The sequence below is a fragment of the [Zimmermannella] bifida NBRC 103089 genome, from assembly GCF_001570925.1.
GTDB classification, from domain to species: domain Bacteria; phylum Actinomycetota; class Actinomycetes; order Actinomycetales; family Microbacteriaceae; genus Gulosibacter; species Gulosibacter bifidus.
Map to the genome: position 1 here is coordinate 57672 of NZ_BCSP01000003.1, position 57671 is coordinate 115342.

Genomic DNA, 57671 nt, shown 5'->3' on the forward strand with positions numbered 1-57671 from the left:
TCGCAACCTTGAAAAGGGCATCAGCTTTCACCGCACGGCGCTGAGTGACTTGCAATCGGACATCTTCGGCAACCTCATCGGTGGTGGCGTCGAAGCGAAAGAGTTCGTCGGCTTGCCTCAGCCCGAAACTTTCCAGCAGCTGCCCTGGGACAACGAGGTTGGTCGCATCTTCTGCGCTGCGTACGAGCCTGAGCACCTGCCAACCGTTGGTGGCCGCCCGAACGCGATCGACTCGCGCGCGAACATGCAGCGCACGCACCAACTCATGAAGGACATCTTCAAACTGACCATGAAGTCGGGCACCGAACCCGAGATGGTCTGGGCTGGCGAGTCGATCAAGCCCACGCTCATCCCGGGGCACAGCCCTGCATACCAAGTTGAAAACCTTGAAGTCATGCGACCGATCTACAAGCGACTCGAAGAGTACTGCTCGGCACTCGACTTCGACATGATCGAAGGTGACTACGAAGACCAGGGCCAGATTGAACTCAACTGGCAGTTCGACGACATCGAACGCACTGCCGACCGACTGGTTACCTACCGACAGGTGTGCTCACAGGTTGCTCGCGAGTTTGGCGTCGAAGCCTCGTTCATGCCCAAGCCGTACCTCGGTTCGATGGGTAACGGCTGCCATCACAACCTCTCGCTCTGGGACAACGAAGGCAATAACTCGTTCATCACACCGGGCGAAACGACCCTGCACATGTCGCAGCTCGGACGTTGGGCGATCGGCGGCATCCTCAAGCATGCGCGCGGCATGATGCTCGTGATGGCGAGCACCGTCAACTCGTACAAGCGATTCTGGGACCCGGGTCAGTTCGCACCCGCCCGCGCAAACTGGGGCCTGGACGACCGCGGTTCGATGGTCCGTATCTCGGCCATTGGTCGTGCCGAAGTTCGTGTGCCTGACTCGTCGGTCAACCCTTACCTCTCGCATGCCCTGCTCACCGCAGCAATGGCCGACGGTATCGGCAACCAAATTGAACCGCCGGCACCCGGTAGCGAAGGCGAAACCCTGCCCATGTCGCTCGGTGAGGCAATCGAGTCGTTCCGTGAGGATGAATTCATTCAGGCATACCTGCCAGACGACCTGCGTCAGGTTTACCTCGACATGAAGTCGGATGAGTGGGCGCGCTACTGCGGCGCGGTCACTGAGTGGGAGTTCAACCAGTACTGGCAGGCGATTCCGTAATGGAAAGCCTCCGACTTGCATGTATTGATTCGGCGGCGGAACCGCTGTTCGGGCTGAGCCCGGACGGCGGGGCCACGCGGCCCGGGTATGAGCCCGAAGCCGCCGCTCTGGTCGCGGCCAAGCTCGGGCGCGACATCGAGTGGGTCATCCTGCCGTGGGAAGACATGATTCCAGCAGTCCAGCGCGGGGATGCGGATGCGGTTTGGTGCGGACAGGGCATCATCCCATCGCGGCAGGAGCAGGTAGCGTTCACTCGCCCATATGCCGTGTTCAACGAATCCGTACTCGTGCGCGCCGGTGACCCGGCGCGTTCCCCGGAGGACCTCGCCGGATACCGGGTAGCGGCGATCGAAGCCAGCGCAAATATGCGGCTCGCTGAAACGTTCCCCGGAGTCCAAGTCGTACCGTTCGGCGCATCCGATGATGTGTTCGGCGACATGATTGCGGCCGTTCGCGACGGCAGCGTCGACGCAATGGTTGATGACGACGTCGTGACGGTGCCGCTTGGCGACGAACCTGAGTTCGACATTGCGTTCACCGCCCCAACCGAGAACCCGTGGGGAATTGGGGTCGCGAAAACGAACCCCGAGTTACTCGCACAACTGGATGCAGCGCTCGCGGACGTCATCGACAGCGGTGAACTGCAAGAAGTTTGGGGGCGCTGGATGCCTGACCTGCCGTATCCAGCGGAAGCTTTGAGAAAGGGGCGACCATCATGACACAGCACGAGGGAGCGCGGCGGCCAATTATTGCGGTCCCCGCGATGCAGTCGGCAAAGGTTAACGGCCTGAGGTTTTCTGGAGCCGTCGTCGCGAGCGCCGTCATCGACGCCGTGGTTCGTGCCGGTGGAGAACCAGTGATCATTGCGCCGAATGCTGGTGCCACAATCTGGCATCACGTTGATGGATTGGTTTTGCCCGGCGGATCGGATATCGACCCGGCACGTTATGGGCAGGCCGCCGACGAGACCTACGCCGGGACCGACTTCGCCGGCCAAGACGATGCGGACGCACGCGCCATCCGACAAGCGGAAGAACTCGGGCTGCCGGCCTTGCTAATCTGCCGCGGCATGCAGCTGTGGAACGTCGAGCGCGGCGGTGACATGGTGCAGCACTGGCAAACGCCGGACCTTGGTCATGTGGGTACTGTTCACGACGTCACCCTTGCCGCCGATTCGCTCGCGGCACGAGTGCTCGGCGACCTGGGCACTCGTGAAACGGATGCGCAGGGTAACGACCTCGTGCGCATCCAGGTCTCGAGCTACCACCACCAGGCCGTAGGCCGCATCGGCGGCGGTCTGACGGTAACCGGCGTCGCGCCTGACGGCGCGGTCGAGGCGCTCGAGGACGCGAGCAAACGCATCCTTGCCGTTCAGTGGCACCCCGAAGACCGGGCGCACGAACTGGAAGTCGATCAGCGGTGCTTTGACTGGATTGTTGCCGAGGCACGTGAGCGGATGCGCGCTCGCGAAAGTGGCAGCGCGGTAGTCCCGAACAAGACGCCGCCGCCGCCGCTGCTTACCAAGGAAGAAGTCATGCAGTCGGCCGTGGCAGATGGTGACGTGCATATCGCCGTTGTTGCGCAACTCAACCTGAGCGACCAGAACTGGGAGACGTATGAGCTCATCAAGCGTTTCACTACCGTGACGGTCGAGACATTGCGCAGTCTGGGAGCGACTGTCTCATTGGTTGACGTGACTGACGATGCAACACCGAACTACGAGGCGATCGCTCAAGCCGATGGTGTTTGTATGCTCGGCGGCGGCGACGTCGATGGCGCACTGTACGGTTACGATGGCCCGGTCGCCAACGAGTACGGGAAAGATCCGCGTAGCGACGAGCGACAGCTCCGCATGTTGCGAACTGCGATCTCGCAGGATCAAGTCATGCTGGCGATTTGTCGCAGTTCACAGTTGCTCAATGTCGCGTGCGGTGGGACGCTCATTCCGGACCTCGAGCCGGCTGATCTCCATCGCGTGACGGATGGGACCGGAATGTTCCATGATGAGGAAATTTCCCTGGTTGCGGGCACACGCGTACACGAGGTGTTTGCACGTGAGCGTCTGACCGTCCGAAGTGGGCATCACCAGGCCGTCGCCGTGCCCGGTGTGGGCCTGCAAATTGCCGCACGCGCGGACGACGGTGTTATTGAAGCGGTTGAACGTATCGACAACACCTGGATCGTGGGTGTGCAATGGCATCCGGAGGATGACGACGGTGCGGCTGCCGACCGGTTGGCGATGTTCAATGCATTCGTCTCGCAAGCCCGGGCTAAGCGCGCCCTGCGAGCGGCATGATGTCTCAGGTGGCTGGGGGATCGCGCTGCTCCGCAAATCTGAGGCACCACTCACCGGTCGCTAGGTTGAACACCGTCAGTGTTTACGGGGCCGGACCGCTTGGCGGGCACTCGGACGTGTTGTCTAGGGTGCCCGCCAGAGTGTAAACGTCGGCTGCATCGTTGGTAGCGGCTTGGCAATGAGGCCGGAACTCGAATCAATCTTTGTCCCCGGCAAGAATCTCGCGGAGTTTGCGCACAATATGCGGCCCTCGGGGTGTGCAAGCACGAAGGTGCCGGGAAGCCCTCGTGTCGCCTGGGTAAACCACTGCTGCAACGCATCAACCGTTACGTCTGCTCCGGCCAGCGCAACCAAGCCGGTTGCATCGTAGTAAGGTGACGTAAGCGTGACGATGAATTCATCAACGCCGGTGTAATCAAAGTACGGGCCGAAGGTGTTTGGCTGTTTGGTCGAAACCGGCATCGCGTACCAGGGCTGCTGTTTGAAGTCGTAGTATTCCGGACCGCTACCTTCAAACGAGAAGTTGTAGGTCGCAAAGTCCTCACCATCGCGGATCTGCCACATGATCGATTGCGTGGGGAGTTCTGCTCGGTCGATGTCCAAAATGACGCCTGAACCGTGGACGAGTGGTAGTTCGGTCATTAGCGCCCGGGCGCGGGTAAAAATAAGGTCTTGCGTCTCGTCCGAGATCGCTTGAATTTGTCCTGCCTCGTCAATCTTGAGCAGCGTGCTGAGCGCTGCAGCACTCGTGGCGAGCTCGGCGTGAATTTGGTCCAACTCGGCCGCGATGGCCGGTCCGAGGTCTTGGGCGGTACTTACAGATGGCATGTCCTAACCTTCCTGATCGTCGTTGATCGAGAGTGTCAGCTTGGTGTCAATGAGGTAATACGTATCGGCACGCAGGCGAGCCGAGGTAATGGCGACGGCGCGTTCGGCGTCCGGTTGTTCAAGAGCATCAACCAATTGGGTCATTTGGGATGCGGCTTCGGTGTGGCTTCGTTCGCGGTGGAACGGAGCCCACAGCAGCCCAGCGAATTCGAGCTGAAGCTCAATCTCCAGGGCAAGGATTCGCTTGGATTGGGCGACCACGGCGAGCTCAAGCCAGAACCGGCTATCTGCTCGGGCCCGATCAGCCGCATCCGCTGCGGTGCGAAATACCTTGACGAGTTGACGCAGCCGTGAGATATCGGTGGAGACGGCGCGGTCGGCAGCGAGTCGCGCGCTGGCGGTGGCCAACGCGATGTGGGTGTCGCCGAGGTCGCGCAGGTCGACAACGCTGTAGGAACTCAAATGTTGGATGAGTACGCTGCGGGCAGTTTCCGGGACCGCGACAACGAATGTGCCACCATTTCGGCCACGACGAGTCTCGACGAGACCCTCCTCCCGCAGCGTTGCCAGCGCATCCCGCAGTGTGGCGGGCGAAACCGAGAACGATTCGGCCATCTCATACTCGCTCGGCAGGCGCGTTCCTTCTTGCAGCAGGCCAACCCGAATCGATGACCGGAGTCGGGACGCGATCGCTTCTGCTCGGTCGAACGGTGGGAGTGAAGCGAACACCGACGCGCCGAGTGCACCTGATGCTGGAGCGAGCGTAATCGGCTCGGTCGCAGGATGGCTCGGTTGCAGGGCCCGGTTTGCCACGTCCATTCGGCTCCCTTGTCTGTGTCTGTGTCTGTGTCTGTGTCTGTGTCTGTGTCTGTGTCGCGCTGGCGTGTGTTGGCCATCGTAAGCGAAACCGGCAGGGCGGGATGTATTCACCCCGCCCCGCCGGTTACTGACGTGCGTCGCGTGCTGCTATCGCTGCAGCTGCTGCGACTTGCGTGCGTTGACGACCTTCAGCAGTTCGTCTTCGGCCGTAGGCCCAGGCTTGATTCCGCCGGGGATCCGCAGGAAGAAGACCATACCTACCAGCCACCACAGGCCGAAGATGATCCATGGCTCTACGGTGAGCGCAGCGGGCATACCTGGCATGTACAGGGTTACGAGGAACGCGGTGATGATGGCCGAAAGGACACCGATCACGACACCGAAGTTGCCGCTACCACCGATGCGCAGCGGGCGGTCCATGTTCGGCTCGCGCTTACGCAGGATCACGAACGAGATCGAAACCAGCAGGTAGGCGAGCACGATCATTGGCGAACCCGAGTCCACGATCCAGGTCAGTGCCGACTTGCCGAAGAACGGCGCGATCGTGGCGATACCACCGAGCACGAGCAGTGCGTTCACTGGCGTGCCGAAGCGTGGGTGGAGCTTGCCCAGCCATGCCGGCAGCATGCCTGCGTGTGCGAGCGAGTACAGCAGGCGGGATGCGCCCATCTGCAGCGAGTTCCACGAGGTGACGATACCGGCGATACCGGCGGCGACCATGATGTTGCCGAAGACGTTGCTGTTGAACAGTGCAGCCATAGCGTCAGCAGCAGGCAGGGTCGACTCGGCAATAGCGCTTTCTGGCAGTGCCACCGACACGGTGAGCACGATCATGATGTACCAGAACGCGGCCACGATCACCGAGATGAACGAGAGCCGGCCGGTGGTGCGCGGCGGCAGGTCGACTTCCTCGGCGGCCTGCGGGATGACGTCGAAGCCGACGAACATGAACGGTACGACTACGAGAACAGCGAAGAATCCGGTCGAGCCATCCTTGAACAGCGGCTCCATCATTGCGGGGTCGCCGTTGGTGGCGGCACCAAACAGCTGCAGCGCACCGATCGCGAAGAGGAAGATCACAACGAACATCTGGAAGCTACCGGCGATCTTGACGCCGACGATGTTGATGATCGTAATGATGATGGCCACGAGCGAACCGACGAGTGCCCAGTCAAGGAACACCTCGGAGCCCGAAATCTCCCACAGCTTGATGTGGTCAAGGGAGAAGACGTGGTTGATTGCGGTCGGCAGCGCCACCGCCTCGAACGCGACAACCGTGGCGTAACCACCGGTGATCGCCCATGAACCGATGAACGACCAGCGTGGGCCGAGGCCACGCATAATGTAGTTGTGCTCGCCACCGGCCTTGGGCATGGCCGCGACCAGCTCGGAGTACACGAGGGCAACGATGGCCATCATGAAGCCACCGATCAAGAATGCGCCGGCGGCACCGAACGAACCGGCGCTGTCAATCCAGCCACCAACGAGGGTGACCCAGCCGAAGCCGACCATGGCGCCGACACCGAGGGTAAGGGTTGCCCACATACCCAGGCTGCGCTTGAACTCACCCTGCTCCTGAGCAGGCGGCGAATGTGGGGAAGCGGAATTTGTCGTACTCATCATCGTTGAACCATTTCTGGCCGCGTCATTGCGGCCGTAAATTGAAGCAGGACGAACGGTAACCTAACCAATATTTGCGGATGCATCAACTGATCCACGTTCATTTATTTGGCAATTTGTGTAGATAATCCAATTTCGACCTCACGTTTTGTCAGTTCTTGCAAGCAAGGCTCGCCGGGGTGAATCGTTGTGATTTCTGGCGTAGTTCGGAGCTTGCGACGGTAAGTGCATCCGTACGCATCCGCTACGACACGCGCATCCCGGTAGGGCGTAGGCTCGTAGCATGCGTTCGATTTACAAGACTCCCGATGAACTCCGCATGATGGTGCCCGCGGGCATCCTTACCGCACAGGCCCTCGACGCGGTCGAAGCGGCCATCCGGCCGGGAATCTCCACGCTCGAACTCGATGCCATCGCCGAACGCGTCATCCGCGAAGCCGGGGGAGAGCCAAACTTCCAGCTCGTCGACGGCTACCACCACACCGTCTGCGCGTCGGTCAACGACGTCGTGGTCCACGGCATCCCCAATGAAACCCCACTGCAGCCCGGCGACATCGTGTCGATTGACTGCGGTGCGCAGCTGAACGGTTGGAACGGTGACTCGGCACGCACCTTTATCGTCCCCGGCGACGATTCGGATGCATCCGGTACCGCCCACAGTGATGTCTGGGTTCGCGAGGCCCACCGCGTTTCGAACGCCACCCGCGAAGTCATGTGGCACGGCATCGCCGCCGTCGCTACTGCGCGCCACATGAACGACATCGGCGGTGCGATCGAAGACGCCATTGACGAGCAGCCGGGGCCGCTCGGCAACCTCGAGAACTTCACCGGCCACGGCATCGGCCGCAATATGCACGAAGAACCTACCGTGTTTAACTACCGCGTTCGTCGCCGCGGCCCCGTTGTTAAGGCCGGCCTGGCGATCTGCATCGAACCGATGCTCACAGGTGGCAGCCCCGACGTCGGCATCGACGACGATGAATGGTCGGTGCGCGCGGTTGATGGCACTCCCACGGCGCACTGGGAGCACACCGTTATCCGTCACAAAGACGGAATCTGGGTAACCACGGCCCACGATGGTGGTGCCGCCGGGCTCGCGCCGTTCGGTATCGTGCCGGTGCAGCCGTAAGCCAGCACGGCGATCGTGAGTGATCTCCAGGCCATGTTCCCCAGAGCATGTGGGAGAGGTGCGAATTACAAGGATCCGGTCATGTTTGCTCAGTAGGTTTGGTGACTGAAGTGCTGCCGCAGGACGTCACCTAATGCCGCGCAGCTCACGCCGACAAAAGCGAGGAACCCGTGAACGCACCAGTACGCATTACCATCACCGGCGCGGCCGGAAACATTGGCTACGCACTCGCGTTCCGCATCGCATCCGGTGGCATGCTCGGTGCTGACACCCCCGTTGAATTGCGGATGCTCGAAATCCCGCAGGCCGTTCGCGCAGCCGAAGGCACGGCGATGGAACTGCTCGACGGTGCGTTCCCGCTGTTGCGCGATGTTGTCGTGACCGATGACGCTACCGCGGCATTCGACGGTGCCAACATGGCGCTACTCGTCGGCGCGATGCCACGCAAGGCGGGTATGGACCGCAGTGACCTGCTCGCCGCCAACGGTGCCATCTTCAACGAGCAAGGCAAGGCAATCGCCGAAAACGCTGCGGACGACATCCGCGCGCTCGTCGTTGGCAACCCGGCGAACACCAACGCGGCAATTCTGCGTGCCGCGGCACCGGATGTTCCGGGCGAGCGATTCCACGCCCTCATGCGCCTTGACCACAACCGTGCGGTCGCGCAGCTGGCGCAGCGTGCTGGTGTCAGTGCCGGCGAGGTTTCGCGCATCCACGTTTGGGGTAACCACTCGAACACACAAGTGCCCGATGTTGCTCACGGTCAGATCGGCACCAAGTCGGTTCGCGACGCGATTGCCGACGAAGCTTGGCTCGACGGCGAGTTCGTACGCACCGTTGCCACCCGCGGCGCTGCGATCATCGACGCGCGCGGTGCATCCTCGGCGGCCAGTGCGGCCAGCGCGGCCATTGACCACATGCGCGACTGGGCGCTCGGCACTCGCGAAGGTGACTGGGTGACGATCGCGCGTCCTTCGCAGGGGGAGTACGGCATTCCAGAAGGATGCATCGCAGGCGTACCTGCGATCGCGCGCGATGGCGAGTGGTCGGTCGTGACCGGTCTTGAACTTGCACCGGCGCTGCGACAGCGAATCGACGCATCCGTCGCCGAGCTTCAGGATGAATCAGCACAGGCTGCACAGCTCGGCATTTTGGGCGCGTAACGCGTCGACGTTGCAGACACGCCGATAACTTGCATATTTCGCCCTAAACCACTTGCGTTTCGTTTGTCAAGCTGCCTATAGTTGAGGGTCGATCTGTGTGAAGGGCGCTCATGTGTCCTCGGCAATCGCACCATTCCGCATGACCGGCATGTGGGAACAATCAAGCTAGTGACAGTGAGGCTATGGCGAAAAAAGACGGCGTCATCGAAATCGAAGGTTCGGTAGTTGAAGCATTGCCTAACGCAATGTTCCGCGTTGAGCTTTCGAACGGGCACAAGGTCCTCGCGCACATTTCCGGAAAGATGCGACAGCACTACATTCGCATCCTTCCTGAAGACCGAGTCATCGTAGAGCTCAGCCCCTACGACCTCACGCGCGGACGAATCGTCTACCGCTACAAGTAGCCCACCGCTCTCGCAGCGTTTCCACGGCCGGATAAGGAACGGCCGGCACACTTCCGTGTCGGCACGAGGCCAGCGTAAGAAAGAAGACAACTATGAAGGTCAAGCCTTCGGTTAAGAAGATGTGCGACAAGTGCCGCGTTATTCGCCGCCACGGTCGCGTAATGATCATCTGCGACAACCCGCGCCACAAGCAGCGCCAGGGCTAGTAGTCGCCGGATACGGCAACTACAACAACTCAAAACTGAAATCGCAGCGGTAAGAACCACCACGGGTGGGGACACCTTCGGACTCGAGGCTGGAGCCCAGCCGCTGCACCACACCTCAACCATCTAGGAGCACACTCCAATGGCACGTCTCGCAGGCGTTGACCTCCCACGCGAAAAGCGCGTGGAGGTTGCACTCACCTACATCTACGGCATCGGCCGCACCCGCGCACTCAAGTCGCTCGAATCGACTGGCGTGGATGGAAACACCCGCGTGAAGGACCTCACCGACGAGCAGCTCGTTGCCCTTCGCGACCACATTGAAGGCACCTACCAGGTAGAAGGTGACCTCCGCCGTGAGGTTGCCGCCGACATTCGCCGCAAGGTTGAAATCGGTAGCTACCAGGGTCTCCGTCACCGTCGTGGTCTGCCTGTTCACGGTCAGCGCACCAAGACCAACGCTCGTACCCGCAAGGGCCCGAAGCGCACCGTCGCCGGTAAGAAGAAGTAACCGCGCCCTCATCCGGCTGCGAGTGAACCAAGTTTCGTAGGAGAGAAGAATTGGCAACCCCAAAGACCGCAGCGCGCAAGCCGCGCCGCAAGAGCAACAAGAACGTGGCAGTGGGCCAGGCCCACATTAAGTCGACGTTCAACAACACGATCGTTTCGATCACCGACACCACGGGCGCAGTTATTAGCTGGGCATCGTCGGGTGGTGTTGGCTACAAGGGCTCGCGTAAGTCGACCCCGTTTGCCGCTCAGCTTGCTGCTGAGGCTGCTGCACGTCAGGCACAGGAACACGGCATGAAGAAGGTCGACGTTTTCGTTAAGGGACCGGGCTCGGGTCGCGAAACCGCAATCCGTTCGCTTCAGGCTGCAGGCCTCGAAGTTGGTTCGATCACCGATGTGACGCCACAGGCTCACAACGGTGCACGTCCACCGAAGCGTCGTCGCGTCTAATGCCTCCCAGGTCGCCCCGGTCATATTGAACGTGGGCGACCTTCCCGACCGAGTCGGGATCGCCTGTCTTTCGCACAACCACATACCTCGCGTGAGTATCAAACTCACGATCACGCCAGGCGTCATATAGCGGACGCTTAGCCGAAAGGAACCACACAGTGCTTATTGCACAGCGCCCCACCCTTACCGAGGAAAACGTCTCAGAGTACCGTTCACGCTTCGTGATCGAGCCACTGGAGCCAGGATTTGGCTACACACTGGGTAACTCGCTTCGTCGTACGCTGCTGAGCTCGATCCCCGGCGCTGCCGTGACGAGCATCCGTCTTGACGGTGTGCAGCACGAATTCACCACCATCGCTGGTGTGAAGGAAGACGTCACCGAAATCATCCTGAACATCAAGCAGCTGGTTGTGTCCAGCGAGCACGATGAGCCGATCACTGCGTACCTGCGCAAGACCGGTGCTGGTGAAGTCACCGCTGCCGACATTTCGGCTCCTGCTGGTGTCGAGATCCACAACCCAGACATGGTTATCGCGACGCTCAACGACGACGCAAAGTTCGAGCTCGAACTGACCATCGAACGTGGCCGTGGCTACGTTTCGGCACAGCAGAACCGCAACACCTACTCGGAAACGGGTCAGATTCCGGTTGACTCGATCTACTCGCCAGTACTGAAGGTCACCTACCGCGTTGAGGCAACTCGTGCCGGTGAGCGTACTGACTTCGACCGCCTGGTCGTAGACGTCGAAACCAAGCCTTCGATGGCACCACGTGATGCAGTTGCATCGGCCGGTGGCACGCTGGTTGAACTGTTCGGTCTCGCACGCGAGCTGAACGTTGAAGCCGAGGGTATTGAGATCGGCCCGGCTCCGGTCGAGCAGGTCATCAACGAGGAACTCTCGATGAGCATCAACGACCTCGACCTGTCGGTTCGCTCGTACAACTGCCTGATGCGCGAAGGCATCACCACTGTTTCGCAGCTGGTAGCCCTGAGCGAATCGCAGCTCATGAACATCCGCAACTTCGGACAGAAGTCGGTTGACGAGGTTCGTGACAAGCTGACCAGCATGGGACTGTCGCTCAAGGACAGCGTGCCTGGTTTCGAGGGCACCCACTTCTACGGCGCCGGCGAAGACAGCGGCGAGTACATCTAAACCGCGTCACGCGGAAACACGTATTTGAGAAAGAGATCTACGAATGCCTAAGCCAACTAAGGGCCCCCGTATTGGAGCCGGTCCCGTACACGAGCGGATGATCATGGGTCAGATGGCCGCGCAGCTGTTCACGCACAAGCGCATCCAGACCACCGAAACCCGTGCCAAGCGTCTCCGTCCGATCGCTGAGCGCCTGATCACCCAGGCCAAGCGTGGCGACCTGCACAACCGCCGCAAGGTGCTTGAGACCATCACCGACCGCGGTGTTGTTCACGAGCTCTTCACCGAGATCGCTCCGCTCATGGCAGAGCGCGAAGGTGGCTACACCCGCGTCATCAAGACCGGTTACCGCAAGGGTGACAACGCACCAATGGCCGTTATCGAACTCGTCCTCGAGCCGGTAACCCCAAAGGTTAAGAAGGCTGCACCGGCCGCTGAAGCAGCACCGGCAACGGAAGCTCCTGCCGAAGAGGTTGTAGCTGAAGAAGCAGTCGTCGCTGAAGAGGTTGCAGCAACCGAGGCACCTGCCGAAGAAGCTGCTGCTGAAGCTGCTGAAGAAGAAACCAAGTAGTTTCAACTTCACACCGGGCTCGGTAATTCGAGCTTGACCGCAAAACTGCCCCGCCATGTGCGGGGCAGTTTTGCGTTTCCGGTGTTATGGACCATGACCGGTGTGCTCCGGCTCATCATTTTGGGTGAATTCGGCAGGTTCTGGTGCAAACGACTGGATGTTGATGAGCCGGAGCACGCGGTGCGGGCGCGTGTTAGGTGAGTGCTAGGGAAGCGTCTGGTGCTCCGGCTTGTTGTCGTAGACCGGGCGAGCCGGGCCGATGCACGGGATGCACCGCCGCGAACTGGCAAGATGGGGGACATGACTTCGCCCAGCACGACGCGCATCCGCCTGGACATCGCCTACGACGGTTCCGCATTCAGTGGCTGGGCAACGCAACCAGAATTGCGAACGGTGCAGGGCACGCTCGAAGATGCCCTCCGCATCCTGTACCGAGACCTGCCAGAACATGGCCCACTGCTCACCGTTGCCGGCCGCACCGATGCCGGCGTGCACGCCACCGGACAGGTCGCGCACCTCGATCTGCCCACTGAAATGTGGCAGGCAACCGCGCGCGGGAATCGAGACGACGATGCCGCAGCGGCATTCGTTCGCCGCATGTCGGGGATTCTGGGGTTCGACTCCGACGTCGTGGTCACCGCGGCTGCACCAGTTGATGCCGCGTTTGACGCACGATTCTCTGCGCTGTGGCGTCGCTACGAGTACCGCCTTGCGGACATCACGGCCAAGTCAAACCCGCTGGAGCGGCACCGAACCGTGTTCGTACGCCGCGAACTCGACCTCGAAGCAATGAACCAGGCTGCCGAAACGCTTATTGGGCTGCATGATTTTGCGGGCTTCTGCAAGCCCCGCGCCGGGGCGACGACCGTCCGCACGCTGCAGGAATTCCGGTGGCAGCAACTTGAGCCTGGCGTGTTCATGGCGACGGTCAAGGCGGATGCGTTCTGTCACTCGATGGTGCGCTCGCTCGTCGGCATGTGTGCCTCGGTAGGGCAGGGACGACTCGCGCTCGAAGACGTACCGGCACTTCTGGAACTCGAACAGCGTTCCAACTCGTTCTCGGTACTCGGCGCCAAGGGGCTCACGCTAACCGAAGTCGGATACCCCGCCGAAGCAGAACTCGCGCAGCGCCAGACGCAAACCCGCGCGAAGCGGCCACACCTGCGATTGGTCGAGCCGATGCGGCCCGACAACGTGACGCCGCTGCCACCGGACGGTCCGGTGCCGGCCTAGCCTGCCGCATCCACAGAAAACCGGATGCGGACCCTGCGGTGATTGCGCATAGTGTCGCAAGATCAAGGCTGGCGTAGCGAAGTTTGGCAGCCTATTGCGCGCGCATGATCGGGTGGCGTACCCTATAAAGGTTGTCTGACGTTAGTTAGACATCGAAGTGGACCCTCAGCTGTGGGATTCGCGGATGCCGAACGCACGATTAAGTGCGCATCCGTAAGAATCGCACGATCGAGCGGGACTCACGACCATTCCCTTCGACTGAAAGATGCAGTTATGCGTACCTTCACTCCCAAGGCGGGTGAGATTGCTCGCGAGTGGTTCGTCATTGACGCAACCGACGTAGTACTGGGCCGTCTTGCCTCGCACGCTGCCACGCTCCTGCGTGGAAAGCACAAGGCCACGTTTGCTCCGCACGTTGACACCGGCGACTTCGTCGTCATCGTTAACGCTGACAAGGTTGCCCTCACCGGCGCCAAGCTGGAGCAGAAGAAGGCTTACCGTCACTCGGGTTACCCGGGTGGACTCCGCGCCGAGAGCTACACCGAGCTCCTTGAGAAGCGCCCGGAACGCGCCGTTGAAAAGGCTATCCGCGGTATGCTCCCGAAGAACTCGCTCGGCCGTGACCAGATCAAGAAGCTCAAGGTGTACGCGGGTCCCGAGCACCCGCACGCTGCTCAGCAGCCAAAGCCATACACCTTTGACCAGGTTGCCCAGTAGCGGCACAACGAAGAAGGACGAACATCGTGGCGACCATTGCAGACTCCATTGAGGAGCAGCCCACCAATTTCACCACTGAGACTCCGGCTTCGGAAGCTCAGGCAACCACCTCGCGCCCAGCGCTGACCGTTTCGGGTCAGGCCGTTGGCCGTCGCAAGCAGGCAATTGCGCGCGTTCGCGTAGTTCCTGGTAGCGGCAAGATCACGGTTAACGGCCGTGACCTTGACGAGTACTTCCCGAACAAGCTGCACCAGCAGCTCATCACCGACCCGTTCACGCTGCTCGAACTTACGGGTTCGTACGACGTAATCGCTAAGATTGTCGGCGGTGGCCCTTCGGGTCAGGCCGGCGCGCTGCGCCTCGGCATCGCTCGTGCACTGAACGAGATCGACCGTGAGCACAACCGCCCAGAACTGAAGAAGGCTGGCTTCCTCACCCGCGACCCACGCGTCAAGGAACGTAAGAAGGCAGGTCTTAAGAAGGCTCGTAAGGCGCCTCAGTTCTCGAAGCGCTAAACAACCGCATTACGAAAGGGCATTGGAACTGTTGTTCGGAACCGATGGTGTACGTGGTCTTGCAAATGGCAAGATCACGGTCGAACTCTCCGTTGCCCTGGCGCAGGCCGCCGCAGTCGTGCTCACTCGCGAAACACGAGCGCACGGCGGGCGGCCTGTCGCCGTTCTTGCTCGGGATCCGCGGATCTCGGGCGAATTTATCGGTGCCGCTGTCGCAGCGGGACTGGCCGCATCCGGTGTTGACGTCTACGATGCGGGAGTCATCCCAACCCCGGCCGCGGCATTCTTGACGGCCGACATTGATGCCGATTTTGGTGTCATGATCTCGGCCTCGCACAACCCGGCTCCCGATAACGGCATTAAGTTCTTTGCCCGCGGTGGCCGCAAGCTGCCTGACGCACTCGAAGCAGAGATCGCGGCGCAGCTCGAACTTGAACCGCTTCGTCCTACCGGCGACGGTGTCGGTCGCATCGATCGATTCGCGGATGCAGAAGACCGCTATGCGCTGCACCTGATTGCGGCAACTCCGGTTGTGCACGCAGACGCTCGTCCAGCGCTGGATGGGATGCGTGTGGTTATCGACGCCGCTCACGGCGCCGCAGCCGGTGTGTCGCCAGAAGTTTTCCGAAGTCTTGGCGCCGACATCACCCTGATTGGTGGCGAACCGGACGGCATCAACATCAACGCTGGTGTTGGCTCAACCCATCTGGATCTCTTGCGCGAAACGGTCCTCGCAACGGGCGCTGACCTCGGTATCGCGCACGATGGCGACGCTGACCGCTGCCTCGCGGTCGATCACCTCGGTGAAGTCGTTGACGGCGACCAGATTATGGCGATCATCGCCGTTTGGTTGAAGGGCCGCGGTCTGCTCACCGACGACACCCTGGTTGCGACCGTCATGTCGAACCTCGGATTGCGCATCGCGATGCGCGAACACGGCATCAAGCTGCTCGAAACGAAGGTCGGCGACCGTTACGTTCTCGAAAAGCTTGGCGAACATGGTCTCGCGATCGGTGGCGAGCAGTCGGGTCACATCATCCTGACCCGCTTCGCTACGACCGGTGATGGTGTGCTCACCGGCCTCATGCTCGCGGCAATCGTTGCCGAAACGGGCAAGTCGCTGCACGAGCTCAAGCAGGTCATGAAGGTCTACCCGCAGGTGCTCGTGAACGTGCGCGGCGTGCGCAAAGACGAATGCACGACGCATCCGGTCGTACAGGCCGAAGTTGCGGCAATCGAAGCGAAGCTCGGCGACACCGGTCGCGTGCTGCTGCGCCCATCGGGCACCGAACCACTCGTTCGCGTCATGGTTGAAGCTGAAACCGACGAAGTGGCACGCGAATGTGCCGACCACCTCGCCGAAATCGTGCGGTCGTCGCTCGGCGAATAAGCCCGCCTTAGCGGCGGACACCTGGCGTGATTACGCGAGTCTGCTACCCGGCGTTGTGACCGCACGCCGGCACCATACGTTGTGTGACAGCGCAGCGTCGCGCATCCGCTGAGCGGCTTGCTCCTAGCGGCATCCGTCTAGAGCTTGCGCAGCAGAATGCGTTCGATCGAGTGATCGGCAGCTTTGCGCAGGATGAGGCGCGCGCGTGAGCGTGTCGGCAGCACGTTCTGTTCCAGATTCGGCAAGTTGATCGAATCCCAAATGCTGCGCGCCATCTCCAAACCCTCTTGCGTTGAGAGATTGGCGAATCGGCGGAAGTACGACTCGGGCTGTGTAAACGCGCTCGTCTGCAACTTGAGGAATCGTTCTTCGTACCAGCGCGCAATATCTTGCGTGCGCGCATCCACATAAATCGAGAAATCAAACATGTCACTCAGCGACAGTGCCGTTGCGCTTGACGGTGGCTGCAACACGTTGAGTCCCTCAACGATGAGGATGTCGGGGGACTGCACGACCACGCGCTCACCCGGCACGATGTCGTAGACGACGTGTGAATACAACGGCGCGGTGACCTCTGGCGCGCCGGACTTCACCTGCGTCACGAAACGCAGCAGCGCGCGTCGGTCATACGATTCGGGGAATCCCTTGCGGTGCATGATGTTTCGCCGGTGCAGCTCGGCGTTGGGCAGCAAGAAGCCGTCGGTCGTTACGAGCGTGACGCGTGGCGTGTCTTCCCACCGGCTGAGAAGTTCGCGCAACAAGCGAGCAACCGTCGACTTGCCCACCGCAACCGACCCAGCAATACCAATCACGAACGGCGTGGGACGCTGCATCTCGCCGAGAAACTTCGTTCGCTGCTGTTGCAAGGAACGCGTGGCGTTAACGTGCACATTGATGAGCTTGGTGAGCGGTGCGAACACCTGTCGCACCTGTTCGATCGACGTCGGATCGCCAAGGCTTCGAAGCCGAGCGAGATCGGATTCTTCGAGCGTGAACGGCGTCGCTGGTGCAAGTCTTGCCCAGTCAGCGCGAGGAATCTCGATAAACGGGGACGACAAACCATTGGCGGTTCCTTGGGCCCCAGACTGTGGCATCCTGCAATTCTACTCGCAATATCATCCATTTCGGCGAGTTCATGTGCTCCGTACGGATTGCGCTGTGCACAGAATCGGCTCGATATGCGCCGATTCGTGTGCTGCGTGGTGCAAACTAGAGGCCATGTGTGGAATTGTTGGATACATCGGTGACCGTGACTGCCAGAACACCTTGATGGCGGGTCTCGCCCGCCTTGAATATCGCGGCTACGACTCGGCCGGTATCGCGTTGGTTGACGCCACCGGTGGAATGCACGCTCGCAAGCGCGCCGGCAAGCTCAAGACGCTGGCCGACGACCTTGCGAATACGCCAATGGCCGATGGCCACATCGGTATCGGACACACCCGCTGGGCAACGCACGGTGCAGCTAACGACACCAACGCGCACCCACACCTTTCTTGCGGTGGCAAGCTCGCGGTCATCCACAACGGCATCATCGAGAACTTTGCTGAGCTTCGCGATGAGCTCAAGGCAGACGGCGTCGAGTTCTGCTCGGAAACTGACACCGAAGTTGCCGCGCACCTGCTCGGGCGCGAGTACGACCGCACCGGCGACCTCGTTGCGGCATTCCGCAATGTTGCACCGCGCCTCGAAGGTGCGTTCACGCTGCTCGCCGTTCACGCTGACCAGCCCGACGTAATCGTCGGGGCACGCCTGAACTCGCCGCTCGTGATTGGCCTCGGCGAGGGTGAGAACTTCCTCGGGTCGGACGTAGCAGCATTCGTCGAGCACACCAGCAAGGCGATTGCGGTCGGCCAGGCGCAGATCGTGATCGTGCGCAAGGATGCGGTCGAGATCGTTGATTTCGACGGCAACCCTGCCACCGCTGACGAATTTGAAGTCAACTGGGACGCATCCGCCGCCGACAAGGGTGGCTGGGACTCGTTCATGGCGAAGGAAATCACCGAGAACCCCGAAGCGGTTTCGAACACGCTGATGGGCCGGATCCAGGACGGTGCCGTAACGCTGTCGAGCCTCGACGTACTCGGCGAAAACTACTTCCGTGAGATCGACCGAATCACCGTGATTGCCTGCGGTACCGCGTTCTACTCGGGTCAGACGGCCGCCTACGCGATTGAGCGCTGGGCGGGCATTCCGGTAACCCTCGAACTCGCGCACGAATTCCGTTACCGCACACCGTTCATCACCGATCGCACGCTCGTCATCTCGCTTTCGCAATCGGGCGAGACCATGGACACGCTGATGGCCGTGCGTTACGCCCGCGAGCACGGCGCGAAGACGCTGTCGATCTGCAACACGCAGGGCGCATCGATTCCACGCGAGTCGGATGCGGTCGTCTACACGCACGCAGGCCCCGAGGTCGCCGTCGCATCGACGAAGGCCTTCACCGCGCAGATCACCGCGCTGTACCTGTTTGGTCTCTACCTGGCGCAGGAACGCAGCACCCTGTCGAGCGACGAAATCGCTGACCTGCTCGACGAGTTCCAGACGATCCCCGAAAAGATGCGCGCCGTGCTCGAAGAGCACGACCGCATCAAGGAACTCGCGCACTGGATGGCTGACGCTCGCTCGGTGCTCTACCTCGGCCGCTCAACCGGATTCCCAATTGCGCTTGAGGGTGCCCTCAAACTCAAGGAAATCGCGTACATCCACGCCGAAGGCTTCGCCGCCGGTGAGCTTAAGCACGGTCCGATCGCGCTGATCGAACCGGGGCAGCCCGTGTTCGTCATCGTGCCAAGCCCGCGCCACGACGACTCGCTGCACCCGAAGATCGTCTCGAACATCCAGGAGATCCGCGCTCGCGGCGCCCGCGTGCTTGCCGTGATCGAAGGTGGCGACGCCACGGTACTGCCGTACGTTGATGAAGCGTTCGCCTGCCCACCAACGAGCGAATTCTTCGAACCGCTGCTGCGCGTGATTCCGCTGCAGATTTTTGCGCTCGAGCTGTCGACCGCCAAGGGCCTCGACGTTGACCAGCCACGCAACCTGGCGAAATCAGTGACGGTCGAGTAATCGACCGGCACGGTTCAACACCATTGCGAGCCCTGCAGCATTGCGGGGCTCGCACCGTTAAAGGGAGGAGTACACGACGTGATCGTTGGCATCGGCGTGGATTCGATCGAGCACGAACGCGTGCGCGACGCCATCAGTTCGCCCGCATTCGCAGCCCGCGTGTTCACCCCCGAAGAACTCGAACTCCCACTGACCTCGATTTCGGCGCGCTGGGCGGCACGAGAAGCTGCGGTCAAGGCACTGGGCGGTTTGCACGGGATGCGGCTGCGCGATCTCGCGGTCACCCGCACCCACCTGGGGCGACCGGTGTTTGTGCAATCACCCGAGCTTGACCGAGTGCTCGCTAGGCTCGGAGTCAACGAGCTACACCTCTCGCTCACTCACGACCAGACCACCAGCTGCGCATTCGTCGTCGCAGAAAGGCACTAACTATGTCGGCACCGATCCGCATCGACCTCGACGCGATCGTCCACAACTACCGGGCGTTTGCCGACGCTGTGCCTGCCCCGGTGATCCCCGTGGTGAAAGCCGAGGCATACGGCCACGGCGGTGTCGCAGTGGCGCAAGCACTCGCATCCATGCCAGCAGACCAACGCCCGTGGATGCTCGCGGTTGCGGATGCGGCTGAAGCGTATGCCCTGCGCGCGGCAGGAATCGACCTGCCGCTGATCTGCTGGCTGCAGTCTTCGACACTTGACTGGCAGAAACTCCGTGCCGTGCCAGACTTGCACGTCGGGATCTCGTCGCTGCACGAACTCGCGATGCTCGCCGATGCCGCACCGGTGCAGGCCGGGCGCGTCGACCGCAGTGCGGCGACGCAGGTGCACTTGAAACTCGACACGGGCCTTGGGCGCAACGGCGCTCGCGAATGCGAGTGGCGGGTCTTGATGGCGCAAGCCCTGCTGTTGGAACGCCAGGGCCGGATCCGTGTCGCTGGCATCATGAGCCACGTCTCGGGCACGAGCAAGGCCGATGACGCCGCGCAATTGGATGCGTTCCGTCGTGGCGTTGCCCTCGCCATCGAAATCGGGCTGCGCCCCGACCTCATCCACCTCGCCGCCACCGTCGCAGCGATGCAGTACGCGAACTTTGTTGACGTCGACCCGGCATGGGCACGCGACGATACCGATGCATCCGCCGCCGCAGCGGGCCGCCACGCGGCCGACCAGCCGGGCTACCGGCCAACGTTCGCCGTGCGCCTGGGCCTCGCGCTCTACGGCCTCGACCCGCTGTACCCCGACTCGCTCGGGCTCGATTTGCAGCCGGTCATGGAACTGCGCACCGACGTTGTGGGGCGCGATGACCGCTGGGTCATGGAGCTTGGGCAAGCCGACGGCCTGCCGCCGCGCGTGAACCGATTGCTGCTCAACGACAACGACGGCGACCGCTGGCAGGTCGGGCAGATTGGTTCGACTCACTCGACGCTGCTGCCGCTTGACGGCACGAGCCCCAGCGAAATGCGCTGCTTTGGCAGCCACCCGGGCGACGTCAATGCCTGGGCCTATGCGGCCGACACGATCAACTACGAAATCACCACCCGCATGATGTCGCGGCTGCGCGATAACGCGCCCGCGCGCATCCAACCGCCAGAACCCGGACTCGCACCGCAGCGCGTATTCACGATCGACCTCGACCTCATCGCGGCGCGACTCGCGGGTGGCACCGGGGCGCTGCACCGCGGCGAACAGGCACGGTCGGTTGAAGACCGGCACTTGAGCTGCGTGATCGACCTCAGCGCCAATGCCTACGGGTTTGGTGCCGAACGCATCGCCGAACTCGGCCGCGCCTTTGGCAAGTCGTTCGTGGCGCGCACGCAACACGACGTCGAAGCGCTCGCGGCCGTTGGTATCGATGCCGAGTATCTGCCGACGGCGGGGCCCGAGACGCGCTTGGCGTACGGATTCGGCAGTGGGGCTGCCGGGGCGGGTAGCGGTACAGGTAAGTCGGGGGAGCTTGCCGGTTCGCTCAGCAGTGAATTGATTCAGGTAAAGCGCGTCGACGCCGGGCAGGCCGTGAGCTACGGCTACACCTGGCAGGCCACGCGGCCAACCACCCTCGGGCTGGTGCCGCTCGGTTATGCGGATGCGATTCCTCGCTCGGTTTTCGGGCGAGCGATGTGCTTCGTGAACGGTGTGCGCGTGCCGATTGTTGGCCGCGTCGCCATGGATCAGGTCGTCGTTGACCTCGGCGACCACAATTGCGCGGTCGGCATGCCGGTTGCGATCTGGGGCGGCCGCCACGGCGCCTCGCTGCAGGAATGGTGCGCGTGGAGCGGACTGACGCCGGCAGCCGTGACCGCAACGCTCGGATCGCGCGTGACGCGACGCTACCTCGGTGGCCGTGTGGAAGGACTGGCATGACTGAGCAGCAGCACACCACAACCGCACCGCACACGGTCGCAACTGCCGACGGGATGCACGAACTTGGGCGTCGTTTAGGCGCGGTCGGTCGCGCGGGCGATGTGATCGTGCTGACCGGTCCGCTCGGCGCGGGTAAGACGACGCTCGTGCGTGGCCTGGGCGAGGCGCTCGGGATTCGCGGGGCCGTTTCGAGCCCGACGTTCGTGATTGCCCGCACGCACCCATCGCTCGGGGCTGGCCCAGCCCTCATCCACGTCGACGCGTATCGACTCAGCTCGGCGCTCGAACTCGACGATCTTGACCTCGATCTGGATGCATCCGTGACCGTAATCGAGTGGGGTCACGAGGTCGTTTCGGCGATTACCGACCACTGGCTCGAAGTGACCATTTCGCGGGTGAGCGGTGCGGATGCGGTCGGTGCTGATGAATTTGACGGCTCGGAAGAAGTTGAAGACTTGGACGACCCGCGGCAGGTAACTATCACCGCCGTTGGTGCACGCTGGCAGGATCTCGATGCCGCGGCGCTCTTGGCCGGGCTGGCTTCGTAGCGGATCTCCAAACTGGTGCACTGTAGGGGCATCGGAGGTGAATACCACCTCTGACCCGCGAATTTTGCACCACTTTGGAGATGCTTGATCGGCACGGGTTCGGTCAGCACACGTTGCTGCCGTGCCGCATGCCAATATGCGCCGTAAACTCGTAACTATGCTGCTCGCAATCGACACCTCGGCCGGAACCGACATCGCGCTCGTCGACGACGGAAACCAGACGTCCGAGCCAGCCGTGCCACCGCGCATCCTCGCCGAATACCGCGAAGCCAACCCGCGCCACCACGCCGAAGTCATCGGCGTTGGCATCGAAGCGGTGCTGCTCGAAGCTGGCATCAGCGCCGGCGATATCACCGAAGTTGTCTGTGGCATGGGACCGGGGCCATTCACTGGCTTGCGCGTGGGCGTCGCCGCCGCCCGAACCTACGCATTCGCACGCGGAGTACCGCTGCGCGCCATGCCGAGCCACGACGCGATCGCGCACGAATGGCGTGCCGCGCATCCCTCACACACCGGCGTGCTGGTCGTCACGACCGATGCCCGCCGCCGCGAACTCGCGCTGACCCGCTACGAGGCAGGGGAGCTTCGGGGGAGCGAGTTTGCGCTGATCGCACCGGATGCGGTTGCCGACTCGCTGCGCGGTGCCGAGCACGTGGATGCATCGCAGATTTCGGCAGCGCACCTCGCGCTGGCCTGGTGCGACCGCGTACGTGCGGGTCTGGATGCCGAAGCCGACGAAATCTTGTACTCGCGAGCCCCCGATGCGAAACCGGGTGCTGTGCCAAAGCGAGTGAGCGGCAAATGACCGGCCCGCAGATTCGGCTCGCGACCGCGGCCGACATTCCGCAGTTGCTCGAACTTGACCACGCGACGTTCCCGAAGGACTCGTGGAGCGAAGCGACGATCATCTCAGAAGTCACCAGCATCTACACCGGTTACTGGGTGGTGGCCGACGCGAACCGGGTGCTTGGCGTGCTCGGTGTGCTGGCCGCCCAGGGCGCCGGCGAAGCCGATATCCAGACGCTCGCGATCGACCCGAGCATCCGCCGCCAGGGCTGGGCGAGAAAGCTACTGCGCGAGGGGCTGCGCTGGGCGCGTTCCCGCGGCGCTTCGCTGGTGTTCCTCGAAGTGCGCGAATCTGGCACCGCTGCGCAGCAGCTCTACCGCGACCTGGGATTTACCGAAATTGGACGCCGCCCTAACTACTATCCGGGCGGCAAGGAAGCAGCGATTGTGATGCGCGCAGACCTGACGAAGATGAACCTTGACGACGCCCCGCGCGAACCGCTCGTGCTCGGTATCGAATCGAGCTGTGACGAGACGGGCGTGGGAATCGTGCGCGGCCGCACGCTGCTGACGAACACCGTGGCCTCATCGATGGACGAACACGCAAAGTACGGCGGCGTCGTACCCGAGGTGGCGGCGCGGGCGCACGCGGATGCGATGGTGCCGGTGCTGCAGCAGGCGCTGGCGGATGCGGGGGTCACGCTCGACGAGATCGACGCGATTTCGGTGACGGCGGGTCCTGGGCTTGCCGGCGCGCTGATGGTGGGCGTTGGTGCAGCGAAAGCGCTGTCGCAGGCGACGAACAAGCCGCTGTACGGCGTGAATCACCTGGTTGGACACGTCGCCGCCGACCTCTTGCGCGAGGATGCCGACGCCATCGAATTCCCAGCGATTGCGCTGCTGGTCTCGGGCGGCCACACCTCATTGATTCGGGTGAATTCGCTGAGCGGCGATTCCGAGATGCTTGGTGAAACGATCGACGATGCAGCCGGTGAAGCGTTCGACAAAGTCGCTCGCGTGCTCGGTCTGCCCTATCCCGGCGGCCCGCACATCGACCGGGTTGCGGCCGACGGTGACGCTGCCGCGTTCAAGTTCCCACGGGGCTTGTCACGCGCATCCGACCATGCTCGCGGACACCGCTACAACTTCTCGTTCTCGGGGCTCAAGACCTCGGTGGCGCGGGTCATCGAAGGCTTCGAAGACCGCGACGAAACCGTGCCCGTAGCCGATATCGCCGCATCCTTTCGTGAAGCCGTCGTGGACGTGCTGATCACGAAGGCGCTGGCAGCCTGCGCCGACACGGGGATCCCGCGACTGCTGCTCGGCGGCGGGGTTGCGGCCAACGGTCGACTGCGCGAAGTGGCCGCCGAACGCTGCGCCGAAGCCGGCGTTTCGCTACACATTCCACCGCTGTCGCTGTGCACCGATAACGGCGCGATGATTGCGGCGCTGGGCGCCGAACTCGTTCGCGCGGGGCATGCGCCGTCATCCTTGAGTTTTCCTGCCGACTCAACCCTTCCGATGACCTGTGCGGAGATTTCAGGAACCGCGAATTCTGCGCCCTAATATGGTGCGTAGACCGTTATTCAGGGGGACCGATGAACGAAAACGCCGGAACGAACAACCAGCAGCCAGGCGGCGAACGCGAGGAACTTGCGCCCGCCGTGGGCGGCACGTTCGGCGTGACCGATGACCAATCCGGATTCGGCGAGGGATCGGTAACCGACCGGTTGGCGCGCGATCGTGCGCCGATGCAGGACGAATCTGGTGCAACCTACAGTGGTGCGAACTACTCGGCCGACGCCGCCGGGTACGGTGACGTTCCCCGTGAATACGCGGATGCGGCCGGTGGCGACGACCTGCAGGCCGATGAGTTTATCGACCCGAACGATGGCGCGGAGCAGGCTGGTGCCGCTGCCGGTCAAGGCGCGTTTGGTGACGACTACGGTGTGCCGAGCGCCAGTTACGGATACCGTACGGATGCATCCGTCGCCGGTGCCGGGACGCCGAATCAGCCAGGACCATCCGGTCAGTACGGTGCCACGGCTGAAAACGGGCTTGGCCCCACGCAGTACGGTGCTGCCAACAGCGCTGCGAAGCCTGCAGGCACGCTGCCGTACGTGGCCGTTGCTGTCGCAATTCTCGCGCTGATTGCGCTGTGCATCCCCGGCTGGGCGTGGATCGTTGGCGGTGTGCTTGGTGCGCTCGCGGTCGGCCTTGGTTTCGTAGCCACGCGCGGCGAGAACAAACAGTTCGGTTGGCTGGCCGTTGCCGGTGGCGGTATCGCCGTGGCGCTGGCGGTTGCGACCGCGCTGGTGGTTTACGTGTTCTAGGGCTCGCGCCGGCGTTCTTGCTCGTGCGACTCGGTTGCCTGGGCGCCCTGCTGGGTCATTCTGGGTAGCAGGCTGCTGGATGCGTTGCCGTTGCGTCCGGTGCGCTGCATACGCGGTCGGTGGGGCCGATTGGTGGTGACGGCCGCCCTGCGCTGACCGCGCCTAATCGCGGTGGGCCAGGATCGCGACGCGACGCGAACCCAAACGGGTGCAGATCAGCGTGGCACCCGCATCCCCGCGAAGCTGCAATTGCGTACGCAACTGTTCGGGCACGATGTCGACGCCGCGCTTCTTGATCTCGAGGCGGCCGATGCCGCGGGCACGCAGCGCCTTCTTGAGCTGCGCGGTGTGCAGCGGCAGCACTTCTTCGACCCGGAATCGCTGCGTGAACGGCGAGGTGGTGTCGGCGTCGGTGGTGATCCACGCGATCTGCTCGGCGATCATGTGTCCCGCAAGACTGCGCGCCACGGAACCGATAAACCGGCCGCGAATGATTGCCGGATCGGGCTCGTGCAGCCAGGCGCTGAGTTCGCCGACGGGGGCGTCGTCGTCTGCTGCCGACGTTGACGTGAGTTCGAACGAGCCGGGGTGCACCGCATCCTTGGACGTGTTGATGACAAGCGCGCTGCGACGAATGGAGCCGGCGGGCGCCTGGTCGTTGTTGGAATCGGGTGCGTCGCGTCGCGCCGAACCAAACCACAGCGCGCATTCGAGCAGCTCGCCACCGATCGACACCCACTGCGCTTCGGCGTTGTCAGGGATGAGTTCGTGGGGGAATGCCGGGCCGAGCTTGATGCCGGCGGCGTTCGCGGCGCTCGCGGTTTGGAACGCAAAGTCGAGCGAGGGCTGCCAGTCGTTCGCGTCAGGTAGGCGGACGGTGCCGCCGCGCGACTTGGTGCGGCGGGCCGGATCGAGAAAGACGCCGTCGAGGTTCGTGAGCTCGGCGTCTTCGGCGCTGCCGTGCTGCACGGATGCGTTGGGGAACGGCGCGAGGTTATAGGCGGCGATTGCTGCGGTCACCTCGTCGCGCTCGACCGCGGTGACGTCGAAACCGAGGGATGCGAATGCGAGTGAGTCGGCGCCGATGCCGCAGCCGAGGTCAGTGATGCGGGTGACGTCGGCCTGGCGGAACCTACCGGCGTGGTGCGCGGTGATGTCGAGTCGGGAAGCCTGGGCGAGGCCGTCTTCGGTGAACAGCATGCGGCCCGCGAACTCGCCGAACTTGTTCGCGGCGCGCCTGCGGAGCTTGAGCTGGGTGAGGATCACCGCGCTGGTGCGCGCGTCGGCACCCGCTTTGCGGAGCGTCGAGACCGCTTGCAATGCATCCCGAACCGTATCGAGATCGGCGTGCTCATCGAGCATCCGGAGCGATTCGGGGGTGAGGAGGACGGTGAGATCTTCGCGTTGCACACCTCTACGCTAACGGCGTACGGCTCGGCTGGGCTGCAAGTGGCGCGGCGTTGGAGCAGGGAATACACTCGAGTTAGCACACTCAGGGTGAGAGTGCTAACTTTTTGGTAGTCCGGCTCAGTTGAGCGTATGTACTTCAAACGAGAAAGGTCGTGTCGGTGAACATTCAGCCGCTCGAAGATCGCATTGTCATTCAGCAGGTCCAGGCCGAGCAGACCACCGCATCGGGTCTGGTTATCCCTGACACTGCAAAGGAAAAGCCGCAGGAAGGCGAAGTTGTTGCCGTAGGTCCTGGCCGCTTCGACGAAGAAGGCGACCGCATTCCTATGGACATCGCCGTTGGCGACAAGGTCATCTACTCGAAGTACGGTGGCACCGAAATCAAGTCGGGTGGCAACGAGTACCTGATCCTTTCGGCTCGCGACGTTCTCGCAAAGCTCGTCTAATCTGAGTTTTCTGGTGGGGGTGTGACTTCGGTCACGCCCCCACTGCGTTTTCCTGGCTTGTGTCGGGCCTGTTGTTGCACCGCACCGGAACCCTAACGCGCCGTTTTCATGGCGGCTCGCGCGAAATCTGGGCGTCTGCGCGACTGCGAAGACCAGGCATCGGCCTTCGTGACTCGTTTTGAGTGTTTGGAGGACAATACGTCCTTCAGATTGAGTAAACGAGTCACGAAAGCAGATGAGTAATCGGTCGGACACGGCTTGTGGAAAGTCGGTAATCCACAGCCGCGCTTCTGGATCCACCTAACGAGCCAACTTGCTGGAATTCTGTCGGCGTGAACTGGCGAAGTGACTCATCCACATTGACAACAAAAGACCTGCGAGACTCTGGCTGGACCAAGCACGGTATCGACTTGGCGGTAGCTGAAGGGCGACTGCAACGTGTATGCCGAGGTGTGTTTCTGGCCGCACCTCCAACGAACGCTGTGGACTACGCCAAATTGCTTGGTGGAAGCGTCACCTGCTTGACCGGATTGGCAGCACATGGGATCTGGGTCCCACGGAAACATTCGGAATTTCATATTCGGGTGCGACGGCGCCGACAATACCGAATGCCGGTCACTTTGCAATCGTATTTGCAGCGGTGCAGGTTGCACGGCCCCATGATGGACCCACCCATTCCGGATGGCCACCTGGACTCAGTCGAACTCGCAATCGTGTGCGCAGCACGATGTGTGTCGGATGAAGAGCTCGTAGCGATCGTTGAATCTGCGGCGAGAGTAAATGGCGGTGCCTTGGACTATTCGGTCTTAGGGCAGTGCGAACGTGTGCGAGCGGCACTGCGCAGGACAGATCCGTTCTCCGTTGAATCGGGCGTGGAAACGCTCATGCGGCTGCGACTACAGCACCTGTGCCTGAAGTTCCGAACGCAGGTCTGGATTGGGAAGTATAGGGTTGATTTCTTGGTCGGTGGTCGTCTGATTATTGAAGTTGACGGATACCAGCACCACGCGGACCAGTCCGCTTTTCGCCGCGACCGCGAGCGAGATCGATATCTGGAGCTTCGCGGATTCCGAGTACTCAGGTTCACCGCCGCCGAGGTCATGTTTGACCTAGACGCTTGCGAGGCAGAGGTTCTTGCCGCGATTCGTAAACGCATCCATCGCAAGCGAACGAAACAGGCCAGCGCTCATGACTCGTTTTGAGCGTTTGAAGGACCATATGTCCTTCAAACGGAGTAAACGAGTCATGAAAGCAGATGGGCACGGCGATGAAGACGTGTGACGGTTGGAATGGTGTGATTTGGGTGGGCAAATTAGCGAGCTGTGGTGGGGTGCGCCAAAACGGGGCGGAAAAGGGGAGTGGGGCCGCCAGATTTGGCGACCCCACGCATCCGATTAGAAATTACTTGCGGTAGTTCGGTGCTTCGACAACCATCTGCACGTCGTGCGGGTGCGATTCCTTGAGGCCCGCAGTGGTGATGCGCACGAAGCGGCCACGCTGCTGCAGCTCGGGAATCGTGCGGGCACCAACGTAGAACATCGACTGGTGCAGGCCACCGCTGAGCTGATGAACGTTCTGGCGAACGGTACCGCGGTACTGCACCTTACCCTCGATACCTTCGGCGATCAGGTCGTCGTCGTTTGGTACATCCGACTGGAAGTAGCGGTCACGCGAGTACGAGGTCTTCTTGCCCCGCGACTGCAGGGCGCCGAGCGAGCCCATGCCGCGGTACGACTTGTACTGCTGGCCGTTGACGAAGATGAGGTCACCGGGGGCTTCGTCGGTGCCAGCAAGGAGGGAGCCGAGCATGACCGAGTTCGCACCGGCGACCAGCGCCTTCGCGATGTCACCCGAGAACTGCAAGCCGCCATCCGCGATAACCGGAACACCGGTACCCTTCACGGCCTGGGCTGCCTCGTAGATGGCGGTGATCTGCGGCACACCAACGCCGGCAACGACGCGGGTGGTGCAGATCGAGCCTGGGCCGACACCGACCTTGATGGCGTCGGCGCCTGCCTCGACGAGCGCGAGGGCGCCTTCGCGGGTGGCGATGTTGCCGCCGATAACGTCGACACCAGCAAATGCTGGGTCGGATTTGATGCGCTTAATCATGTCGAGTTCGCCGCGCGACTGGCCGTTGGCGGTGTCGACGACGATGACGTCAACGCCGGCTTCGAGCAGTGCGGTGGCGCGGTCCCAAGCGTCGCCGAAGAAACCGATGGCGGCACCCACGCGCAGGCGACCCTGGTCGTCCTTGGTGGCGTTCGGGTACTTGTCGCGCTTGTCGAAGTCCTTGACGGTGATGAGGCCCTTGAGGACGCCGTTCTCGTCGACGAGGGGGAGCTTCTCGATGCGGTGCTTACCGAGCAGGCGGAAGGCTTCTTCGCCGTCGATGCCGACGCGTCCGGTGACGAGGTTTTCGGAGGTCATGATCTCCGAAACCTTGGTGGTCTTCATGTCGCTTTCGGCGACGAAACGCATGTCGCGGTTCGAGACGATACCGACGAGCTTGCCCTGTTCATCCACGACCGGAAGACCCGAGATACGGAACTGGCCGCAGATCTCGTCGACGTCGGCGACGGTGGCGTCGGGCGAGGTGGTGATCGGGTTGGTAACCATGCCCGATTCCGAACGCTTAACGCGGTCGACCATTTCGGCCTGCGCCTCGATCGACGAGTTGCGGTGCAGGATGCCCAGGCCACCCTGGCGGGCCATGGCGATGGCCATGCGCGATTCGGTGACGGTGTCCATCGCGGCAGAAATCATCGGCAGCTTGACCGAGATGTTGCGGGTCAGCTGGGTGGTCGTGTCGACCTCGGACGGGATGACGTCGGTTGCTTCGGGCAGCAACAGCACGTCGTCGTAGGTGAGTCCGGTGAATGCGAACGGGTTGTGTTCAGTCATGGTGCTCCTGCTTGTTGCGACACCGCGGCGACGCTGTGGATGCACGTGGTCGCGGCAGATTTGTTGCTAATCCTACGCGGGTGGGCGCGCCCTAGCACGCTGGCGTGTTTCAGGTCTTGGCGTCAGCTGTTGCGGTGCGCAGTGTCCTGCCAAATTCCGCTCGCCGTAGATGCCAAACGAACAATCAAGCCTGCGAGCTTGCGGGCGCTGAAGCAATTGAGGGTTGCCCACGCGGCGTGGGCAACCCTCAACGGTGTGGCTCAGCGGCTTGGCAGGAGTTCAGCTGAGCCGAAGGCTGTATCTCCGAACCAAGCAGTCGGCCGGCCTAGATCGAGGCGAGGATGGCGTTGAACGCGGCCGACGGGCGCATCGCTGCCGCAGCCTTCGCCGCATCCGGGCGGTAGTAGCCGCCGAGGTCAACGGCGGCGCCCTGCGCGTCGATCAGTTCCTGCGCGATGGCGTCGCCCTGCTCGGCGAACGCCTTCGCGACCGGCGCGAATACCGAAGCGAGCTCCGCATCCGCCTGCTGCTCGGCAAGTGCCTCGGCCCAGTAGCGGGCGATCCACAGGTGGCTGCCACGGTTGTCGATTTCGCCAACGCGACGCGAGGGCGACTTGTCCTCGTCGAGGATGCGTTCGGTCGCGATGTCGAGCGCGTCACCGAGCACACCGGCGCGAGCGTTGCCGCGGGTTGCTTCGTGACGGAACGACTCGGCCAGCGCGAGGAACTCACCGAGCGAGTCCCAACGCAGGTGGTTTTCGCTGACGAGCTGCTCAACGTGCTTCGGTGCCGAACCGCCGGCACCGGTCTCGAACAGACCGCCACCGTTCATCAGCGGCACGACCGACAGCATCTTCGCCGAGGTGCCAACTTCAAGAATCGGGAAGAGGTCGGTCAGGTAGTCGCGCAGCACGTTACCGGTCACCGAGATGGTGTCTTCGCCGCGGCGGATGCGGTCGACCGAGAACTTGGTTGCCTCGATCGGCGTCATGATGCGGATTTCGAGGCCGTCGGTGTCGTGCTCGCCGAGGTAGGTGTTGACCTTCTCGATGAGCGCGGCGTCGTGCGAGCGGGCCGGGTCGAGCCAGAACACGGCTGGCTGGCCGGATGCGCGCGAACGGTTGACCGCGAGCTTCACCCAGTCGCGGATCGGTGCGTCCTTGGTCTGGCAGGCGCGCCAGATGTCGCCGGCGGCAACTTCGTGCGACGTGAGCACCTCGCCTGCGGCGTTGACGATCTCGACGCGACCGGATGCATCCATCTGGAACGTCTTGTCGTGTGAGCCGTACTCTTCGGCCTTCTGGGCCATGAGACCGACGTTCGCGACCGAGCCCATGGTGGCCGGGTCGAGCGCGCCGTTGGCCTTGCAGTCGTCGATGACGACCTGGTAGATACCGGCGTAGCTTGAGTCGGGGAGCACCGCGATGGTGTCCTGCGTCTGGCCGTCGCGGTTCCACATCTTGCCGCCAACGCGAATCATTGCGGGCATCGAAGCGTCGACGATGACATCGCTCGGTACGTGCAGGTTGGTGATGCCCTTGTCGCTGTTGACCATGGCGAGGGCTGGGCCTTCTGCGTAGCCGCGTTCGATGGCGGCGATAATGCCGTCGCGCTCAGGCAGGTTCTCGGCGCCCGCGAGGATTGCGGCGAGGCCGTTGTTGGCCGACAGGCCGGCAGCTTCGAGCACGTCGCCGTATTCGGCGAAGAGCGCGGGGAAGAACGCGCGAACGATGCGCCCGAAGATGATTGGGTCGCTGACCTTCATCATCGTTGCCTTCAGGTGCGCCGAGAACAGCACGCCCGAATCCTTGGCTGCCTGAATCTGCGCGGCGATGAACGCGTCGAGTTCGGCGGCGCGCATCACGCTGGCGTCGATGACTTCGCCCTCGAGGACGGCAAGGTCGGCCTTGAGGATGCGTTCGCCCTCGTCACCGACGAAACGGATCGTGAGCGTGTCGGCAGCAGGCATGACGACGCTCTGCTCGCTGTTGCGGAAGTCGCCGCCCGACATGGTGGCGACGCGGGTCTTCGAGTCGGTCGACCAGGCGCCCATCGAGTGTGGGTGCTTGCGGGCGTAGTTCTTGACGGCGCTTGGTGCGCGGCGGTCGGAGTTACCCTCGCGCAGGACGGGGTTGACGGCCGAGCCCTTGATCTTGTCGTAGCGCGCGGTGACTTCGTCGGACTCGTCGTAGTTGGGGATGTCGAAGCCCTGGCCCTGCAGCTCGGCGATGGCGGCCTTGAGCTGGGGGAGCGATGCCGAGATGTTTGGCAGCTTGATGATGTTGGCGTCGGGGGTCTTGGCGAGTTCGCCGAGTTCGGCGAGGGCGTCGCCTACGCGCTGGTCGTCGGTCAGGCGCTCGGGGAAGGTGGCGAGGATGCGGCCGGCAAGCGAGATGTCGCGGGTTTCGATGTCGACGCCGGCGGCCTTGGCGTAGGCCTGAATGACCGGAAGGAACGAATAGGTTGCGAGCAGCGGTGCTTCATCGGTGTGGGTGTAAATGATGGTTGCCATGCAGGACACTCCTTGCGGTCAATTTCGGTCAGTGGGTGGTTCAGGCGGTGCGGGGTGGTGGCGCGGGATGCACGACTGCTCCGGATGCGGACCCTCGCGGATATCTCTATGTAGAGATTTCTTCGAGCTTAGCGAATCAGGTGCAATCGTCGCAGCCGAGTCTGAACAGGACCGTCATGAACTGGTGTGACCACGCTAGCCGCACCCTCCGACATTTGATGGGGCTGAATAGGTGTTGATCGTTCCCGCTAGCTTTCGTGTAATGGCACGTTTGAGTCGAATTGCTGCATGGCAAGGCGAAGGCTGTTGCTGCTCCTTGCAAGGTGGACCTTGCCGAGTAGTTCGTTGGGTGCGGGGTGAGGCTGATCGCGTTTCAGGGCGTGTCGTTCTCTTATAACTATTGATAAGAAAAGGGAGGCTGCTGAAAACAGAGCCAGCCAGCCAACAGCCATTGGCGTCTCTCTCTGAGTCGGGAACGGTGTGCCGTGTGTATTGATACATTCCCAAAGCTGCCAGATAAGCAGGGCAACGAGTGTAACGGTGAAGGTCGTCTTGACACGAATCATTCGGCGGTACTTCTGTGCCAGAACATGGGTGAATATCGATCGACACAGCCCCCTCAATCTGTCAATCTCGGAGTTCGCAGTGTTGACGCGATCGATCCACACAAGTTGTTCAGTTCGATGTTTTTTCTCTCGCTCATCAATATGCGATTTCAACACCTTGAGATCGGTGTCCTTTTTTGCAATCTCCGCGGCTAGACGAGCTTTTTCGTCGTTGTCTTGTTTGTTTTTCCGCTGGATGTATGGATTTGTGACTGATCGCAGGTCGCCGGGGACCGCAAGTTGATAGTCGGCTACAGCGTCTGCTAGCGAGAAATTTCGTGCATGTCCGATCGCCGTGACTACGAGAATTCCTCGTTCTCGCGCACTGCGGATGGCGTCAACCATGCGCGCATCATCGAACGGGGCAAGGGCGGACCGTGTTCCTCCACCGCGAGCGATGATTGCTACAGGATGCTTATCCCGTGTGAGGCTCCTCAAGCAATTACTGATTTCGGTGGCACAGTCCGGCCCTTGCATGGGGCAATTAAAGGTCGTGGTCTTGTATCGCTGTTCAGGCTTCCCGAGCGCGTCTAGGAACGCCTCAGACCGTTCGCTTCCCAGCCACGCAATTGAGCCTCCCGCTTTGATCGCTTCCCGCACAGCTTCCATTGCGGCTTGCTTAGGTGACCGAGACTCCGGGATATCAGACTTGGTAAGTTGTGCTTCCTTATATTGACGATTGAGCCATGTATCGAAGTCTTCGATGTACTTGTTACGTTTGCCTCGGGTGACCGTGTCTGGCTCCAGCACTATTTGAACGAGATCCTGTGGAGTGAAACGGACTGTTGCCGTGGCAGCAACGTGTTTCAGACCCCGGTTGGATGAAGTCGGACGCGTTGCATAAGTCGTAACGCACTTGATCTCCTGGAATTCTCGGTCATCCGGAGAACGGCCAGGTCCTGCAGGGAGGAATATTTTCCGAAACTTGGTTTGCGGCTGTGAAATATCGAGTACGCCAGTAATGGCAATTCGAGCTGGTAATCCACCGGCAAGAACTTTTTCTAAGTCGCGAACGGTGTGGACTTGTAGGAGCGGTTCCTGTGCAAAACGATCGGGGCTGTCAAGTGTTTCTAGTTTCGTCATGTTTCCTCAAATCATGGCGGCTTGGCGGGAAGCGGCATTGCATCTTGGGAACGAGCTTGACTAGCTCATCAGTAAGCTAACCGAAGCCTCCGACATGGGTTGTTGACCGGGGTTGGTTGCCCAATTTGTCTCAGCTGGGGCGTGTGGAGGACGTATCGCCCACGAGGGCGCTGAAATGAGACAAATTGGGCGGTCAGGTAGCCCCTGTCAATCCATTTGTGGATCAGTTTCTTGGCTACGCAAACTGCCCGGTGTTGTCCCACCAGGTTCCGTCGCCGTCACTACATGGGATTGTTTTGTCTTGTTTCTGGGCTTCGCTCTTGTTGAGGGTGCAAGTTGTGGGGCCGGGGGTGAAGTTGACGTCGGCTACTCCGTCGACGTCGTTGCCGCCTCCACCGCTGTTGTTGCCGGGGTTGGTGATGCCGATTGATCCAGTATCGCCACCGCCGTCCACTTTGACGTCAGCGAATGCTGCTGTTGTAGTTGAAAGTCCGAGTGCTGCGGTGAGTGCGAGTGCGAGTGCTGCGCGGTGAAGTTTGTGGAGCTGTTTTAGCATCGGGTGGCATTGTTCTCCCAGTCCTTTTCACTGCTGTTTACGAGCCAGGTTCCGGTTGGTGGGTCGTAGATGACGTTGATGTGGATTGGGTATCCGTCGGCGTCGCCTTCGTATTTGATGGGTTCGCCAGTTTTGGTGCTGATGCCGCCCATGGTGGTGATGTCGCCATTAATGTGCTCTAAGGGGTCGAAGTTGACTTGCTCATCGCTGTTCATGGGAGTTCTATTCGCAGTGTTCTTGAGCTGAGATCGGTTCTCGGCAGATCTCCTCGTAGCGTCTTGCTAGTCGGATTCGTTCTTGCAGATTCTTGGGTTTGAAGATTCGAGGGAAGACGAACCTGCGGCCGACGGTCAAGTTGACTTGGCTGGAATCGGACAAATTGCTGTTTAGGTGCCGTGGTAGGGGCAGTTGCCGCGACGTTTGCAGCTACTTCCCCGTTGCGTGTCCGCGCCGCAGAAGTGCGCGTTGTTCTGATGGTTGGGCGGGGTTGCTGGGGTGGTGTGCATGCTGATTGGTGTTGGCAGGTCGGCGGTTGCTGCTTCGCGGAGGATGCTGCGTTCTTTGATTGCGTTGGCGTCTTGGGTGGGGAGCTGTGCTCGTTCGGTTGCGTCGTCCCAGCCGTCGTTGATGGTGGCGCGGAGATGGTCAACGATGTTGCGGGCTGCCGTTGGGGAGAGTTGGTAATCGTGTGCTGCGTTGATGAGGGTGGCGAGGTTGCTTTCGCGGTCGCCGTTGCTCGAGTAAGCGATGGCTTGGTTTGCGTCCCAGCCGCGGGGTCGTGCGGTGGGGTCGATGTCGTAGGCCGGTGTTAGCGTGAGGTGTTTACCGTCCCAGAACGCGGCGTGGTTCCGTGCGTGGTCGTCGGTGTTGCCGATCGCGATGTTGAATGCGACTCGGCGGAATAGTTCTTCGTTCTCGTTGGCGCCGAGGTATTCGAGGAATTTTGGGTAGGTGGCGTAGCGGCCGGTCATTTCGGTGAGGGAAAGCACGTTGAGCATGGAAGCGGTGTGGTGGCGCTGTTCGCCGTCGCGGTCGAAGCGTTTGACGAGTAGTACGTGTTTGCCGAGAGATGGAACGAGTTTGTGGTCGGGGGTGTTGATCCCGGCTTGGCGTGCAAGGTCGAGTGCGACGGCTTCTGCTTGAACGACTGGGAGGGGGTCGCTTGATGATGAGAACTTTGCGAGCCAGTGGTTCCCGGTAGCGTCGGTGAGCTGTGCCTTGGGGCGCGCGCCGCCGATGCTTGTTCCGTGTTGCAGTGCGTGTTCGAGGGCGGGGCTCAGGGGTTCGCCTTGGTCGATACGTTCGGCTGCGGCGTGGAGTTCGTCAAGGGTGCCGGTGGATACTCGTGGTGTGTAGCTGTGGGCGCTGCGCTGGAAATCGATTGCACCGAATCGGTTTGAATCGGAGTGCAGCATGCACGCGGTGTTGTCAGGCTCGTCGTTGCGTAGCTGTAGTGCAAGCACCCGTCGACCCCATCGGTCTGGGAGTGCGTCGAGGAGCGTGCCGTGGAGGTCGGCTTCGTGGCTTGTCGGGGTGATTGTGCGTGTGGTGAGTGGGAGATCTGGCCCGAGTGGGATGGCGTTGAGGCGTTCGAGGTAGCTGAGGCCGTATCTGAATTGGCGGGTTTGAGGGTTGACGGTGCCGGCGACGACTGGCTTGGTGGTGTGCGGTAGCCAAGTCCAAATGTAGACGTTAGAAGTCATTGTCGAGCTCCGGCATTGGTGGTGTGCGTTGTGGGAGGAGCGCGAGCTGGGCCTGTGCGAGCTGTGCAGCCAGGTATGGGACAGGGGCGGGCCCGGTGGCACCGAAAAGAGGCACACCGAGTGCGTTGGCTGCGTCGAATGCAGCACCGATGGAGACGGTTGGTTTGCCGAGCTCGATGGCGCGGTAGGTGCGGGCATTGATGCCGATGATTTTGGCTGCGTGTTCGACGCTCCATTTGCGTTGGCGTCGTTGTGTCTCGATGAGGTTGCCGAGCAGGGTGAGTGCTTCGGTCGTGGTTTGGCGTGTGCCGTGCATAAGAATCCTCTGCGGTATCAATCACTGGCAACGAAGTCTGCACTAAAGTGCAGATAAAGCTAGTGTATCTGCACTTTAGTGCGCAATTTCAGGGGTGCAGATAACACGCTGATTTGTCGCTTAGAGGGTGCGTACTGTGCGCTTATCGCCCATGGTGTGGGCAGGCTCCGCGTCTCCTGCATGCTCCGCCTTGTTGTGTCAGTGCTCCGCAGGTGTTGTCCGAGATTTCCTTTGCGCTGCTTAGCGTTGCGTAGCTGCCAGATTTGCTCATGGTCAGTGCGAGCTGACTGTGCTGAGTGTTTGTACGAACAGGTTCTCTTGGTGGCTGCGCTGTGCGGGTGGGCGTATTGCGTTGATCGCGTTGATGACGTCCAGTGCTGTGGTGGTGCCGTCGAGGATCTGCGCTTCGGCTACGGCTTCGATGGTGGAAAGGTCAACGTTGAGGTCGAAGATGTCAGCGATTGCGCGCTCAATGGTCATGGCGGGGATTCCCCGAATCGTGGTGACTTCGTCAATTTCGAGGGAACGCAGTCTGAAGCGGATGCGCGGGTCTCGTGACTGGCGTCGTTGTGCGCTTACAAAGTCGAACTTCGGCAGATTGAGGATCGGGTCGCCGAAGAGCTTCAGGGCGAGTGCGCCTGCGGCAATGACTTCATCCGGGTTGTATCTGAGCCGTTCCCATCCAGGTTTGGCAGGGTCAGTTGCTAGCCATGCAGCGTAGATGTCTTCGTACTCGAGTTCTGATTCGGGGGCAGCTGCCATGCGATAGATCGCGCGCTGTGGACGGGTGATGATTTCAGCTTTGAGGAGTCGAGTCAGCGTTGCAGGTTGCACGCCACGTGCTTGTGCTTGCGAAGTCGTGAAGAAACCTGATTGAGCATTTGACAGCTCGCTCAGGGCGCGAAGGTCCGCAAGTACAGTCATATCTTCAATAATAGGCGAATGGCGACATTAGTGAAGTAGTGCTTATAGTGCGCGTATGGCATGCATATCATCCGCTTATCGGCCGTGATGTCGGCAGTTCCCGCGGCGCTTGCAACTACCGCCCTTTTGAGTGTCTGCTCCGCAACTATCCGGGGTGCTGCTGTGTGTAGGGGTGGTGTCTACGTGGGGTTGCGCCGTGTGTGTGGTGGGTTGCTGGGGTTGGTGTGGCCGTGTTGTGCGGATGCCGGTGTTGGGGTCGTAGGAGACCGTTTGTATTAGTTGTGGCGTTGCGGTTGGGTGTGGAACGTAGTAGATCTCGGCGCTAACTTTGGCGTCGCGTGCCTTCTTGCCGCGAAGGAAGCCGGTTACGGCGTTGTTGCAAGCAGATTGGTCGTTATTCGTTAGGTAGAGCTCGTCACCAAAAATGTGAGCCCGTTCCTCCCCACGGCTGAAGCCGGGGGCTTCCCGGGCTCACATTTTGGTGAGCAGATCGTCGAGTTCATCCTCGCTGATGAGATCGAGGTAGAAGGCGTCATAGATTGCGTCATCGCTGTTGGGGTGGTGCTCGTAGTCGTCGAGCAGTCCCTTTACGCGGTAGGCGGGTTCGTAGGCATGATTGCGGAGCAGGTTTAGGAGCTCTTCATGCGTGATCTCACCGTGGTAGGCGGCATCGACGAAGTTATCGGCAGATAGGTCTTCTTTGGTTGCGTTGTAGCGCTTGATGAGTCGAGAAACTGTTGACTGGCTCACGCCGAGTTCGTTTGCGATCTCTGTTTGGGTGAGCTTGCCGGTGGTGGCGGCGTGGTTTGCGTGTCGTGCTACGCGTCGTTCGATGCGCTTTGACTCTTGCACAACGGTGCGTAGTGGGTTGATGAGCTGGCGGTGTGGGGTGGGCATGTTCTCTCCTCCTTCGTTAGGCACATTACCCCCTTATGCAAAAATGCATAAGGGGGTAATGCTGTGTCTGTTGGGGAAGTCTGGCTAGCGGCTTTGTTGCTTGGTCTCGGCCTTTTCCGTTTGGGTTGCGGTGGATGGTTGGCCTTGGATTTGGAATTTGGCAAGGGGTTCTTGCACGAGGACGGCGGCTGCGAACGGGGCGAGCGCAGCTTCGAGCCAAGCCTCATCCCGAATCGGCTTGCCGTACTGCCGTGCCTTCTTTGCCTTACCCGACAACGAGTCCACATCGGCTGCGATCAGCACATCGGTGCGCTTCTTCGTCAGGGTCTGTTCCCATATAAACCCGCAGGCTTCCAAGCGTTCGGCCCACTGTTCCTTCGGGCACGAAAACGTCCCGGTCATCGTCACGCCCATGCCCGGTGTGAGCACAAACGCATCGTTCGAAACCGGCGACGCGACCGCCACGCGCGGCTCAAGTGCGGCCGCGATCACCGGCAACCCGACGCCCAAGATCTCGCCGAACGTGCGCAGCTGCGTGGCTTCCGCATCCGTCAGCACACCGTCTTGCCACGCCGAAGCCACCACACCATCGAAATACCGCTGGTGCAGTTCGTGGCGCCGCAGCTGCGAGACCCCGTGCGTTTCACTCAGTGCGGTGACCTGATCGGCCTCGACGACGGTCAAGATGCCGTCTTCGAGGCAAATGTCAAGCAGCGCAAAGTACGCACGCTCACCGTCGGTTAGCGATTCGTCTTCGCCCGGTTCGTCGGCAATCACGCGGGCGAGCGGCGACGACGCGGCATCGACGCCACCAGCAACGGTGGATGCACCACCCGTGCCAGCAGCGCCAGTGACATCAATCGTCATGGTTCCGCCGGTGACGCCCATCTGTGCCTCGGCCTGCGCGCGCGACCAGGTGGCGCCGCTCGACCCCAGGCGTCGCAACACATCGGCGCGGAACGGTGTCGAAAGTGCCGTGCCCCAGAGCCGCTTGTCACGGTTCGCGTCGATGTATGCGGAGAGCAGCTGCGCGGTGGCTTCGGCATCGGCGAGTGCCGCATGCGCGTCGACCAGCTCGATGTCGAGCGATGCACAGCATTCCGAGAGCTTGCGGCCGATTCCTGGCATCAGCCGCGCCGCGAGTTGCATGGTGCATAGGTAGCGCGATGGGAACTCGGCGTTCGGGAGCATCCCTGCACGAGCCCACTCAGCAGCCAAGAACCGCGTGTCGAACGACGCGTTGTGGGCTACGGGCACCCGCCCGTGCAACAGTTCTGAAAGTTCATCTGCGATGTCAGCAAAGCGCGGGGCGTGCTGCATGTGGGCGCCGCGCAGCCCGTGCACGTGCGTGGGGCCGAGGTCGCGGTCGGGGTGCAGCAGCGTCTCCCACCGGTCGGTGATTTCGCCGTCGGGTGATACGAGCACGACGCCGATTTCGATGACGCGGTGGTGTAGGGGAGTGAGGCCGGTGGTTTCGAGGTCAAATACGGCGTAGCCGGGTCCGGGCACGGTGCGTCTTTCTCTTGGGCGAATGTAGCGAGGGTGGATGAAGCGAGGTTGATGGAAGCGAGCGCGTATGCAGCTAGTCGATCACATCGAACTCGGGGAGCTCGGCGACGAGGCGCTGCGTCTCGAGCGAGAGCGTCACCAGCGAGGCGATCAGGTCGACGACGTAGCGCGGGTTTTGCTGTTCGCGCAGCCACGCGTTCGGGTCGTTTACGATGCCCGAGGCCTTATCGGTCTTGATGTAGTAGCGGTCGATAATCCACCCGAGCGGCGAACGCCCACCGATCTCGTAGTTTTCGGCGGCTTCGGGAATCCCCGTGATCGTCACGTACTCGTTGTAGCGCAGCGCCGTCTTGCTGGTGCGCTTCGTCCACGACATCTTCTTGGTGCCGATCGCAAACAGGTCGTATTCGTCGCTCGGGGTGTTGGCTGCAAGCTGCAATTCGATGTCCGGATGCGCGGGCACGCGTTCGTAGTTCACGTGCAGGTCGGTGAGTTCGCGCCCGATGCGTGCGTAGTCGTGGAATCCACGCAGGTTCGGGATGCGCGGCAGCATTTTCTTGAGGTCGGCCGCGTAGCGCTCGCGGTATTCGGGGTGGTGCAGCACCGCGTACACGTAGTAGAAGATGTCGTCTTTGGTGATCGTGGCATCGTCGTATACGCGCTGGAACATCGCGAGTGCGTCGTCGGTGATGTTGTCGACGCGACGGTAGCCGTCCACAATCACTTCCTCAGCGGATGCGGTGAGCGAGTCGAGATTGAACCCACCGTCTTCTGCGTCCACCGGTTCCCAGATGTAGCGGGCGAACACCTGGGAGTCACCGTTCAGGTGAAGGTCTGGAAGCATGACGGTCATCAGAGGAGCCGAACCACCGCGTTGGTTGACGCAGAATGCCCGATTTGTTTGGGCTGCCGTGGGCCACAGCTTCGGGAGCCTATATTGGCGGTGATTGAGGGCCGCATCCCAGTAACAATGCATGGCAAGAAATGGTCGGTACGCCGCGGTAACGATTTCCCCAGTTCTTGAATCCAACGGCAATTGCTTGCGGAGGCGGGTATCCAGAGTGCCAGACCAAGCAATTCGCGTCGGATCTAGTATCTTTTGTTGATCGGCGAGGCATGAATTGAAGGTATCTATTGTTCGATTCACGCTAGTTGAAATTGCGTGTCGCGAAAAGTTATAGCACCACGCGTCCCTATTTGTCGCCAAGCCGAGTGAGGACAAGCGAAAGAGACTCTGTTCGAAGCCGTCACCCGCACGGTTGATGAGTGGGGTGAAGGATGGAAATCGTTCGTCACGCTGATTAATCCAGTCGCCAGCGTCGTTCGGTGTGATCCGTACAAACTCGGTTCCTTCTATCGAACTTTGCACTTGTAGCGCCGTTAGCTTCGTCTCGCGGTCGAGGTAGTCGCCGATGTCGTGGTAGTGCACGCGTCCGGCGGGAGTTCCTTCGCCGTTCTTGACGAGCACGGTGATTGCAACGCCGGTACGACTGCCCGATCCGAAGACTTTGCCGCCTTCTTTTCGAGACAACTCACCCTGTGTGCGCTGATTGCCTCGGAGATTAAATACGAAAATTTCATCGAATTCTTCCGTCCACGTCAGGCGTACTCCATCAGCGGTGTTGCCGTCAATGAATCCGTTATTCGACACAAAAGCAATGATCCCGCGTTCTTTGACGCGCAGTGTTGCCCACTTAATTGCACGGAAGTAAGAGTCATAAAGTTGTGATTTGCGCCCGCCAGTTGATCGCAGCGCATACGAATTCCGAATCTCCGCATCCAGCACCGGATATTTCGCATTCTGGTTATCGTCGTTCGCGCTTGACTGACCGACCGAATACGGCGGATTCATCACAATCACATTGATTGCCGAATCAAGCTGCGTTTCAATGCGCTCGGTGTTCTCGGGGAAGAAGCCCATGGCGACTTCCGATTCCCGCTCGGTCATGGCGAAGGTGTCGGTGAGTGAAATACCAGGAAAACCAGCGGCGGTTGACGCGACGATCGCGTCTTCTGCGAGCCCCGCATCCGCACACACCTCGCGGTACACCGACTCGATGTTCACGGCCGCGATGTAGTAGCTCAACAGCACGATCTCGTTCGCAAACAACTCATGCTGGAACTTGCGTGCAAGGTCCTGCGGCTTGATCAGCCCGAGCTGCAGCAGGCGCGTAATGAACGTACCCGTACCCACGAACGGGTCGAGAATGTTCACGCCTTCGTCAGACAGTGACTTGCCGAACACCGCCTGGCACATGACATCGGCCGAGCGCAGGATGTAATCGACTACCTCGACCGGGGTGAACACGATGCCCATGCGGTCGGCAAGCTTCGGGAACGCTTTGGAGAAGAATCGATCGTAGAGCAGCACCAAGAGCGACTGCTTCGAACGCACATCGGGCAGATTGCGAATGCGCTCGGTGATGCTCGCGTAGAACGCGCCGAGCTGCTCGAGCTCATTTTCGAACGCCTGATTCTCGCTGAACGAATCGAGCACCCGGTTGAGTTTGAGCGACACCGGGTTTTCGGCCGAGAACTCGCGCTCGGGGAACATGGCATCGAAGATCGGCCGGGTAATCATGTGCTGGGCGAGCATCTCGATCGCCTCGTCATCGGTAATCTCGGGGTTCACCGTTTGCCCGAGTGCCCGCACGAATTCGCGGAACGGCCCCTTGGCGCCGCGCGTGCCCTCGAGGTGCGCGCGAATCAGCGTGATGCAGCGCCCGGCAATAACCTCGATGTCTCGCGCCCAGTCATCCCAGTAGAGGCGGTCGCCCACTTTCTCGACGAGCTTGGCGTAGATGTGATCCTTCCACTCGGCCTCGAAATCGGCGCCAAAGAGCGCGACTGCGGTGTCGTTCGTTTGCTCGTCGCGGTCGGCCGGGTCGAACTCGTCGTCGCCGATGCCTGGGCGGCGCGGTGCGCGCTGCTTTTTCGCCAGGTCAATCGTCTTAACCATGATCGTTTCGGGTGCCTTACCCGAAATCGCCATCTGGTTAATCGCCGCATCCAAGCGCTCATCGTGAGCGCGCAGCGCCTGCAGTACCTGCCACACGACCTCGTAGTTCTTGTTGTGACTCAGTGCATCGTGTGCCGAATCCGACGCCGGAATCGCAATCGGCAGAATGATGTAGCCGCACTGTTTGCCCTCGGCGCGACGCATCACGCGACCCACCGCCTGCACCACATCGACCTGCGACTTACGCGCGCTCAGGAACAGCACCGCATCAAGCGACGGCACATCGACGCCCTCGCTCAGGCAGCGCGCGTTGGTGAGCACGCGGGCAACCGGGGCGCCACTGAGCGTTTCGGCAGGCGGTTCTTTCAACCAGTCGAGCATGCGTTCGCGCTCGGCTGATGACATGGTGCCGTCAACGTGCATCGCCTGTACCGCGAGATCATCGGTCGGGTCGTCGTTAACGACGTTTTGCAGGTGCTCGTGTACCAGCGCCGGAAACTCGCTTGCGATCTGCTTCGACGCTTTAATGTCTTTGGCGAATGCTACCGCCCGGCGCATCGGCGCGATATCGTCACCGAAGCCCTCGGCGTACTTGCCCGACTCGCGCTTCGCAAGACCGTTCCAACACCCCACGAGCTTCGAAACATCCGGCAACGTCAGCTCGTGATTGTGGTTCGCCATCTGTTTCTGGAACGAACCGGCCACCTGGTCTTCGCTCACCCCGAGCACGAGCACCTTGTAGTCGGTCAGCAACTGCGACTCGACCGCCTCGCCGAACGAGATTCGATACAGCACCTTGCCGAAGAGCGTCTCGTCGTCCATCGACGCGAGCACTGCATCCTGCTCTTTGGCCTTGTTCTTGACCTTGTCGTTGTAGATGCGCGGTGTGGCCGTCATATACACGCGTCGCGCCGCATCGATGAACTCGTTATCGTGTACGCGCACGAACGCCGACTCATCCTCGCTCGCCAGCGTGACACCGGTGGTGCGGTGGGCCTCGTCGCAGATCACCAGATCGAAACTCGGCAGCGCGCCGTTGCGCTGCGCCTGGCTAATGACGTCGATCGACTGGTACGTCGAGAACACCACAAGCATGCCCTCGCCGTGTTCTTGCCAAGTGTCGTACTCGGCCGAAATGCGTGCCGGATCGGTAGTCGCCGGAATCGGCAGCTGCTCGAGCGGCACGCTCGTAATGTCGCCCGTCTGCTTGCGGCCGACCGACGGGTCGGAACACACGGCGAGTGCCGTGAACGGCAGCTCGGGGTCGTGCTCCTGCGACCAATCAACGAGCGTCTGGTTGAGCAGTGCGATCGACGGTACCAAGAACAGCATCGTCGAGTGGCCGTTCGCGAGGTCGCGGGTGACTCGCTCGGCGAGCTTGAGCGCCGTAAACGTCTTACCAGTGCCGCACGCCATGACCAACTTGCCGCGCTCGACACCGGAATTGAACGCATCCATCACCGCTTCGATTGCCTCGTGCTGGTGCGGGCGCAGTCGCTTGCGCGTGAACGTCTGCGGTGCGTTCTCGGGGTGCAGCAGCGAATACGTGGACCAGTCGATGTTTGAGTGGCGGAACTGGTCGATGGTGATACGGCGCACCGGAGTCGTGCGGTTCTTGATTGCCTCGATTGCGTTTGCCGACCACTCGAGCTCGGAGGTGTCGAACCACAAGCCCTCGTCGATGCCCTGACGGCCGACGAACTCCAAGAATGAGTCGAGATCGCCCTTGCTTACCTTCTTGTTGGCCGCATAGAACTTGCACTGGATCGCGGTGATCTTGCCGGCAGCATCTTCGGCGATGAGGTCGGCGCCGGTGTCGGGCAAGCCCGCGCGGCCCGGCCAGTCTTTCCAGAGCCACACGTTGGTGTAGCGCCCGCCCCAGGTCAAGTCCAGGCGCAAGAAGTGCGCGGTGAGCTCTTCGAAATAGTTGCCCTGCATCCGCTTGGAATCAGAAAGCGCGCGGTACTCATCGAGCAGCTTGTCGAAATCGGTTTGCGAAGTGGCCGCAACTGGGGTTGTTGAATCAGCCGGAGAGAACGAAACCACGGTGTTGGTCTTTCGTGCGACAGGACGGGAATATCCACCAGTATGCACCGGGCTGCCGACACCTGATTGCGATGCAAACGGTTCATGGCGCGGGTGTTTCTGCCTTCGTGACTCGTTTACTCGGTTTGGGGGACGAATTGCCCTTGTGAACGAGTAAACGAGTCATGAGCGCGGATGCGGCTGGTGGCGCGGGTACGAATGGTGGCGGTGCGGCGGGTGGTGGCGGCGCGGCCGCCTTGCTAGTCGGCGTAGTAGTCGACGACGGCTTGGATGAACACGGTGCGGCCGTCCATCGTGCCGAGACCCGGATCGCCGTAGGGGAGTGAGCCCTCCGCGATCATCGCGTTCACCAACGCGCTCAATTCCTCTGGTGACTCGGCGTGCAGCAACTGGTACGTGCCTGGCGCCGGACGCACCGGCTCGACAACCTCGAGGCGCTGCGAGACGAGCGCGCCCGCGCGACCGGGCGCATCCAGCGAACGACCCGCATCCAGCGAACGACCCGCATCCGACCAGCGACCCGCATCCGCCGACGCGCCAGAACCAGAACCGGCACCAAAACCAGCGCCAGCAGCACCAGCGCCCGGCCGAACCGCCGAAGCTGGCCCGGTCGACAGCATCCGCCGCGCCCGCGCAGGCCGCGAATCTGCCGTCGCGTGCACGCCGTCAAGCGTCACAATCTCACCGTGGTCGGGAACCACCGCATCCATCTCGGCAAACTCAGCCTCAATACGGTCGGCAAACGCTGCCGCCGTCTCGGCCTCGCCGTGCACCACAAACACCGTGCGCGGGCGCGGTTCAAGATCGCGCAGCCACGAGAGCAAATCATTCACATCGCCGTGCACCGAGAACTCGCGGTCCTGGAAAATCTCGGCGCGCACCGGCACGTACTGACCGTGCATCTTGATCTTCGTCGCGCCCTCAACCAGCCCGCGGCCACGAGTGCCTACCGCCTGATATCCGGTGAACGCCACCGCATTGCGCTTATCGGGCAGCATCGCCTCGAGGTGGTGGAGCACGCGACCGCCGGTCGCCATGCCGCTCGCCGCCACAATGATCGACGGCTCGCGCGAACCGGCCTTCGCCGTGAGCGCCATCGACTCGGCAGCATCGCGAATTAGCGTCAGCCCCGGGAACTCGGTGAACATCTCGGGCTCGAGGTCGCTGCGCAGCTCGTCGGGCATGCTCAGGTACACATCGAGCGCCGCATTCGCCATGGGCGAGTCGATATAGACCGGGCAGAAGGGGATGCGGCCGTCGCGACGCAGCTCCGCGATCGTTTTCAGCAGTACCTCCGTGCGATCGACCGCGAACGCGGGCACCAGCACCGAACCGCCGCGCTCGAACGTGCGGCGAACCAGATCGGCGAAGCCCTCGTGCGGCAGCGGCCCGAGTTCCTCGTGCACGCGGTCGCCGTAGGTCGACTCAATCAGCGCATACGGCGCACCCGGAGGCGTGCCGCGGTCCTTCAACACGGGGTGGTCGTGGCGGCCGAGGTCGCCAGAGAACACCACCGAAGTCGTGTCGGTCCACATCGTCACCGATGCCGAACCAATAATGTGGGCGGCGCGAGTGAACCGAGCCACAATGCCGTCCTCAAGATCGAGATCCTCATCGAACGGCACCGGCACCAGCAGCGGCAGGGTGCGTGCAACATCGGCCATCGTGTAGAGCGGCAGCGCGGGCTTGTGCTTCGAGTACCCGCCCTTGTTCGCATCCTTCGCATCCTGCTCTTGGATCTTCGCACCGTCGCGCAGCACGATCTCAGCCAGGCGCACGGTGCCCTCGGTGGCGAAGATCGGGCCGTTGAAGCCCTGCGCCACCAGGCGCGGCAGCAGACCGACGTGGTCCATGTGCGCGTGTGTCAGCACCACATCCGTAATCGTCGCCGGATCGACCGGGAACGGCTCCCAGTTCAACTCGCGCAGCTTCTTGAGCCCCTGGAACATGCCGCAGTCGATCAGCAAGCGGCGCTCGCCAACGGTCAGCAAAAACTTCGAGCCGGTGACATTCTTCGCACCACCGAGAAATTGCAGGGTCGTGTGGGCTGGGGCAGCACTGGCTGAGTCAAGCGGTTCCATGACCTCATGCTGCCAGCCTTGGCTTAACGGGGTGTCAATGTTCGCACTGTCATAAATTCCGCTTCAACGGATGCGAATGTTCCGAAATGCGCGGGACTTGGTGTCCGCTCGCGCATCAATGGAGGCGGACGGCTGGCTTGCGTTGGCGGCGTCGAGGAACCGTGTCGTTTGGCTCATCATTTCCGACCCTTATAGGAACAAACCCGCAATAACTACCGATATTGATGAGCCAAACGACGTTGCACGTTAGCGGTCGGGAATCACAAGCCGTCGCAGACCCGGCTAGTCGGCAACCGGGTCGCTCAGCGAGGCCGGCACGACATCCTCCACCGTCGTCTTCAGCGGCGCTTCGTGCACGAAGCACAGCAGCACAAACGTGGCGATCCCGAGCGGCACCATCATCAAGAAGATCGGCAGCAGCGCCTCGTTGTAGGCACCAATAATCGCGTCATGCAGCGGGGCAGGCAGCGTCGAAACCAACTCCGGAGTCAGCGAACGCATCGACGCACCACCCGAACCTGCCGCACCCGCACCGAGCCCGGCCATCCGCTCAGCCCAGAACTCTTGCAGGCGCTGCACAAACAGCGAGCCCACAACGGCTGAGCCCACGGTCGCGCCAACCTGGCGGAAATAGTTGTTCGCGGCGGTCGCCGTGCCCACAATCGCGTGCGGGAACGAGTTCTGCACGATCAGCGTCAGAATCTGGTTCGACAACCCGAGCCCGATGCCAAAGATCGCGAGCACCGCGCACATCCACCACACTGCGCTATCGGTGTGCAGGGTCGAGAGCAGCCACAGTCCGAGCGTCATGACCAGCGCGCCAACGATCGGGTAGATCTTGTAGCGCCCGGTCTTGGTCACCAATCGCCCGGTCGCAACCGCGGTCACGAGCATGCCGGCCATCATCGGCACCAGCAGCAGGCCGGATTCGGTCGGGCCGAGCCCGGTCACCATCTGCAGGTAGGTGGGGAAGTAGCCGAGCGCGCCGAACATGGCGACGCCGATCATCGCCGCAGCAACGGTCGTCAGCGTGAAGTTGCGGTCGGTAAACATGTGCAGCGGTACCACCGGATGCGCCGCGCGCGTTTCGACATACGCAAAGATCGCTGAGATGGCCACGGTTGCGAGCCCCAACCCGATGATCTCGGGAGAGCACCAGTCGTAGGTGTGGCCGCCCCAGGTGCACATGAGCACGAGCGTCGTCGTCGCGGCGGCAAGCAGCGACATGCCGAGGTAGTCGATCTTGGCGCCCGCACCAACGTGACGCTTCGGTAGGTGCAAGAACGCGATGACGGCAGCGAGTGCGAGGATGCCGAGTGGCAGGTTCATCCAGAACGCCCAGCGCCAGCCCGGTCCTTCGGTAATCCAGCCGCCCAAGAGCGGGCCAGCAACCGACGACACCGCGAACACCGCGCCCATGAACCCGACGTACTTGCCGCGCTCGCGGGCGGGAACGACGTCGGCGATGCACGCTTGCGACAGGATCATCAGTCCGCCACCGCCGAGGCCCTGCATCACGCGTGCGCCAACCAGCCACCAAATATTGCCGGCAAGCGCACCAATAACCGAGCCGCCCATGAACAGCGAAATCGCGATGAGCAGCAGCGGCTTGCGGCCGAACTGGTCTGACAGCCGTCCGTAGATCGTCATGGTGATCGTCGACGCGAGCAGGTAGCTCGTCACCACCCAGGTCATCTGGTCGACGCCGCCGAGGTCACCAACGATCGTTGGCAGCGCCGCCGAGAGTACCGTCTGGCTGAGGGCGGCCATCAGCATGGTCGTCATCAGCCCAATAAAGAGGGGCACGACGGATGCGCGGGGTTCCGTCGACGGTGACGGATCTGCGGTACCGGTACCGGCCGCATCCTGCACCGGGATGCCGCCGGTTGCGAGGGTGCGAACCTGCGTGTCGTTCGCCGGTACCGCGACGAGGTCAACGGGTGCGGTGTTGGTCGTGAGTGGTTCGGGTGGTGCGGCCTTTGGTGCAGGGATCGACGCGGCGGCGTCGGTCGTGCCGGTGCGCGGAGTCGGGGTGTCGGAGTGTTGCAAGGTGTCCTTCGTGGCGTCGCGGATCGCAACGCGTTGAGTTCGAATTGGAATCCAATCCTAGCGCGAGTTCGAATTTGAACTCAAGGGGTATGGTGGGCGGTATGGCTGAACCGCACGCACCTGCTGAACGCACTGCATCCGCTGCGCCGCTCACTGCCGAAGAGATCGCAGCGTTCCGTGGGCTGCTCAAGAGCGGTGCGCTGCTGCGCCGCGAAGCCGGTCGGGTGCTCGCCGAAAACAGTGACCTCACCGGCGTGCAATACGAGATCTTGCGGCACCTCGGCAGCGAGTCGGCAGGCCTGCGGATGCACGAACTCGCGGATCGCTGCGTCCATTCGCGCTCCGGACTCACGTATCAGGTCACGCAGCTTGAGCGCATGGGGCTCGTCGCGCGTTGCACCGCCGACAACAACGAGCGCGCCGTCATCGCCAAACTCACGGAGAGCGGCGAAGAAATGCACGAGAAACTTCGCCGCGTGCACACCGAACTGCTGCGGGAAACCTTCTTTTCGCACCTAAACGACGAAGAACTGCGCACGCTCACCACCATTACGCAACGAATCTGTCGGGGAATCGAAGCCGGTCTGGAAGAATCGAACTAGCGATTCTGCAGCCGAACCCGGACGCATCCAGAAGTTCGCTCGCTCACATCTAGGGGAACACCATGGCACACGAACACGAAGCGCACACCGGAGCAGCAAGCCGCCTCAACTGGCTGCGCGCGGGCGTGCGCGGCGCGAACGACGGCATCGTCTCGGTTGCCTGTATTTTGCTCGGCATCATCGCCGCCAACGCTGACCAGCAGCAGATCCTCCTTGTGGGCCTCGCTGCCACCATCTCGGGTGCCGTTTCGATGGCACTCGGCGAGTACGTCTCGGTCTCGACCCAGCGCGACACCGAACGTCGACTCATCCAGAAAGAAAAGGATGAACTCGCTACGATGCCCGTCGAAGAGCACGAAGAACTCGTGGAGATTCTCGAGGGCTACGGCATTGAGCGGGGCACGGCGGATGTGGCGGCACGCCAGATCGAATCAAAGGGCGCGCTGCAAGCCCACTTGCGTCTCGAACTCGGCATCGATGAAGAAGACCTCACGAACCCGTGGGCTGCCGCACTCTCGTCGGCCGTGGCATTCACGCTCGGCGCCGCGCTGCCGCTGCTCGCCGCGCTCTTCTTGCCTGCCGGCATCGTGACCGCGGTCACGCTCGTGACGCTGGCCGTCACCGGATTCGTGAGCGCAAAGCTCAGCGACACCTCGAGGAAGCTCGCGGTCGCACGCCTCGTCATCGGTGGTGCGCTGGGACTTGCGATCACGTACGGTGCGGGTGTGCTGTTCGGCGCATAGCCGCGTCGGGTTAGCAGTATTGGGGCAGCAGTAGCGGGGATGCGTTTCGTCACGACCCTGCCGACGACCCGCATCCGTGCTGCTCACGTTCCGCATCCGCGCCGCCGACTCTGTGCACACATGTTGCCGACTTGCTGCCCAAACGCACTGCACTCTCCGCCCACTCTGCGCGGCAGCCAACTAGACTGTGCTCGTGACTGAAATTGAGATTGGCCGCGCAAAGCGAGCACGCAAGGTCTATGCCCTCGACGACATCGCGATTATCCCGTCGCGACGCACCCGCGATCCCGAGGACGTATCGACGACCTGGAAGATCGACGCATTCAGCTTCGATTTTCCGTTCCTCGCGGCGCCGATGGACTCGGTCACGAGCCCCGCTACCGCAATCGCCATGGGCAAGCTCGGCGGTCTCGGTGTCCTCGACCTCGAAGGCTTGTGGACCCGCTACGAGAACCCCGAACCGCTGCTCGAAGAAATCGCGCAGCTGCCGGCGGTCGAAGCGACCAAGCGCATCCAGCAGATTTACCAGGAGCCCATCAAGGGCGAGCTCATCAAGGCTCGCCTGCAGGAGATTCGCAACGCCGGTGTCGTCGTTGCCGGTGCCCTCTCGCCGCAGCGCACGCAGGAACACTACGCAGACGTGCTCGCTGCTGGCGCCGACATCTTCGTGATCCGTGGCGCCACGGTTTCGGCTGAACACGTCTCGCAGAACCGTGAACCGCTCAACCTCAAGAAGTTCATTTACGAACTCGACACTCCCGTCATCGTTGGTGGTGCCGCGAGCTACTCGTCGGCACTGCACCTCATGCGCACCGGTGCAGCCGGTGTACTCGTCGGTTTCGGCGGCGGCGCTGCTTCGACCACCCGCCGCGTGCTCGGTATTCAGGCGCCAATGGCGACCGCGATCGCCGATGTTGCCGGCGCCCGCCGCGACTACATGGATGAATCGGGCGGTCGCTACGTGCACGTTATTGCCGACGGTGGTTTCGGCCACTCGGGGGCCATGGTTCGCGCCTTCGCCTGCGGTGCGGATGCGGTCATGCTCGGCGCCGCGTTTGCGCGCGCCGAAGAAGCTCCCGGTCGCGGCTTCCACTGGGGTGCTGAAGCACGTCACACTCACCTGCCGCGCGGCAACCGCGTTGAGATCGGCCAGGTCGGCTCGCTCGAATCGATCCTGCACGGCCCAGGCGCCTACGCCGACGGTTCGCAGAACCTTGTTGGTGCGCTGCGTTTCGCCATGGCGACTACCGGGTACACCGAACTCAAGGCGTTCCAGCGTGCCGACATTGCCGTAACGCACGCCGGTAAATAGGAGTTGGCGCACCACCTTGCTTAAAACCGCGTGCAAGCCCAAGTGGCTGGCAATCCTCCTACTCGCGCTTGCTGTGATTTCCGCATTCGTGTGGCTCAGCAAGTGGCAGCTCGACTCGGCATTCAACTCGGCCACCGCGGCCGCGGACGAGTCGGCGTACAAGACCCGCGTACCGCTGGGTGATCTTGTCGAACCGAGTAAGGGCCTGGTCGAGGAATCTGCCGCGCGACCGGCAAGTGTTACCGGACACCTAGTTGCCGGTGATTACGCCATCGTCGACGGCCGCATCCAAGACGGCGAAACCGGTGTCTGGGTTGTCGGTCACTTCGCCGTCACCAATGACGGTGTGCAGGATTTCGCTGACGCACCGGGCATCCCGCTCGCCATCGGTTGGGCGCCCGACGACGCGACCGCGAACCAAGCGATCGAGGCGCTCGACGCGCGAGGCGACGCATCCGCTGCCCTTGACGTCAAGGTCGAAGCCGGGCAGTCACCCGAATCGGCACGTAACGAAACCGATCCGCAGCGCATCCTCTCGATGGCGCCGGGCCAATTGATCAACACCTGGCAGACGCCCGCCCCCGCGTACTACTCGGCCTGGCTGCTGCACGAATCGGGCCTCGAGTTGCCCGAAGGACTGCAGACGATTCACGCAGTGGATATCGACACCTCGACGCAGATCGACCTGCTGAACATCTTCTATGCGATCGAATGGATCGTATTTGCGGTGATGGCGCTGTACGTGTGGTTCCGTCTGGTGCGCGACGACTATTTGAATGATCAGCACGAACGGTCGGATGCGGTGGTCGCCGAGCAGGTACGTCGCGAATTGCTGCGCGAACTTGCCCGCGACCGGAAGCTCGGTACTGGTGGCGGTGCATCCGCCGCCGATGCCGCGACTTCTGACACCGCAACTGACCGAGACCACGAGGAGAACGAATGAACCGCATCCCAACCCCCGCCGAGTTTCCCGCGATTCGCGGACGACTGCGGTTCTACCAGGTAACCGCGTGGATCACCGGTGTGCTGCTGCTCCTGCTGGTGGGGGAGATGGTGCTCAAGTACGCCTTCAACCTCGAGATCGAGCTCGGAGGACCGTTCGGCTTCTGGGCGACCATGCCGCCGGAGCAGATCACCGCGTTCAACCTGTCGAAGTGGATCCTGATTATTCACGGCTGGTTCTACGTCGTGTACCTGCTTGCCTGCTACCTCGTGTGGCAGAAAATGCGGTGGGAAATCGGCTGGCTGCTCGCGATGGCTGGCGGCGGTGTCGTGCCGTTCCTCTCGTTCATCACCGAGTACCTGATGACCCGTCGCGCGAAGCGCCAGCTCGCTGAATATCAGGCGGCGTGGGATGCGCGCGGTCGCGAAGACGCCGAGCTCGCCGACGTCGAGTCGAACCTCAGCGACGAAGAGCGCGCCGTGCTTGACGCTCGCGTGGCCGAGGAAGTCGCGCGCCGAACGCAGGAGTAGCTGCCTGTAGCTGTAGTTGCTCGATGGGCTCACTGGCCCACGCATCGCGGCCGCCCGCATCCGTGTTCATGACGGTGCCGGCGGCCGCCTTGCGTTGTGTGGGCCGGTTCGTCGTACGGCCAGGTGCGTCGCCCCCCAGCGTGCCGTTGTGGTGCGCCGTTGTGGCGCGCTGTTGTAGAGCGACGTAGTGCGACGGAGTGCGACGGATGCATTCGGTTTCGCGTCCTCCGGCTCATCATTTTGGGCGTTTCAGGTCGAAATTCGCCCAAAACTGGTGATTTTGATGAGTCGCGGCACACGAGCACCGCGACCTTGGTGGGCAACTGTGTCGTTTGACTCATCAATTTCGCCTCGTTGAGCGCCAAACGCGCAATTTCGGTGCAATTTGATGAGTGAAACGACGCCGCGGTACCTACACGACCTCAACAGCGTGAACTTGCATCGCGAATGCGCATGCGAGGCAACCGCCCAAACGGTGACCATCAACCGAGCGACCTTGGGCAATACCAAGCACTTGCGCAAACCCCGTACACTTACAGCGTGACGACTTCTACCGATGCCAGGCCTGTCCTTGTAGTCGATTTCGGAGCGCAGTACGCCCAGCTCATTGCACGTCGCGTGCGTGAAGCGAACGTATATTCCGAGATCGTTCCCCACACCATCACCGCTGCTGAAGTGCGCGAAAAGCAGCCGCGAGCGATCATCCTCTCGGGTGGTCCCGCAAGCGTGTACGCCGAAGACGCGGCGAAGTTCGACGCTGAGGTGTTCGAACTCGGCGTTCCGACCTTCGGCATTTGCTACGGATTCCAGACGATGGCCGTAGCACTCGGCGGCGAGGTCGCTCGTACCGGTCGCCGCGAGTACGGATCGACCGCAACGCAGCTCACCGACGCTGCCGCCGCATCCTGCCTTTTCGCCGACCAGCCAAGCGCACAGATCGTGTGGATGAGCCACGGTGACTCGGTCGCGAAGGCTCCGGAAGGCTTCGAGGTGCTTGCGCACACGGCCGACACTCCGGTCGCTGCGTTCGGTAACGACGAGCGCAAGCTTTACGGCGTGCAGTGGCACCCAGAGGTGCTGCACTCGGAGCACGGTCAGCGCGTTCTCGAGGCGTTCCTGCACGAGGCCGCGGGCATCCCGAACGACTGGAAGCCGTCGTCGATCATCGACGAGCAGGTCGCCCGCATCCGCGAGCAGATCGGCGAAAACGAAGTTATCTGCGCGCTTTCGGGCGGCGTCGACTCGGCCGTTGCAGCAGCACTCGTGCATCGCGCCGTGGGTGACAAGCTCACCTGTGTGTTCGTTGACCACGGTCTGCTGCGCAAGGACGAGCGCAAGCAGGTCGAAGAGGACTACGTAAAGGCAATCGGTGTTCGCCTGGTGACGGTGGATGCGCGTGAGCAGTTCCTCGGGGAACTCGCGGGCGTCACCGATCCCGAAACGAAGCGCAAGATTATCGGCCGCGAGTTCATTCGCGTGTTCGAATCGACCGCCGCGCAGCTCGTTGCCGAATCACGCAACGACGATGTCGAAGGCGAGATCAAGTTCTTGGTTCAGGGCACGCTGTACCCCGACGTCGTTGAGTCGGGTGGCGGCACCGGTACCGCAAACATCAAGTCGCACCACAATGTTGGTGGCCTGCCTGAGGACATGACGTTCGAGCTCGTTGAACCGCTGCGCGCACTGTTCAAGGATGAGGTTCGTGCGGTTGGTCGCGAGCTTGGTGTGCCCGAGGTCATCGTGGCGCGTCAGCCGTTCCCTGGTCCCGGCCTGGGCATCCGCATCATCGGTGAGGTCACCGAAGCACGCCTCGACCTGCTGCGTGAGGCCGACGCCATCGTGCGCGAAGAGCTCACCGCGGCTGGCCTTGACGAGCAGATCTGGCAGTGCCCGGTTGTGCTGCTCGCCGACGTTCGTTCGGTGGGCGTGCAGGGCGATGGCCGCACCTACGGTCACCCGATCGTGATCCGCCCGGTTTCGAGCGAGGATGCGATGACTGCCGACTGGACGCGCCTACCGTACGACGTTGTGGCGCGCGTTTCAAACCGCATTACCAACGAGGTCGAAGGCGTAAATCGCGTGGTCATGGACGTGACCTCGAAGCCGCCGGGAACCATCGAGTGGGAGTAATCTTGCGCTTGTTGCTGATGTAACAGCGAGTAGCAAAAATGCCGCCTTCGGGCGGCATTTTTGCGTTTGCGCGCCGAGGTGCGGGTCATGGCGACGAGCCGGGGTGCTCAGTGCGGGGGTGCGGGGTCCGGGTTCACAGCGCGTGGATGCCGAACGCCGTGCACGGCGGATGCACGCGGAAACGCGGGATGCCCCGGGCACAGTACCCGGGGCATCCAGTGTGTGCAAGCAGCGCAGCTTAGGCAGCGCGGCGGCGCAGCGCGATGAGGCTTGCGCCCGCACCGGCGATGATGACGGCACCGATTGCGATCGGCGCGATGTCCTCGGCACCGGTGGCGGCGAGGTTGTCGGCGCTGTCTCCAGCTTCCGCAGCGGTGGTTGCTGCCGCAGCATCGGCCGATGCGGCAGGCGCACCGGTAGACGCTGCCGGAGCGTCAGTTCCAGGAGCGGGAGCTGCAGGAGTCTCCGGTGCTGCTGGCGATTCCACCGGAGCGTCGGTGCCTGGGGCTGGTTCTTCGGCAGCGGCGACCCATGCGGTGTCGAGCAGGTAGCGAGCGACCGCGGTGTTGTCGAGGTACGAGCCGCGAACCGGGTCGGTTGCGTCAGCGAGGGCGAGGATGTCCTGCGAACCGGCACCCTTTACCCACATGCCAACGAGCTGGCGGGTGTGGTTGCTCGAGTTCCACGACAGCAGTGGCGAATTACCGATTTCCGGTGCGGTTGCTGCGGCGAGCGGCTGGGCCGACATGATCTCCATCGAGTTGAACTCGCCCGGAGTTGCGCCACCGATGTAGCCGGTTTCGTGGTCGGCGGTCACGATGACGAGGGTTTCTTCCCAGCTCGAGTTGGTCTCAACCCACTCGATCACGGCGTCAACGGATGCGTTGAAGTCGGCAACTTCTTCGAGGTCGCGGTTCGTGCTGTTCGCGTGACCGGCCCAGTCAATGGCGCCGCCTTCGATCATGAGGTGGAAGCCGTTCTCGTTGTTGTCGAGAACGTTGAGCGCACCCTTGGTCATGGTCGGGAGGTCAACGACGTCGTTCATGACGGCGTCGTCGGTGCGGCCCTGCTGGAGGGTCGAACCAACCTGTGCGATACCGAATACGCGCTCTGGGGTGTTGCCCGAGGTGAGGGCCTCGAACTCAGCGTTGTCGTCAACGAGGTCGAAGCCGGCCGTGCCCTATTCGAGCGCGGTGAACGACTCCTCACTGATGTACTTGTAGTTCGGTGCGGTGAGCTGGTTGTGGTTGTCGTCATACATCGGGTGACCTGCACCCATGACCACGTCCATGTCGCCACTAACCTGCTCAGCGGCGATGCCGGGGTAGTCATTGCGCGATTCGTTGTGCGCCGAGTACGCGGCAGGGGTCGCGTGCGAGAACGGTACCGACGAGACCACGCCGGCCGACTTACCGAGGTCGTGAGCGCGCTCCGAGAGGTTCTCTACCGGGTTCTTGTCGATGTCGACACCGAGACCGGCGTTGTACGTCTTGGTTCCGGTTGCCATGGCGGTACCGGCGGCAGCCGAGTCAGTCGGATTCGACTTCACCCAGTCGAAGTCCGTCCAAGCAGCCTGCGGGTCGTAGGCAACGCCACCGTCAGCTTCGTGCTGGGTAGTGTACATCGACGTGTGGTCCCAGGCCTGCCAGCCCTCGGTAGGCTCGGTGTTTGCGGCAGCCGGAACAACGTTGCCGTTGGCGTCCTTCTCGACCTGGTAGTGCATCTCGCCCTTGGTGGCGGCGTTGAAGTGGTCACATGGGAACCTACGGAGAAGCATTGATTGCATCGCCGAAGCTAGGGCGGGGGAGTAACGGAATTGTCACGGCCAGGTAACGGCATGGTTACCGCAGATTGACCGGATGCGTTACCTGCATGTGTGTAGACGGGCGCGTGCGCGTTCGGTCGCGAATGCCGCCGCCTCACCCGGAGCCGTCGTGCCGACAGCGGTGCCCGCGCTAGCGCCACCACACTCATCTCGCGCGCAAGCCGGTAGCGTGGAGGACATGAACGCGACCACGAACACTCGAAACGCATCTGCTGCTGAACCCACCGCATCCGCCGCACCAGCTGCGCCAAACTTGGCGCGCCTGGGCTGCTGGCTGCTGATTGACCTGGTGCTGG

Annotated in this window: 49 protein-coding genes and 1 pseudogene (2 of these 50 cut by a window edge); 31 read left to right on the forward strand and 19 right to left on the reverse strand. The window is 61.9% G+C overall.

Annotation, left to right across the window (positions count from 1 at the left end):
• The 3 genes in view from ZBI01S_RS03675 to ZBI01S_RS09465 are tightly spaced (each overlapping or abutting the next) and all read left to right on the forward strand, a layout consistent with a single transcriptional unit that may run on beyond the window.
• Window positions 1-1192, forward strand: partial view of a glutamine synthetase family protein gene (locus ZBI01S_RS03675; protein WP_083524475.1) — the 3' portion only. 293 nt of this gene lie to the left of the window's left edge; 1192 of the gene's 1485 nt are visible here — the last part of the coding sequence; its start codon lies off the left edge, out of view; it ends in the stop codon at window positions 1190-1192.
• Window positions 1192-1911, forward strand: coding sequence for a substrate-binding periplasmic protein (locus ZBI01S_RS03680; RefSeq protein WP_066056544.1), 720 nt, complete (start codon window positions 1192-1194; stop codon window positions 1909-1911). The genes ZBI01S_RS03675 and ZBI01S_RS03680 overlap by 1 nt, the downstream gene beginning before the upstream one ends.
• A complete protein-coding gene (locus ZBI01S_RS09465) occupies window positions 1908-3488 on the forward strand; it encodes a gamma-glutamyl-gamma-aminobutyrate hydrolase family protein (protein WP_083524476.1) in 1581 nt (526 codons plus the stop codon). The genes ZBI01S_RS03680 and ZBI01S_RS09465 overlap by 4 nt, the downstream gene beginning before the upstream one ends.
• Before the next feature lie 123 nt (window positions 3489-3611).
• Here the strand turns inward: ZBI01S_RS09465 and ZBI01S_RS03690 are convergent, their stop codons facing one another.
• From ZBI01S_RS03690 to ZBI01S_RS03700, 3 genes are all read right to left on the reverse strand, one after another.
• Window positions 3612-4316: a cache domain-containing protein gene (locus ZBI01S_RS03690; RefSeq protein WP_066056547.1), complete on the reverse strand. Its 705-nt coding sequence runs from the start codon at window positions 4314-4316 to the stop codon at window positions 3612-3614.
• A gap of 3 nt (window positions 4317-4319) precedes the next feature.
• A complete protein-coding gene (locus ZBI01S_RS03695) occupies window positions 4320-5135 on the reverse strand; it encodes a FadR/GntR family transcriptional regulator (RefSeq protein ID WP_083524477.1) in 816 nt (271 codons plus the stop codon).
• Between the two features lie 147 nt (window positions 5136-5282).
• Window positions 5283-6755, reverse strand: coding sequence for an APC family permease (locus ZBI01S_RS03700; RefSeq protein ID WP_083524499.1), 1473 nt, complete (start codon window positions 6753-6755; stop codon window positions 5283-5285).
• 283 nt (window positions 6756-7038) lie between these two features.
• Here ZBI01S_RS03700 and map point away from each other — a divergent pair, with 283 nt between their 5' ends.
• From map to glmM, 12 genes are all read left to right on the forward strand, one after another.
• Entirely contained in the window at window positions 7039-7884 is an 846-nt protein-coding gene (gene map, locus ZBI01S_RS03705; RefSeq protein WP_066056554.1) for a type I methionyl aminopeptidase, read from the forward strand.
• Between the two features lie 170 nt (window positions 7885-8054).
• Window positions 8055-9047, forward strand: coding sequence for a malate dehydrogenase (locus tag ZBI01S_RS03710; RefSeq protein ID WP_066056556.1), 993 nt, complete (start codon window positions 8055-8057; stop codon window positions 9045-9047).
• Between the two features lie 182 nt (window positions 9048-9229).
• Window positions 9230-9451, forward strand: a complete 222-nt coding sequence (gene infA, locus ZBI01S_RS03715; RefSeq protein ID WP_066056559.1) for a translation initiation factor IF-1 — start codon at window positions 9230-9232, stop codon at window positions 9449-9451.
• Window positions 9452-9543: 92 nt separating this feature from the next.
• Entirely contained in the window at window positions 9544-9657 is a 114-nt protein-coding gene (gene rpmJ, locus ZBI01S_RS03720) for a 50S ribosomal protein L36 (RefSeq protein ID WP_066056562.1), read from the forward strand.
• A 139-nt stretch (window positions 9658-9796) separates the two neighbouring features.
• A complete protein-coding gene (rpsM, locus tag ZBI01S_RS03725) occupies window positions 9797-10165 on the forward strand; it encodes a 30S ribosomal protein S13 (RefSeq protein WP_066056567.1) in 369 nt (122 codons plus the stop codon).
• Between the two features lie 50 nt (window positions 10166-10215).
• Window positions 10216-10614: a 30S ribosomal protein S11 gene (rpsK, locus tag ZBI01S_RS03730; RefSeq protein WP_066056569.1), complete on the forward strand. Its 399-nt coding sequence runs from the start codon at window positions 10216-10218 to the stop codon at window positions 10612-10614.
• Window positions 10615-10772: 158 nt separating this feature from the next.
• The gene (locus tag ZBI01S_RS03735; protein ID WP_066056572.1) at window positions 10773-11768 is read left to right on the forward strand and encodes a DNA-directed RNA polymerase subunit alpha; all 996 of its coding nucleotides are present in this window, start codon (window positions 10773-10775) and stop codon (window positions 11766-11768) included.
• 43 nt (window positions 11769-11811) lie between these two features.
• A complete protein-coding gene (gene rplQ, locus ZBI01S_RS03740) occupies window positions 11812-12339 on the forward strand; it encodes a 50S ribosomal protein L17 (protein ID WP_066056576.1) in 528 nt (175 codons plus the stop codon).
• Between the two features lie 300 nt (window positions 12340-12639).
• Complete coding sequence (truA, locus tag ZBI01S_RS03745) at window positions 12640-13572, forward strand: tRNA pseudouridine(38-40) synthase TruA (protein WP_083524478.1); 933 nt, start codon at window positions 12640-12642, stop codon at window positions 13570-13572.
• Window positions 13573-13845: 273 nt separating this feature from the next.
• Window positions 13846-14289 carry a 50S ribosomal protein L13 gene (rplM, locus tag ZBI01S_RS03750; RefSeq protein ID WP_066056579.1) on the forward strand — a complete coding sequence of 148 codons (444 nt, stop codon included), beginning with the start codon at window positions 13846-13848 and terminating at the stop codon, window positions 14287-14289.
• Window positions 14290-14315: 26 nt separating this feature from the next.
• Window positions 14316-14804 carry a 30S ribosomal protein S9 gene (gene rpsI, locus ZBI01S_RS03755; RefSeq protein WP_083524479.1) on the forward strand — a complete coding sequence of 163 codons (489 nt, stop codon included), beginning with the start codon at window positions 14316-14318 and terminating at the stop codon, window positions 14802-14804.
• A 22-nt stretch (window positions 14805-14826) separates the two neighbouring features.
• Entirely contained in the window at window positions 14827-16194 is a 1368-nt protein-coding gene (glmM, locus tag ZBI01S_RS03760) for a phosphoglucosamine mutase (protein WP_066056583.1), read from the forward strand.
• A gap of 137 nt (window positions 16195-16331) precedes the next feature.
• On the opposite strand, the gene coaA is transcribed toward glmM, so the two are convergent.
• Window positions 16332-17288 carry a type I pantothenate kinase gene (gene coaA, locus ZBI01S_RS03765; protein WP_066056586.1) on the reverse strand — a complete coding sequence of 319 codons (957 nt, stop codon included), beginning with the start codon at window positions 17286-17288 and terminating at the stop codon, window positions 16332-16334.
• 124 nt (window positions 17289-17412) lie between these two features.
• On the opposite strand from coaA, the gene glmS reads away from it, so the two are divergent.
• The 7 genes from glmS (at window position 17413) to ZBI01S_RS03800 (ending at window position 25290) form a co-directional block, all read left to right on the forward strand.
• Complete coding sequence (glmS, locus tag ZBI01S_RS03770; protein WP_066056589.1) at window positions 17413-19263, forward strand: glutamine--fructose-6-phosphate transaminase (isomerizing); 1851 nt, start codon at window positions 17413-17415, stop codon at window positions 19261-19263.
• A 78-nt stretch (window positions 19264-19341) separates the two neighbouring features.
• Complete coding sequence (locus tag ZBI01S_RS03775; RefSeq protein WP_066056592.1) at window positions 19342-19692, forward strand: holo-ACP synthase; 351 nt, start codon at window positions 19342-19344, stop codon at window positions 19690-19692.
• Between the two features lie 2 nt (window positions 19693-19694).
• Window positions 19695-21623, forward strand: coding sequence for an alanine racemase C-terminal domain-containing protein (locus ZBI01S_RS03780; protein ID WP_066056595.1), 1929 nt, complete (start codon window positions 19695-19697; stop codon window positions 21621-21623).
• Complete coding sequence (gene tsaE / locus ZBI01S_RS03785) at window positions 21620-22171, forward strand: tRNA (adenosine(37)-N6)-threonylcarbamoyltransferase complex ATPase subunit type 1 TsaE (protein ID WP_066056598.1); 552 nt, start codon at window positions 21620-21622, stop codon at window positions 22169-22171. Before ZBI01S_RS03780 ends, tsaE begins: the two co-directional genes overlap by 4 nt.
• Before the next feature lie 157 nt (window positions 22172-22328).
• Window positions 22329-22976: a tRNA (adenosine(37)-N6)-threonylcarbamoyltransferase complex dimerization subunit type 1 TsaB gene (gene tsaB, locus ZBI01S_RS03790; RefSeq protein WP_066056602.1), complete on the forward strand. Its 648-nt coding sequence runs from the start codon at window positions 22329-22331 to the stop codon at window positions 22974-22976.
• Entirely contained in the window at window positions 22973-24523 is a 1551-nt protein-coding gene (tsaD, locus tag ZBI01S_RS03795) for a tRNA (adenosine(37)-N6)-threonylcarbamoyltransferase complex transferase subunit TsaD (RefSeq protein WP_083524481.1), read from the forward strand. The genes tsaB and tsaD overlap by 4 nt, the downstream gene beginning before the upstream one ends.
• 32 nt (window positions 24524-24555) lie before the next feature.
• Window positions 24556-25290 carry a hypothetical protein gene (locus ZBI01S_RS03800; RefSeq protein WP_066056605.1) on the forward strand — a complete coding sequence of 245 codons (735 nt, stop codon included), beginning with the start codon at window positions 24556-24558 and terminating at the stop codon, window positions 25288-25290.
• Between the two features lie 162 nt (window positions 25291-25452).
• Here the strand turns inward: ZBI01S_RS03800 and ZBI01S_RS03805 are convergent, their stop codons facing one another.
• Window positions 25453-26700 carry a class I SAM-dependent methyltransferase gene (locus tag ZBI01S_RS03805; RefSeq protein ID WP_066056608.1) on the reverse strand — a complete coding sequence of 416 codons (1248 nt, stop codon included), beginning with the start codon at window positions 26698-26700 and terminating at the stop codon, window positions 25453-25455.
• A 152-nt stretch (window positions 26701-26852) separates the two neighbouring features.
• Between ZBI01S_RS03805 and groES the strand changes: the two genes are divergently transcribed.
• Window positions 26853-27146: a co-chaperone GroES gene (gene groES / locus ZBI01S_RS03810; RefSeq protein ID WP_066056611.1), complete on the forward strand. Its 294-nt coding sequence runs from the start codon at window positions 26853-26855 to the stop codon at window positions 27144-27146.
• 659 nt (window positions 27147-27805) lie between these two features.
• Window positions 27806-28348 carry an endonuclease domain-containing protein gene (locus ZBI01S_RS03815; RefSeq protein WP_066056614.1) on the forward strand — a complete coding sequence of 181 codons (543 nt, stop codon included), beginning with the start codon at window positions 27806-27808 and terminating at the stop codon, window positions 28346-28348.
• A 199-nt stretch (window positions 28349-28547) separates the two neighbouring features.
• On the opposite strand, the gene guaB is transcribed toward ZBI01S_RS03815, so the two are convergent.
• The 13 genes from guaB to ZBI01S_RS03880 all read right to left on the reverse strand — a co-directional run bounded on the left by guaB (window position 28548) and on the right by ZBI01S_RS03880 (window position 49290).
• Window positions 28548-30050, reverse strand: a complete 1503-nt coding sequence (gene guaB / locus ZBI01S_RS03820; RefSeq protein WP_066056617.1) for an IMP dehydrogenase — start codon at window positions 30048-30050, stop codon at window positions 28548-28550.
• A gap of 325 nt (window positions 30051-30375) precedes the next feature.
• Window positions 30376-32562, reverse strand: a complete 2187-nt coding sequence (locus ZBI01S_RS03825) for an NADP-dependent isocitrate dehydrogenase (RefSeq protein WP_066056620.1) — start codon at window positions 32560-32562, stop codon at window positions 30376-30378.
• Window positions 32563-32810: 248 nt separating this feature from the next.
• Window positions 32811-34250: an exodeoxyribonuclease VII large subunit gene (locus ZBI01S_RS03830; protein ID WP_083524483.1), complete on the reverse strand. Its 1440-nt coding sequence runs from the start codon at window positions 34248-34250 to the stop codon at window positions 32811-32813.
• 235 nt (window positions 34251-34485) lie between these two features.
• A complete protein-coding gene (locus ZBI01S_RS03835; RefSeq protein ID WP_066056626.1) occupies window positions 34486-34806 on the reverse strand; it encodes a hypothetical protein in 321 nt (106 codons plus the stop codon).
• Window positions 34800-35021: a hypothetical protein gene (locus ZBI01S_RS03840; RefSeq protein WP_066056629.1), complete on the reverse strand. Its 222-nt coding sequence runs from the start codon at window positions 35019-35021 to the stop codon at window positions 34800-34802. The genes ZBI01S_RS03835 and ZBI01S_RS03840 overlap by 7 nt, the downstream gene beginning before the upstream one ends.
• A 171-nt stretch (window positions 35022-35192) precedes the next feature.
• Window positions 35193-36509 carry a type II toxin-antitoxin system HipA family toxin gene (locus ZBI01S_RS03845; protein ID WP_066056632.1) on the reverse strand — a complete coding sequence of 439 codons (1317 nt, stop codon included), beginning with the start codon at window positions 36507-36509 and terminating at the stop codon, window positions 35193-35195.
• Complete coding sequence (locus ZBI01S_RS03850; protein WP_066056635.1) at window positions 36499-36825, reverse strand: helix-turn-helix transcriptional regulator; 327 nt, start codon at window positions 36823-36825, stop codon at window positions 36499-36501. Before ZBI01S_RS03850 ends, ZBI01S_RS03845 begins: the two co-directional genes overlap by 11 nt.
• Before the next feature lie 273 nt (window positions 36826-37098).
• On the reverse strand, window positions 37099-37749 hold the full coding sequence (locus ZBI01S_RS03855) for a type IV toxin-antitoxin system AbiEi family antitoxin domain-containing protein (protein ID WP_066056638.1): 651 nt from the start codon (window positions 37747-37749) through the stop codon (window positions 37099-37101).
• Window positions 37750-38220: 471 nt separating this feature from the next.
• The gene (locus tag ZBI01S_RS03860; RefSeq protein WP_066056640.1) at window positions 38221-38646 is read right to left on the reverse strand and encodes an Lrp/AsnC family transcriptional regulator; all 426 of its coding nucleotides are present in this window, start codon (window positions 38644-38646) and stop codon (window positions 38221-38223) included.
• A gap of 84 nt (window positions 38647-38730) precedes the next feature.
• On the reverse strand, window positions 38731-40155 hold the full coding sequence (locus ZBI01S_RS03865; RefSeq protein ID WP_066056644.1) for an exonuclease domain-containing protein: 1425 nt from the start codon (window positions 40153-40155) through the stop codon (window positions 38731-38733).
• Window positions 40156-40228: 73 nt separating this feature from the next.
• The gene (locus tag ZBI01S_RS03870) at window positions 40229-45160 is read right to left on the reverse strand and encodes a type ISP restriction/modification enzyme (protein WP_222822363.1); all 4932 of its coding nucleotides are present in this window, start codon (window positions 45158-45160) and stop codon (window positions 40229-40231) included.
• A 239-nt stretch (window positions 45161-45399) separates the two neighbouring features.
• Entirely contained in the window at window positions 45400-47241 is a 1842-nt protein-coding gene (locus ZBI01S_RS03875; protein ID WP_110477034.1) for an MBL fold metallo-hydrolase, read from the reverse strand.
• Between the two features lie 282 nt (window positions 47242-47523).
• On the reverse strand, window positions 47524-49290 hold the full coding sequence (locus ZBI01S_RS03880) for an MDR family MFS transporter (RefSeq protein ID WP_245610531.1): 1767 nt from the start codon (window positions 49288-49290) through the stop codon (window positions 47524-47526).
• A gap of 101 nt (window positions 49291-49391) precedes the next feature.
• On the opposite strand from ZBI01S_RS03880, the gene ZBI01S_RS03885 reads away from it, so the two are divergent.
• The 6 genes from ZBI01S_RS03885 (at window position 49392) to guaA (ending at window position 55550) form a co-directional block, all read left to right on the forward strand.
• Complete coding sequence (locus ZBI01S_RS03885; protein ID WP_159421376.1) at window positions 49392-49892, forward strand: MarR family winged helix-turn-helix transcriptional regulator; 501 nt, start codon at window positions 49392-49394, stop codon at window positions 49890-49892.
• Window positions 49893-49954: 62 nt separating this feature from the next.
• The gene (locus tag ZBI01S_RS03890; protein WP_066056650.1) at window positions 49955-50635 is read left to right on the forward strand and encodes a VIT1/CCC1 transporter family protein; all 681 of its coding nucleotides are present in this window, start codon (window positions 49955-49957) and stop codon (window positions 50633-50635) included.
• 193 nt (window positions 50636-50828) lie between these two features.
• The gene (locus ZBI01S_RS03895) at window positions 50829-51947 is read left to right on the forward strand and encodes a GuaB3 family IMP dehydrogenase-related protein (protein ID WP_066057007.1); all 1119 of its coding nucleotides are present in this window, start codon (window positions 50829-50831) and stop codon (window positions 51945-51947) included.
• Between the two features lie 16 nt (window positions 51948-51963).
• Window positions 51964-52890 (forward strand): SURF1 family cytochrome oxidase biogenesis protein, encoded by a 927-nt coding sequence (locus ZBI01S_RS03900; protein ID WP_066056652.1) that lies wholly within the window; start codon window positions 51964-51966, stop codon window positions 52888-52890.
• Window positions 52887-53420 carry a DUF3817 domain-containing protein gene (locus ZBI01S_RS03905; protein ID WP_083524486.1) on the forward strand — a complete coding sequence of 178 codons (534 nt, stop codon included), beginning with the start codon at window positions 52887-52889 and terminating at the stop codon, window positions 53418-53420. Before ZBI01S_RS03900 ends, ZBI01S_RS03905 begins: the two co-directional genes overlap by 4 nt.
• Window positions 53421-53873: 453 nt before the next feature.
• Entirely contained in the window at window positions 53874-55550 is a 1677-nt protein-coding gene (gene guaA / locus ZBI01S_RS03910; protein WP_083524502.1) for a glutamine-hydrolyzing GMP synthase, read from the forward strand.
• A 238-nt stretch (window positions 55551-55788) separates the two neighbouring features.
• On the opposite strand, the pseudogene ZBI01S_RS10080 reads toward guaA, so the two are convergent.
• A pseudogene (locus tag ZBI01S_RS10080) lies at window positions 55789-57336 on the reverse strand (alkaline phosphatase).
• 217 nt (window positions 57337-57553) lie between these two features.
• Between ZBI01S_RS10080 and ZBI01S_RS09470 the strand changes: the two are divergent.
• Window positions 57554-57671 carry the 5' portion of a DUF3054 domain-containing protein gene (locus ZBI01S_RS09470; protein WP_110477035.1) on the forward strand. It continues 317 nt past the right edge of the window, so only the first 118 of its 435 coding nucleotides appear in the window; it begins with the start codon at window positions 57554-57556; the stop codon falls past the right edge of the window.

Bases quoted from the DNA above. Each gene is read 5' to 3' on its own strand.
- ZBI01S_RS03800 (WP_066056605.1), top strand. From the start codon at position 24,556: ATGAACGAAAACGCCGGAACGAACAACCAGCAGCCAGGCGGCGAACGC.
- ZBI01S_RS03695 (WP_083524477.1), bottom strand. From the start codon at position 5,135: ATGGACGTGGCAAACCGGGCCCTGCAACCGAGCCATCCTGCGACCGAG.
- ZBI01S_RS03905 (WP_083524486.1), top strand. From the start codon at position 52,887: ATGAACCGCATCCCAACCCCCGCCGAGTTTCCCGCGATTCGCGGACGA.
- rplQ (WP_066056576.1), top strand. From the start codon at position 11,812: ATGCCTAAGCCAACTAAGGGCCCCCGTATTGGAGCCGGTCCCGTACAC.
- ZBI01S_RS03840 (WP_066056629.1), bottom strand. From the start codon at position 35,021: ATGAACAGCGATGAGCAAGTCAACTTCGACCCCTTAGAGCACATTAAT.
- rpsM (WP_066056567.1), top strand. From the start codon at position 9,797: ATGGCACGTCTCGCAGGCGTTGACCTCCCACGCGAAAAGCGCGTGGAG.
- map (WP_066056554.1), top strand. From the start codon at position 7,039: ATGCGTTCGATTTACAAGACTCCCGATGAACTCCGCATGATGGTGCCC.
- ZBI01S_RS03680 (WP_066056544.1), top strand. From the start codon at position 1,192: ATGGAAAGCCTCCGACTTGCATGTATTGATTCGGCGGCGGAACCGCTG.
- rplM (WP_066056579.1), top strand. From the start codon at position 13,846: ATGCGTACCTTCACTCCCAAGGCGGGTGAGATTGCTCGCGAGTGGTTC.
- ZBI01S_RS03835 (WP_066056626.1), bottom strand. From the start codon at position 34,806: ATGCTAAAACAGCTCCACAAACTTCACCGCGCAGCACTCGCACTCGCA.
- tsaD (WP_083524481.1), top strand. From the start codon at position 22,973: ATGACCGGCCCGCAGATTCGGCTCGCGACCGCGGCCGACATTCCGCAG.
- ZBI01S_RS03875 (WP_110477034.1), bottom strand. From the start codon at position 47,241: ATGGAACCGCTTGACTCAGCCAGTGCTGCCCCAGCCCACACGACCCTG.
- ZBI01S_RS03885 (WP_159421376.1), top strand. From the start codon at position 49,392: ATGGCTGAACCGCACGCACCTGCTGAACGCACTGCATCCGCTGCGCCG.
- rpmJ (WP_066056562.1), top strand. From the start codon at position 9,544: ATGAAGGTCAAGCCTTCGGTTAAGAAGATGTGCGACAAGTGCCGCGTT.
- ZBI01S_RS03845 (WP_066056632.1), bottom strand. From the start codon at position 36,509: ATGACTTCTAACGTCTACATTTGGACTTGGCTACCGCACACCACCAAG.
- ZBI01S_RS03780 (WP_066056595.1), top strand. From the start codon at position 19,695: ATGTCGGCACCGATCCGCATCGACCTCGACGCGATCGTCCACAACTAC.
- guaA (WP_083524502.1), top strand. From the start codon at position 53,874: ATGCGAGGCAACCGCCCAAACGGTGACCATCAACCGAGCGACCTTGGG.
- guaB (WP_066056617.1), bottom strand. From the start codon at position 30,050: ATGACTGAACACAACCCGTTCGCATTCACCGGACTCACCTACGACGAC.
- ZBI01S_RS03860 (WP_066056640.1), bottom strand. From the start codon at position 38,646: ATGCCCACCCCACACCGCCAGCTCATCAACCCACTACGCACCGTTGTG.
- ZBI01S_RS03850 (WP_066056635.1), bottom strand. From the start codon at position 36,825: ATGCACGGCACACGCCAAACCACGACCGAAGCACTCACCCTGCTCGGC.
- glmS (WP_066056589.1), top strand. From the start codon at position 17,413: ATGTGTGGAATTGTTGGATACATCGGTGACCGTGACTGCCAGAACACC.
- ZBI01S_RS03690 (WP_066056547.1), bottom strand. From the start codon at position 4,316: ATGCCATCTGTAAGTACCGCCCAAGACCTCGGACCGGCCATCGCGGCC.
- ZBI01S_RS03855 (WP_066056638.1), bottom strand. From the start codon at position 37,749: ATGACTGTACTTGCGGACCTTCGCGCCCTGAGCGAGCTGTCAAATGCT.
- ZBI01S_RS03815 (WP_066056614.1), top strand. From the start codon at position 27,806: ATGATGGACCCACCCATTCCGGATGGCCACCTGGACTCAGTCGAACTC.
- coaA (WP_066056586.1), bottom strand. From the start codon at position 17,288: ATGCCACAGTCTGGGGCCCAAGGAACCGCCAATGGTTTGTCGTCCCCG.
- ZBI01S_RS09465 (WP_083524476.1), top strand. From the start codon at position 1,908: ATGACACAGCACGAGGGAGCGCGGCGGCCAATTATTGCGGTCCCCGCG.
- ZBI01S_RS03700 (WP_083524499.1), bottom strand. From the start codon at position 6,755: ATGAGTACGACAAATTCCGCTTCCCCACATTCGCCGCCTGCTCAGGAG.
- truA (WP_083524478.1), top strand. From the start codon at position 12,640: ATGACTTCGCCCAGCACGACGCGCATCCGCCTGGACATCGCCTACGAC.
- ZBI01S_RS03830 (WP_083524483.1), bottom strand. From the start codon at position 34,250: ATGACGAAACTAGAAACACTTGACAGCCCCGATCGTTTTGCACAGGAA.
- ZBI01S_RS03825 (WP_066056620.1), bottom strand. From the start codon at position 32,562: ATGGCAACCATCATTTACACCCACACCGATGAAGCACCGCTGCTCGCA.
- ZBI01S_RS03890 (WP_066056650.1), top strand. From the start codon at position 49,955: ATGGCACACGAACACGAAGCGCACACCGGAGCAGCAAGCCGCCTCAAC.
- tsaE (WP_066056598.1), top strand. From the start codon at position 21,620: ATGACTGAGCAGCAGCACACCACAACCGCACCGCACACGGTCGCAACT.
- infA (WP_066056559.1), top strand. From the start codon at position 9,230: ATGGCGAAAAAAGACGGCGTCATCGAAATCGAAGGTTCGGTAGTTGAA.
- tsaB (WP_066056602.1), top strand. From the start codon at position 22,329: ATGCTGCTCGCAATCGACACCTCGGCCGGAACCGACATCGCGCTCGTC.